We start from the raw sequence: 55852 nt of genomic DNA, 5'->3' as shown, positions 1-55852 counted from the left end.
TGCCGCTTTCGTCGTCATAGCTGTTGAGCGGCACCAACACGTTGCCTTCCGGGTAGTAAGTGGCGACCGAGCCGGAGGCCATGTCGTGCACCACCACCGTCAGGCTCTCCATGCGGCGGTCGGTGGGGGTGCCGTCCGGGGCCAGCGCTACCACGTTTACTTTGTCACCCACCCGCAGGCGGCGGCTTTCCGCTTCATCCGCACTAATGAACAGCACGTCGCGGCGGCCGGTCACGCCGCGGTAGCGGTCGTTCATGCCGTACAGCGTGGTGTTGTACTGATCGTGGCTGCGCAGCGTGGTCAGCACCAGATCGTGCCCCTGGGCGGAGCGCGGATCTTCGTTAATCCCTTGCATCACAATGAACTGGGCCTTGCCGCTCGGCGTGTTCCATTTGCGCTCCGAAGCGGCGTTATAGAGCCGGAAGCCGCCATGGTTCATGATGCGCTTGTTGAAATCCTGGAATGCCGGGAACACCGACTCAATCGCATCGCGGATGACGTGGTAATCCGAGACCATTTTATCCCACGGCACCACGGTGTTGGGCAGCGAGGCTTTCGCCAGCGCCGCCACCAGCGCCGGTTCCGATTTCAGGTGCGGCGAGGCGGGTTCCAGCGAGCCGCGCGAGGCGTGCACCATCGACATCGAATCCTCTACCGTCACCGACTGGTCGCCCGAGGCCTGGGTATCGCGCTCGGTGCGGCCGATCACCGGGAACAGGTAGGTGTGTTTCGCCACCGCCAGATGCGAGCGGTTAAGCTTGGTCGCCATATGCACCGCCAGATCCAGCTTGCGCATCCCCTCGAAACAGGTTTCCGGCTCCGGCATCGCCACCGGCAAATTGCCGCCGAGGCAGAACAGCGCTTTGGCTTTGCCCTCATGCATCGCGCGGATCGTCGCCACCGCGCCGTGGCCATGCCTGGTTGGCGGCGTGAAGCCGAAGGTGCGCTCAATGCCGTCCAGCAGAGCCTGCGTCGGGATCTCGGTGATGCCGACGGTGCGGTCACCTTGCACGTTGGAGTGGCCGCGCAGCGGGCAGATGCCGGCACCTTTTTTGCCGATGTTGCCGCGCATCAGCATCAGGTTGGCGAGCTGCTGCACATTCTTGGTGCCGTACTGGTGCTGGGTGATGCCCATGCCGTAACAGAGGATGGTGCGCTCCGCTTTGGCGTAGAGCCGGGCGATGTGCAGGATGTCTTTGTGGCTCAGGCCGGAGATGCGCTCAATGTCGGCCCACTCAGTTGACTCCAGATCGGCTTTCAGCTCCTCGAAGCCCAGCGTGTGGTCGGCGATAAACGCCTCGTCAATCACCCCAGGTTCGCCTTTGCTCAGCGCTTCGTTGTGCAGCGACAGCAGGGATTTCATGATGCCTTTGACCATCGCCGCGTCACCGCCGACCCGCACCTTGTAGTAGGTGGAGGAGAGGCGGGTTGAGCTGAGCGTCAGCATCTCCAGCGGGCTTTGCGGTGAGGTAAAGCGCTCCAGCCCGCGCTCCTGCAACGGGTTGAACGCCACAATGGTGCCGCCGCGCTTCGCCACTTCCCGCAGGGTGCCGAGCATCCGCGGGTGGTTGGTGCCGGGGTTATGGCCGACGCACAGCACCAGATCGCAGTGGTCGAAATCCTCCAGTTCCACGGTGCCCTTGCCGACGCCGATGGAGACCGGCAACCCGACGCTGGTCGGCTCGTGGCACATGTTGGAGCAGTCCGGGAAGTTATTGGTGCCGTATTCACGCGCGAACAGCTGGTAGAGGAATGCCGCCTCATTCGAGGCGCGGCCGGAGGTGTAAAACTCCACGCTGTCCGGGTCGTCATAACCCTGCATCAGCGCGCCGATCTCCTTAAAGGCGGTTTCCCATTCGATGACCTGATAAGTATCGGTTTCGCGATCATATTTCATCGGATGGGTCAGGCGGCCTTCGTTTTCCAGATCAAAATCGTGGCGTTCCCAGAGTTCTTTCACCGGGTGCGCGGCGAAAAAGTCCGGCGTGGCACGTTTGCCGGTGGCCTCCCAGGAGACCGCTTTGGCACCGTTTTCACAAAATTCAAATGACGAGGTGTGCAGCGGGTCAGGCCAGGCGCAGCCGGGGCAGTCAAACCCCTGCGGCTGGTTCATCCTGAACAGCGCGATCACATCCTGTTTCACTGCCATCTGCCCGCGGATCGCATCCGCCACTGCTTTCAACGCGCCCCAGCCACCCGCTGAGCCGCCGTAAGGGGCAATCCCAATCGCTCCATTTTTCTCTTTCATGTTGTTGCTCTCACTCTTGCTTTCCAGAAACGATTAGGAAAATTGTAGTGCATGTTAAGAAAATCACCCAGCAGGGTGGAAAAGCAGGCGGAAATGATAAGCCGGCGGCATCAGTGGCCGGAGGGAGGCTGGTTCGCCCCACAGGGATTTGTTACGGTAGGCATAAAGGGACGCTTCACGCCCGCTTTACCAATAAAACAGGGAACTTATGGAACTGACCGCCTTTGCTGTGCCGCCTGTGCGTTTTTCTGCCCGCCCGCTGGCGCTGGTGGCGTTGCTGGCGCTGGCCGGCTGTACCAGCAAACCGAAAACCGAAACACCCGCTATGCGCCCGGCCGATGTGCGCGCCGAGGTGGTGAAACTGATGCCGCCGTCCGCCGCTGACCGGCAGGGCTGGGCTACCGACATCACCGCGGCCTTCGCCGCCCAGCAGCTCACCCCCAGTCGCAGCAACCTCTGCGCGGTGCTGGCGGTCACGGAGCAGGAGTCCAATTTCAAGGCGGATGCGCCGGTGCCGGGGCTGGGCAACATCGCCTGGAAAGAGATCGAACGCCGCGCCGGGGAGAAGCACATCCCGGCCTTTGTGGTGCGTACCGCGCTGCTGATCCCCTCTTCTGATGGGAAATCTTACAGCGCGCGGCTCGACAAGGTGCGCAATGAGAAAGAGCTGAGCGACATTTTTGATGACTTCATCGGCATGGTGCCGATGGGCCAGCGGCTGTTCGGCAACCTGAACCCGGTGCATACCGGCGGGCCGATGCAGGTGAGCATCGCCTTTGCCGAAGCCCACGCCAAAGGCTACCCCTATCCGGTCACCGGCACGATCCGCCAGGAGGTCTTCAGCCGCCGGGGCGGGATCTATTTCGGCACGCTGCACCTGCTCGGCTACCCTACGGACTACCCGCAGCCGCTCTACCGCTTCGCCGATTTCAACGCCGGGTGGTATGCCAGCCGTAACGCCGCCTTCCAGCAGGCGGTAAGCCAGATAAGCGGCCTCCCGCTGGCGCTGGACGGCGACCTGATCCGCTACCGCTATGACAGCGACACCCCCGGCACCACGGAACTGGCAGTGCGCACGCTGGGGAAAACGCTGGATCTGAGTGAGCGCGAAATCCGCCGCGCGCTGGAGCAGGGCGAAGAGGCGGGCTTTGGCGACACCGCGCTCTACCGCCGCGTCTATGCCCGTGCTGACAAGCTGGCCGGGAAGCCGGTGCCGCGCGCGGTGCTGCCGGGCATTACGCTGGAAAGCCCGAAAATTACCCGGAAGCTGACCACCGCCTGGTTTGCCAACCGGGTCAACGACCGTTACCAGCGCTGTATGGCAAAGGCCACATCCGGCTAATCGCCCGGCCGCAGAATCGCCTAAGCTGTAAAGACATGCACAAACCACGAGAGAACCTATGTCACAGGTAACATTGCCGGAAACCATGACCTTTATCGCCATCACCGAGCCGGGTGGGCCGGAGGTGCTGCAACCGCAGACCGCCCCGGTGCCGCAACCGGCGGAGGGTGAACTGCTGGTGAAGGTTCACGCGGCGGGGGTTAACCGCCCGGACGTGCTCCAGCGTGCCGGCCACTACCCGATGAAGCCGGGCATGGATCCGGTGCCGGGGCTGGAGATCGCCGGGGAAGTGGTCGCCGTGGGCAGCAATGTCAGCCGTTATAACGTGGGTGACCGCATCTGCGCGCTGACCAACGGCGGCGGCTACGCCGAATATTGCACCGTGCCCGCCACCCAGGCGCTGCCGGTACCGGAAGGGATGTCGATGGAGAGCGCCGCGGCGATCCCGGAGACCTTCTTTACCGTCTGGGCGAACGTGTTCGCCATGGGCAACGCCAAAAAAGGCGACAAAGTGCTGGTACACGGCGGCACCAGCGGCATCGGCACTACCACGCTGATGCTCTGCCGCGAGCGCGGCATTGAGGCGTTCGCCACCGCCGGCAGCGAAGAGAAATGCGCCGCCATCCGCGCGCTGGGCGCCACCGCCATTAACTACCGTGAGCAGGATTTTGCGGAGGCGATCGCGGAGCACACCGGTGGCAAAGGCGTAGACGTTGTCCTCGACATCATGGGCGGCCCCTATTTTGAGCGGAACATCGCCTCGCTGGCGCAGTTCGGGCGGCTGGTGATCATCGGCTTCCTCGGCTCCGCCGTGGCGAAAGAGATCAACGTGATGCCGATTCTGGCAAAACAGGCGATCGTCACCGGTTCGCTGCTGCGCTCGCGCACCGCCGCGCAGAAAGCGGAAATTGCTGATGCGCTGCACGAACAGGTGTGGCCTGCACTGGCCGCCGGCCGCTGCCTGCCGATGATCGACAAAGTCTACCCGCTGGCGCAGGTCGCCGACGCCCACCGCCGCATGGAAAACGGCGAGCATATCGGCAAGATCGTGCTGAAGGTGGCGGGGTAAGGTTTAGCATCTCGCCAGAGTTATCCACATTTTCTGTGGATAAACAGGCCGTCAGGGTGTGGGTAAGCGGGAAAAAAGCCACAGGTTGTGGCGTGCAGCCCGCGCCCTGCGGGGCATTGCGCCGGTTTCGGCCTTTCAGTCGCTTGGCCGGAACCGGTTACGTCAGAGGGGGTTAAAATTCGTCCAGACCTGGCCGGTTTTTCCCCAGCCCGGGCGTAGTGTGCAGCCCGAGCGGCAACGCGTTATAGGGCTTAATCTCTTTGAGCACAAACGACGTCTCCATCTCTTTGATGCCCGGCAGCCGCCGGATCACTGCCATCGCGAACTCTGAATACTGCTCCAGATCCTGCGCCACTACCTGCAACAGGAAATCGGCGCTGCCCGCCGTGGCGTAACAGGCGATCACCTGCGGCAGCTCCTGCACTTCCGCCTCAAAACGCATCGCTTCCTGCTCACTGTGGCTGTCAATTTTAATCCGGATAAACGCCAGCAGCCCCAGCCCGAGCTTTTTCCGGTCAAGCTGCGCCCGGTAACCGGTAATCAGCCCCGCCTCCTCAAGCTGCCTGACCCGCCGCCAGCAGGGGGAGGGGGCCATACCGGCCGCCTCGGCCAGCGCCTGATTGGTGATACGGCTGTCTGTTTGCAGCGCTTTCAGCAGCAGGGCGTCCTGACGGGTCAAAGTCATGGAATAATTTTCCTCTATAAAAAGTGATAGCGGTAATCCTTACCATAAAACAGCTGAAGAGGGGTGATAAAGAAAATTTTTACCCCACGCGGCAGCGTACACTCTCTCCAGACCTTAACCCGCAGGAGAGTGTGAAGATGAGTTATTACCGTGTAGCTATTATCGTGAACCCGGAGTTGCCGGTGGGGCTGGTGGCCAACACCGCCGCCACCCTGGCCGCCGGGCTGGGCGCACGCCACCCGCAGGTGTTTGGCGGCAAGCTCACGGACGCCACCGGGCTGGAGATTGACGTCAGCTCTAAACTGCCGATGCCGGTCTTGCAGGCGGACGAAGCGACGTTACAGGCATTGCTGAAACGCAGTGAAGGGGCGAATGAGATTAAAGCGGTGGTGGTGTTCCCGGCCTTTGCCCGCCGGATGCACGATTTCGATGAATACGGGCAGGCGTTGCCGGAGCGCACTCTCTCCGGCGAAACGCTGGACGGCATCGCGCTGTGCGGGCCGAAAAAGTGGGTCAGCTCGCTGACCGGCGCGCTGAAGCTGCTGCGTTAGGTTGCCGGGCGCAGCAGCGCGTAGATCAGCGTATCATCCGGGCAGCCGTCCGGGTTAATACGCTCCTGTTGCAGCGTGGCCTCATGCCGGAAGCCGCTGCGTTCTGCCACCTGCCGGCTTTTCACATTGCGCCCGGACATACGGATCTCGAGCCGCCGGGCCTTCAGCCGCGCAAAGGCAAAGGCCGCCAGCACCTCTACCGCCTGCGAGGCGTAGCCATGGCCGGTCGCTTCCGGCAGCAGCCAGTAACCCAGTTCATAAAACGGCAGGGCCGGGTTACGGATTTGCAGCCCGATGCAGCCCAGCAACCCATCGCCATGGCGCGGCACAATCAGGAAGCGGTACTCCTCACTGTCCTGCTCAAAATGGTCTATCGCCTGCTGCATATCCTCCCGCACCCCCTCAGGGGTGAACGTGCCCAATGCCCAGGGCAGGAAAGAAAAGTGCGGTTTCGGCACAGAGGCCAGTGCGGCAAACACCTCATCCACCCGCGCCAGAGAGGGCGGCAACAGCTGGATAGTGGCGGAGGGCAGGGTGAGGCCTGATGAGAATTCACTGATTTGCATAGAATGATCGTCCTTAATTATCCGTGTCCGGGTTATTCCAGCGTAGCACCCCCGCATAAGCCGCGCCTTACTGCCACACGCGTGCGCCGACTTCTGCTGCCAGATACAGCCCAAGGCCAAACGCCAGGTGGCTTTTCACACTGCGCAGGCGGGCGGTGGCCGGGGCCGGGGTGCGTGACGCCGCCACGCCAAACCCCAGCGCCGGTTGCAGGATAAAGAAAGGCGCGGCGAGGCTGAGCACCCCGGCCAGCAGGGCGGGCAGCAACGTCGGCTGGTGCAGCCATTGCGGCCCGGCGGCGGCCACCAGCAGCGCCGCAAACATGATGCCAATCGCATAATGGCACAGCCAGCCGAGCAGGCGTTCGCCCTTCACCGGCGGCGCGGCCATGATCGGGCGATGGCAAAACCGGCCGTCGCGCATCAGCGCCAGCCAGCGCCCGACCAGCGCATAATCCAGAGACGGCGTACCGAACGCCACACGCTGAACCAGCGCCCACAGATCCATTACCCCGGTTGCGCCGATCCCGACCCATACACTCCCCAACAAGCTCTCTGCCATGATTTTTTCCTCTGCGCTGATGCGTTAACCCCGTGTTAACGTATGAAGAGTGTGCAACCTGAAGTTCACTTGAGGTCAAGATGCGGGAGCTGGATATTGGTGAAGTGGCAGCGCAAAGCGGGTTGCCCCCCGCCACGCTGCGGTTTTATGAGGAGAAAGGGTTAATCCGGCCGGTTGGCCGCCACGGCCTGCGGCGGCAATACCGCGTGGATGTATTACCGCGGCTGGCGCTGATTGTATTGGGGCAACGTGCCGGCTTCTCTTTGCTGGAGATCGCCGTGATGCTGGGCAATGAACGCGCCCCGGAACTGGATCGCGCACGGCTGGCGGCAAAAGCCGACGAGGTAGACCAGCAGATCCGCCAGCTGGAAAAGGTGCGTGACGGCTTGCGCCACGCGGCAGCCTGCCCGGCGCCCAGCCACCTTGCCTGCCCGGCGTTTAACCGCCTGCTGCGTGCCGCCCGGCGCGATCAGCGAAAAAACAGGAAAGATAGGCCGTGAGCCGGCGAATCTGGCACGCCGGGCGCGTATCCGCTCCACCCTCAGCCGCCATACGCCAGTTGCAGTTTGGCGAAGAAATCCTCCAGCACGAAATGCGGGTCAATCTGGTCGTACACCCGGAGAGTGTGCGCCGGGTCGCCCGGGCCATAGCTCAGGTCAGGGTTGATCGCCGGTGCCGGGCGGGTCTGGTAGTGGTATTCGTGGTCATCCAGCAGCAGGGCGACGGCCGGGTTATCCCCTAATACCCACACTTCGCTTTTCGGCCAGGGGACATCTTTGATGCGTGCAGACGCCCACTGGTTGAAGTCGAGCAATTGTTGCCACAGGTAACGGCCGGGCGCGCCCTGCGGCCTGACCTTGACCGCCAGTTCAGCCAGCGAGACCCGCATCGACATATAGACATTGTGCGGCACCTGCCAGATCGCCGCCTTTGAGCGCATCAGGGTGTCGGCGGCGCGCGGGTCGTTATAGAGGTTGTACTCCCAGCCACCGGCCGGGTAGGGGTTGCCGCCAATCCACACCACGGTGAGTTTTCCGGCAATCGACGGCCGCGCCGCCAATGCCTGGGCGATGTCCGTGGCCGGGCCGAGCACCAGCACAAACAGCGGGCGGGCATCGTCACGTTCCGCCTCAGTGATAATCGCCTGCGCGCCCTCACTCAGCGGTTGCGTGCGTTCATCCAGCGGGTGCTGTGCGCCATGGAACAGCGGCACCCGGGCATTCATCACCTTCAACAACCGTTGCAACTCCCGGTAACTTTCCGGCTCGGTGGGCTGGTGGTTGCCGAGCATCGCGGCAGTGCGTGTGTAGTGCGCGGCAATCAGCCCGCGAATCGCAAAGGTCGGTGTCAGCAGCGCATGGGCCACGGCGAAATCGTCGTCGGCCTCATTTTTGGTGTCGCTGCTGATGATCACCCGCCGCTGTTTGGCCGGGTCAGGCGTGAAGGGCAGCGGGCTGCCCGGCGTTGCGGCGGCACCAAAAGCGGCCAGCAGGGTAAACATCACCATCAGTAAACGGATCATCGGTGCTCCTTAAAATGAAATCACGGTTTTCAGGCCGGTGACCCAGGCGTCCTGCGTTTCGCGCACGCCGCCGGGGTGGTGCCAGTATTGCAGGCCGGGTTGCAGCTCCAGCCAGCCCACCGGGCGGAAACGGTAATAGAGTTCAGCATTGATGGAGTGCCCCGGCAGCGGGCTGTAGAGGGCATTGCCGTAGTCGGTCACACCCTGCACCTCATTCTGGTACGCCTGGTTGCGCGCATAGTGGTTGCTCATCTCGATATAGGTGACGCCGAGACCGAGCCAGTCATGCGGGCGGGCGTCGAACAGGCCGCGGTAGCGCATTGAGGCAGCGGTGGTGTAGTGAATGTAGGTGCTGCGCGGGTCCGCGACGCCCAGGCTCCAGGAGAGGCTCATGCCGCGGTCCGGGTCGCCGCCGCGCTGCGTGACCTGCTGGTTCAGGCCGCTGTAGAGGAACCAGGTGCGGTGGTAGGTCGCCTGCGCGCGGTAGAGATCGGTCTGCGGCGCGTTATTGAACAGCACGCCGAGGTTATAGGCGCCCGGCAGGCCGTTGATGTGCGGCCGCGCCTCAATCTCAACCGGCAGCAGGAACCCTTTGCTGCCCTTGGTTGACCAGCTCCAGGCGTGGCTGCGGTCGGCGGCGTAGCTGTTCTGCTCCATGATGCCGCCCTTGAGGGTGAGCACCGGCGTCAGGCGGTACGCCAGCGTGGTGCCCCAGGTGTGGACGTTCCAGTTATTCCAGCTCAGCGAGTTGGCAGACTTGCCGCCGCATTGCGACAGCATCTGGAAATCACAGGGGATGATCTGGTCGAAGGTCTGCACTTTGTTCATCATGCCGATGCGCCAGGTGAGCCGCCGCTGGTCAAAACTGCGGGCGAAGGTGAGCCAGCCCAGGCGGGTGATCGACTGGCCGCCGTAGCTCTCCTGCGCCAGATCGTTGAAATTGACCCGGCTGTCCTGCAACCGTTTCATGGTCAGGCTGTCGTTGTGGTTGCGGTTGACGATGTTGCCCTCAATCTGCGCGTCCGGGATGCCGGTATAGCGCTCGAGATCCTGGGTGAAGGTCAGCGAGAACTGGTCGATGTAGGCGGCGTGGCTGTCATGGTTGTAACCGCCGCCCGCGTTCCAGGCGAGCTGGCTCAGGTAGCCGAGCTGGTAGTTGAAGCCGTGGTCAGTGAGGATCGGGCGGATGCCGAGCATCTCGCCCAGCAGCGGCGCGGGCGGCGCCTCAAACCCAAGCACGGTGCCGTTCCATTCTGGGGTAACGGCCGGTGCGGCGGCGCTGAACAGCAGGGCACTCAATAAGGCGGCAGAGGTCATTTTCATTGTTATGGCCTTGGTCAGGGTGAAAAAAAGGCACAGCGATCCCGGGCCGCATGGGCAGCCGTAAAATGGGGCAGTGCCGGGAGAAGGGCAAAAAAAACCCAGACCGCCAACCCCTTGGCTAAGGGGCGGGTGGTCTGGGTTTTGCCTGCGGTGCAGTAGCAATCCGACGCCGGGAATCATTCACCAGCTGAATAAAATTGGCAAGGCGATGCGGTGCAATCCGTGATGCCGGTCGCGGTTTACCGCCCCGTTACCCCGCCAGCCGGGGGGCGGTCAGCCGGGCGCGGGCGCGCTCCTGCGACGGCGTCACGCCGAACAGCTGTTTGTAGGACGCAGTGAAATGGTTGCTGTTGGCGAAGCCGCACAGAAAGGCGATTTCGGTGATGGTGGTATCACTCTCGCGGATCTGCATCCGCGCAGAGACCAGCCGCAGCCGCTTCAGGTAGCTCTCCGGCGTCAGCCCGGTGGTCTCTTTGATCTGGCGGTAGAGGGTGCGCGGCGTCAGGTGGAACTGGTCGGCCACCTGCTCCCAGGCAATCTCCTCAAAACAGTGCTCCTGCACATGGCTCAGCAGCCGGTGCAGCTTGTATTTGGTGTGGCTTTTTGCGCCGCTGCCGCCCTCGGTAACCATGTTCATCACCAGCTGGAAAAACAGCGACTCCTGCACCGCAGGGCGCGCCTCGGGCGGGCAGGGCAGCGGCAGGCAGAGCCGGTCAGCCAGCGCGCGGCACTGCGCCCGCCGTTCCGGCATCAGCCAGCCGTAACTGCCGCTGCCCGAGGCATCAAACCGGCCCAGCAGGCTGTGGATGTTGTTCAGAAAGGTGAAAGGGCGCGTGGGGTTGATCAGCACATTGGTCAGCTTCAGCGTGCCCAGTTCATCATAAAAGTGAAAGTCCTGCCCACGCACGAAAAGACATCCCCCTCCTGGATAAAGTGCGGTTTGCCGTTAATCACATGCAGGCCGTGCCCGCTCTCCACCATCACCAGCTCATCAAATTCATGGCAGTGCTCATGGTTATTGTTTTCCGGATCGCTGCTGTAGACCGACAGCGTCTCCTCCGGTGAGGCGAAATAGGCCTCAATCTCCAGTTTGTACATAGGGAATTCCATTCAGCGGCATGATGAAAGTGATTGCCAACATAATGGCAGCGGTGACGGCTGGCGAATCAGAATGCGTGATTTGTGATCCTTGCCGCGCTCACCGCACTGCCAGTGCCACCAGCTCGCACCGGCTGGCACTGGCAGGATGGCTGCCCGGCAGCGGCGGCTCTACCATGCGGCTCATTCCCGTTGACAGGAGTTGATGATGTCTGAGCCGAAACTACAACAGCACACACTGCCCACCCGCCGCCATCCGGTATTCCTGGCCGAGGCCGGCCGCTTATTACCCACACTGCACCACGCCGTTGCCACCCCCACGGCGCTGGTCACCGCCGTGCAGGAGAACGGCTGGCAGGCGCGCCACTGCGGCACCCCGGCACAGCTGATGGACCGGGTGCTGAAAACCGGGGACGAAGTGATCCTGGATTTCGGCACCCACTGCGTCGGGCGGCTGTCGCTGTGCTGCGAGCCGGTCGGCAGCCCGCCGGACGCCCCGGCGCACCTGCATTTTACCTTTGGCGAAATCATTGATGAGGTGGCGGAGCCGCTCACCGGGTATGACGGCTGGCTCAGTACCAGCTGGTTCCAGCAACAGGATCTCTACCTCGACGTGCTGCCGGCACAGGTTGACCTGCCGCGCCGCTACTGCTGCCGCTTTGTGAAAATCCGCGTGGTAGCGACCTCGCGCAAATATGGCCTGCGGCTGCGTGACATCCGCCTGCACACGGAAACCTCCGCCGGCAGCACCCACCCCGCTGCGCCCGCGACTGCCGACCCGCTGCTGCAACAGATTGACGCCGTCAGCGTGCTGACGCTGAAAAACTGTATGCAGGAAGTATTCGAGGATGGCCCGAAACGCGACCGCCGCCTGTGGCTCGGCGATCTGCGTTTACAGGCGCAGGTCAACTACGCCACCTTCGGCAACAACGATCTGGTCAGGCGCTGCCTCTATCTGTTCGCCGGGGTAACGCGTGAGGACGGGCTGATCGCCGCCAACCTGTTTATGAAGCCGGAAGTCATCGCCGATGACACCTACCTGTTTGACTATTCACTGTTTTTTATCGCCACCCTGGCAGATTATGTCGCGGCCACCGGTGACGACGCCACGCTGCGTGACCTCTGGCCCACGGCCTGGCGGCAGGCGGAGCTGGCGCTGGCGCGGGTAGATGTGCAGGGCGTGGTCACGGACGGCGACGACTGGTGGTCATTTATCGACTGGCATGAGCAGCTGAATAAGCAGGCGGCCTCACAGGGGGTATTGATCTACGCCCTGAACAAGGCGCTGGCGCTGGCGGAACGGGTTGACGCGGCGCGCGTCCCGGCGATTGCCGCCGGGGTGGCGCGGTTGCGGGCCGCGGCACTGGAACACCTCTGGGACGCGGAGCAGGGCTTTTTTGCCAGTGGGGCGGGGCGGCAGGTCTCCTGGGCGTCGCAGGTGTGGCTGGTGCTGGCGGAGGTCGGTGACGTGGCGTTCCGCCGGGCGCTGATGGCGCGCCTGCGCACCGAGCCGCCGGCTGTCCGCATGAACACCCCCTACATGATGCACCACTACGTCGAGGCGCTGCTCCAGGTGGGTGAGCGGGACGCCGCCGTGGCCGCCATCAAAGACTATTGGGGCGCGATGATCGGGCAGGGGGCGGACACCTTCTGGGAGCTGTTTGACCCGGAAAACCCCGGCTACTCACCCTACGGCAGCCGGTTAATCAACAGTTACTGCCACGCCTGGAGCTGTACCCCGGCCTGGCTTATCCGCACGTTCTCACTGTAAAACACAATAACGATCAGAGAGATAACATCATGGCTGACACATCCTACACCCTTTGGCGGCAGCGGCTCGGTTACGGCGTCGCTGACCTCTCCTGCAACCTGGTCTGGCAACTGATCTCGCTCTACCTGATGTTTTTCTATACCGACATCATGGGCCTGCCCGCCTACTATGCCGGGCTGATGTTCCTGGTCACCCGGCTGGTAGACGGCGTTGCCGATGTGCTGATGGGGCTGGTGATTGACAACACCACCACCCGCTGGGGCCGCTGCCGCCCCTATCTGCTGCTGGGGGCGGTGCCGTTCGGCCTGCTCTGCATCATGGCGTTCTACGTGCCGGATTTCGGCACCAACGGCAAGCTGGCCTACGCCTTCGTCACCTACCTCTGCCTGTCGCTGCTCTACACCTTTGTGAACATCCCGTTCAGCGCCATGCTGCCGTTCATCACCCATGACGCCAAAGAACGCACCATGCTCTCAGCGGTGAGAATTTTGATGGGCTCGCTCGGCTCCACGCTGGTGGCGGTGCTGACGCTGCCGCTGGTCAAGGCGCTGGGGCAGGGGAGCCAGACACAGGGCTTCTTCTATACCGCCATCCTGTTTGGGGCGATCGCCAGTTTCTTCCTGCTGGTGAGCTTCCGCAGCGTGGAGGAGCGCATCCGGGTTGAGCAGGAGCGCATGACGTTGAAACGCGCCTGGCAGGGGCTGCGCAGCAATACCCCGTGGTTCGTGTTTGCGGTGAATATCTTCCTGATGTGGGGCGCATTCTTCTTCCAGACCGGCGCGCTGGTCTACTTCTTCACCTACTACGTCGGCGACCCGGCGATCACCGCGCTGGCCGCCGGGATCTCCACCTTTGTGCCGCTGCTCGGCACCCTGACCGTGCCGCTGCTGGCAGCGCGCATGAAGAAGCGCGCGGTCTACCTGCTGGCCAGCGCGATTAATGTGGCGGGCATGGGCATGATGATGCTGGCCGGCACCCATACCACCGGGCTGCTGGTGGGCGCGGCGATATTGTCGATCGGTGCCGGGCAGCGCACCGCCATCTACTTCTCCATGCAGGCCGACCCGGTGGACTACGGCGAATGGAAAACCGGCATCAACACCGCCGGTATCCTGACTTCGATCAACGGCTTTTTCGGCAAGGTGGCGATGGCCGGGGCCGGGGCAGTGACCGGGCTGCTGCTGTCGATGGGCGGTTACGCGGCCAACCAGGTGCAGCAACCGCCGGCGCTGCTGGCAATTAAAGCCTGCTACCTCTACATCCCGGCCGGGCTGATTGTGCTGTCGATGATCTGGATGGCGCGCTGTTACCGGCTGGATGACCAGTACGAGGCGATCCGCACCGAGCTGGATGCGCGTAAACGCCACCCGGAAGCCGCCACGGCCGCGCCCCTGCCGCACGACATTAAAACCCTCTGACCTGCCACCCCCTACATGGATCGATAATGATGCGTAAAACTTCCCTTTGCGTTGCGCTGGCCTGCGCGTTTGCTGCCCCGGTGTCGGCGGCGAACTTAACCATTGAGCAGCGGCTGGCGCTGCTGGAACAGCGCCTGAACCGCGCCGAACAGGCTGCGAGCGAGGCACAACAGCAGACCGCCCGCGCCGAACGCCGGGCGCGGGACGCGGAACAGAAGATCATCGCGCTGGAAAGCCGCACACCGGGCGCGGGGGTGAACGCCTCCGCCGCCCCGCAGGCCACGGCAGCCACCACCCCCGCGCCGCCCGCCGCGGCAAAAGAGCAGGACAACGGCTTTGAGTTCAGCGGTTATGCGCGCTCCGGGATGCTGGTGAGCAGCAACGGCCACGGTGCACGCGGCGGGCCGGGCGTCTCACCGGCCAGCTCCCTCGGCGGTGATGCGCACGTCGGCCGCCTCGGCAATGAAAAAGATAACTACGTCGAACTGAGCTTCATCAAAAAACTCACCTTCAATGACGGCTCCTGGGGGCGGTTCAAGTCGATGATCGCTGACGGTGCCAACAACCCCGACCCCTGGGTGCAGGACAACGACAGCCACCACATCAATGTGCGCCAGCTCTACGTTGAAATGGGCGACCTGCCGGACTTCAGCGGCCCGGCGCAACACGCGACGATCTGGGCGGGCAAACGCTTTGACCGGGATAACTTTGACATCCACTTTACTGACAGCGACATCCTGTTTTTGGGCGGCACCGGCGGCGGCATCAACGACCTGCAATGGACGCCGCACTGGAAGAGTAATTTCTCGGTATATGCGCGTAACTTCGGCGATCTGGGCAGTGACCGCTACGAAGATAATGACGTGCAGAACCTGATGTTCACCGCCAATAACTTCTACGATAACTGGCAGCTGATGCTGACCGGCATGGCGGCACAGGGCAACGATGAGCTGAAAGACCAGACCTCCACCACCGGCAGTTACGCGGTGCGCAGCGACAACACCGCCAGCCACGGCTACTACGCGATGCTCGCCTACCGCGACAAAACCCGCTTCTACGGGCTATTGCCGGGCAATTCAGAGAGTGCGTTGCAGGTGGGTAACGGGCTGGGGGCCGAGGCGCGCCAGCCGGGCAGTGACGGCGACCTGACAGAGAACGCCAAAACCGTGCGCTTCGCCTCTTATGGCATTGTGCCGGTGAGCAAAAGCTGGGAGCTGGCCCCGTCGGTGATCGCCCAGCACAGCGAGGATCGCTACCGCGACGGCGACCGTTACGACTGGGCAACCTTCAACCTGCGCGCCTCGCAGGCACTGACGCATAACTTCGCGCTGCTGTATGAGGCGTCGTGGCAGTACATGAACCTCAACCCGAACGGCCGCACCTACCTCGACAGTGGGGTGCAGAACGCCTATCAGGCGGTGAAAGGGGACTTTTATAAACTCACCTTTGCCCCGACATTCAAAGTCGGGGATGTGTTTGACATCAAAGCCCGGCCGGAGATCCGGGTGTTCGCCACTTACATGAACTGGGACAAAGCGCTGGACGGCTACGCCCTGAATGATGATTTCGGCAGCGTCGGTTTCACCGCCGGCGGCACCTGGAACTTCGGCGTACAGGCGGAGATCTGGTTCTGAGGGGGGACTTTCCCCACCCCGCCCTCCGGCGGGGTTATTCTCTCATCTTATGTTACCCCGCCAGCGCCTCAATCTCCGCTTTGCATTGCATCAGCGCCCGCAGCAGGCTCTCCACGCTGTCACTGAACCGGTATGCCGGCACCGCCAGCGACAGCGCATAGCGCTCTGTTAATGCGGTGTGAAGCACCACCCCCAGCCCACAGACGCCGCCGGCGTGCTCCTCGCGATCGGTGGCGTAGCCCTGTGTGCGGATCGCGGCCAGCTGGGCCGTTAATGCCTCAGCGTCCAGGGTGTGGGCGGTGCGGTGCGCCAGCGGGTGGCTGAGCAGCGCCGCGGCCTCTTCCGGCGGCAGGGCGGCCAGTAGCGCCTTACCGTGCGCGGTGGCGTGGATCGGGAATGCGGTGCCGATCGGCGAGATCACCCGCAGCTCCTGATCGGAGGCGTACTGATCCACCGAGATCGCATGCAGGCCGCGGAACACGCAAAGATCCACCGTCTCGCGGGTGCGTCTGCCCAGCGCCTCAATCGCCGGGCGGGCGAGGGCGGTGATGTCAGTGTGTGCGGCCGCCGCCAGCCGGGCCATCGCCGGGCCGAGGCTCACCCCGCGGCTGCCGGTGCTGACAAACTGTTGCGCTTCCAATGATCCCACCAGACGGTGCACCGTGGTACGCGGCAGGCCGCTGAGGCGCGCCAGCTGGGAGAGGCTGACGCCGTGCGGTTGGGTTTCCAGCACCTTTAACAGCATGGCGGCGCGGGCAATCACGCCGGATTCAGACTCGGCACTCATAGTGCAGCTCCTTCATGGGTTGACATTTTTTTGTACAGGCGCACACTTATACCATTATACGGAATAACTATCCACTATCCGGACAGACTGGACACCCTATGCCCTCAGCATCGCTCACGCACCCTGATTCACCGATGAATACCGGCTTATCTTCCGCCGGGGCCTTTACCCTGCTGGCGATCGCCTGCCTGACCATTATGGTCGGCTGCGTGATTGTGCCGGGGCTGCCCACCATTGCAGGCCATTTACAGGTCAGCCAGGCGGCGGGCTGGCTGGTCACGCTGCCGTCGCTGGGCGTGGTGCTGCTCGGGCCGCTGGCCGGGGTCTGTATCGCCCGCCTCGGCACTTACCGGGCGCTGGCGTGGGGGCTGTTTGCCTATGGTCTGCTCGGCGCAGGCGGCGCGCTGCTGAAGGGGATGCCGCTGGTGCTGGCAGACCGCTTCCTGCTGGGCGGGGCGACGGCGCTGGTGATGGCCGCCGGTACCGGCCTGCTCTCGGCGTTCTATCAGGGTTCAGCCCGGTTGACGATGATCGCCCGGCAGGGGATGTCGATTGAGCTGGGCGGGGTGATTTTCCTGTTTATCGGCGGGGTGCTGGCGACCATCGGCTGGCGCTGGCCGTTCACGCTCTATCTGGTGGCCTGGCTGTTTTTGCTGATGCTGCGGCTGTGGGTGCCGCGCCCGGCAGACAAGCGCGCGGCGGCGACCCCGGCAGACGTTGCCCCGCTGCTGTGGCGGGTGTATGCGACAGCTTTCTTCGCTATGGTCTGCTTCTTCACCGCCGTGATTATGTTGCCGGTGCGCTTCCATACGCTGGGGCTGGGCGAGGCACAAACCGGCTATTTTCTCTCGTTTGTCTCGCTGGTGGCGGTGGGGGCAGCCTGGCTGATGCCGCGCGTGGTGGCGCGGGCCGGGGAGCGCACCACGCTGCTGCTGGCGTTCCTGGCGTATGGTGCCGGGCAGGGGATGTTCGCGCTGGCGGCCACGCTGCCGCTGTATATCCTGGGCGGTGTGCTGCTTGGGCTGGGGTTCGGCCTGTCAGTGCCGCTGGTGAACCACCAGACGGTGGCGCAAAGCCCGGTTGCGGCACGCGGGAAAAATCTGGCACGGCTCTCAATGGCGATCTTCTCCGGGCAGTTCTGCGCCTCCTTTATGGCGCTGTTGCCCGGCACCCAACCGGCCTTCTGGGCAGCTGCGTTGCTGGCGCTGGCGGCGGGGCCGGCGCTGATGATGTTACGGCATTCAGGCGAGACGCCCCGGTGATAAGCCTTTAAGATAGGGCCGCCAACACAGGGGAAACCGAATGCCAAACACGACGCCCACCCGGCGCGGCCGGCCGCTGGTGCCGGAACAGGAGTTGCTGGAGAAGATCCACGCGGCCACCATCAGCCTGCTGCAGGCGCGCGGCTATGAGGCGACCAGCATTGATGAGATCGCCCGCACCGCCGGCATGGCCAAAAAAACCATCTACCGCTTTTACGCCAACAAAGACCGCATTATCGAGCAGGTGATTCTGCTCTGGTCCTCCTCGATTGTGCCGCTGCCCGGCGCGGTGCCGGAAAGCAGCGATGACGTGCTGCGCGCGCTGGAGGAGATGCTCTGCGCGCTGACGCAGCGGGTGCTCTCCGCCGAGGCCATCGCGCTGTATAAGCTGTTGCAGACGCCGTTTACCGGCCGCGAGGCGCTGCTGGCCCTCTACCGCGCCAAAGGCATCGACAATGCCCGGCGGCTGTTGCGGGAGTGGTTCACCACCCTGCGGGCCAAAAACCTGATTAACCCGCACTGGCAGCCGGAAGACGGCAACTACCTGCTGTCGATGGCGATCGCCGCCCCGCTGCGCGACATGGCACTTGGCGTGTTGCCGCCGGTGCCGCAGACTGCGTTGCGCCCCCATATCCAGGACGTGCTGCGATTTGTTGCGCCGCTGTTGCAGGCGCAGCCTGGCTGAAAACAGCTGGTTACATAATTTCTGTGTGCGGCGGCGGTTGCCTGCGTTAAAACCAATTGGGAAACTTAATCTGTTTCCTAATTGCCGGGAGATCCCGGCTTCCGGTTCTGACTTTTCGCAGGGAGAGAGCATGATGTCCAATCGCAGAGCGTTTATCCGTTCCGCCGCCGTCACCGCAGCGGCGGCAGGCAGCGGCCTGTTGTTGCCCGGTGTTGCCGGTGCCCGTTCCGCGCCGCAGCCCACCCCCGTTCCCGCACCGGTGCCGCCGCACCGCATCATCGCGCTGGAGGAGCACTTCATCCTGCCGGAGTTTGTTGATTATCTGGCCGAAACCAAACAGAACATCCGCCCGGCGCTGTTTGATAAGGTGGTACCGATCCTGTCGGACTTCGGGGCGCGGCGGCTGGACGTGATGGACAGCAACGGCGTGGATTTCGCCGTGCTGTCGCTCTCCGGGCCGGGGGTGCAGATCGAGCCGGAGACGGCGCGCGCGGTACGGCTGGCACGGCTGGCCAACGACCGGCTGGCGGAGGAGGTGGCGAAAAAACCCACCCGCTACGGCGGCTTTGCCCACCTGGCGTTACAAGACCCCAACGCCGCCGCCGATGAGCTGGAGCGCTGCGTCACACAGCTGAAATTCCAGGGTGCGCTGGTGAACGGCGAGACCAACGGCGTCTATCTGGATGACCGGCGTTATGACATCTTCTGGGAGCGGGTGCAGGCGCTGAATGTGCCTGTCTACCTGCACCCCGGCAACCCGCCGGATAAATCGCATATGTACAGCGACCACCCGGAAATGTGGGGGCCGGTATGGAGCTGGGCGGTGGAAACCTGTAGCCACGCGCTGCGGCTGGTGTTCAGCGGCGTGTTTGAGCGCTTCCCGCGCGCGCAGGTGATCCTCGGCCATATGGGGGAAACCCTGCCGATCCAGCTATGGCGGCTCGACAGCCGCATCGCCATCAGCAACACCACCCACACGTTGCCGCACCCGCCGTCCCACTATTTGAAACAGAACATCCGCCTGACCACCTCCGGCGTCTGTTCTGACAGCGCGCTGCGCTGTGCGCTGGATGCGTTCGGCACTGAGAATGTGATGTTCTCCATCGACTACCCGTTCGAAGACAGCAAAACAGCGGTGGCGTGGATTAAACGCGCGAACCTCACCGAGGCCGAACGCAATGCCGTGGCGTACGGCAACGCCGGGCGCATCCTGCATCTGGCATAAGGACAGATAAAAAAACCATGAACATACGCAAAGCCGCCTGCCTCGCCGGGCTGATAGCGACCGCGGCACACGCGCAGGGCGTGCCGCCGGTTGCCACGGCGCAGGGCAAGATTCAGGGGAAAAGTGAGGGTGACACCACGGCGTTTCTCGGCATTCCCTATGCCGCGCCGCCGGTGGGTGCATTGCGCTGGCAACCGCCGCAGCCGGTGACGCCGTGGCAGGGCGTGCGCCCGGCGACGCAGCCTGGCGCGGCCTGTATGCAGACGCCGCCGGAAAAAGGGCCGGAAGCGGCGCTGCGCCACCAGCCGATGAGCGAAGACTGCCTGACGCTCAACGTCTGGCAGCCGCGGCACCCCACGGCGAACCCCCTGCCGGTGATGGTCTGGATCCATGGCGGGGCGTTCCGGATCGGGGCCGCTTCCTTGCCGCTGTATAACGGCGCGGCCCTGGCGGCGCAGGGTGCGGTAATAGTGAGCCTTAACTACCGGCTGGGCATTTTCGGCACCTTCGCCCACCCGGCGCTCGGCAAGGACGGCGGCAATAACTACGGGCTGCTTGACCAGATCGCGGCACTGAAGTGGGTGAAACAGAATATTGCGGCCTTTGGCGGTGATCCAAACAACGTCACGGTGTGGGGTGAGTCCGCGGGCGGCGCGTCGGTAGCTTACCTGATGACCTCGCCGCTCGCGGCCGGGCTGTTTAACAAGGCGATCATGCAGTCCGGGGCGATTGATTTGCCGGAAGCTTCCCGGCCGCAGGCGGAGGCGATCTTCACGCAGGCGCTGGCGAAAGCGGCCGCGCCGACCGCGCAGGTGTTGCGCGTACAGCCCGCGCCGACCGCGCAGGCGTTGCGCGCCCTGCCTGCCGCGCAACTGCTGGCGTTGCCGTTGCCGCGCAGCGCCACCATGCCGTTTATCGATGGCCGGACGCTGACGCAGCACACCCGCGATGCCTTTGCAGAGGGGCATTACCATCGGGTGCCGCTGCTAATCGGCAGCAATGACGATGAGGCCGGGTTCTTCCCGCCGCAGTGGAGCGCCTCCGTCCCGGCGCGGCTGGGCGAGGCGGCGTGGCAGCAGGCGCGGCAGCTCACTGACGGCTACGGCAGCGGGCAGGATGCGCTGCGCGCCGCGCAGATCGCCACCGACAAGTTTGCCACCGTCAATACCCGGGCGCTGGCGAACGCCTCGGCGCAGCACGGCCAACCGACCTGGCGCTACTATTTCCGCTACCTGCCGGCATCACAGCGCACCACCCAGCCCGGGGCCATCCACACGGCGGAAATTCCTTACGTGTTCGGCACGCTTAACACCGAAGGCACGCCGGATGCCGCCTCGCAGGCGCTGTCGCGTGAGTTGATGGCCCGCTGGCTGGCCTTTGCCCGCACGGGCGCGCCCAACCCAGCCGGGTTGGGCGCGTGGCCGCCGTATCAACCGCCGGGGCAGGGGATCTGGCAAATCGGCAAGGCGGGCAGTGGGGCGATAGCGGAACCCGCCCCGGCACGCCTCGATTTCCTTGAGGCGCAGAAACAGTTCAGGATGAACTAACGCGCAGCGCAGCGGGGAGCGGCCACCCCGCGTCAGGATTCACGGTCTCCCCTTTTCCTTAAAAACGGCGCTTTCCTGAGCCGTTGCCCCAGCCATTCGCCCCAGGGGCCGGTGACCAGCGCCACCAGCGCCGCAAAAAACAGCGCGGTGACCAGCGCATGGAGCAACGGATGGGGCCGGTGGCTGAACAGCGTCAGGTTAACCAGTGAGAACAGCACCAGACCAAAGAGAAAATTCAGGATGAAACGCTTGCGCGGTGGGGTCATAACGCCTTGTGTGAAGGTGGGGAGACCCGGCGCAAGGCCGGATCTCTTGTTAATGATGTGTTAAATAGAACGCAGCGCAGGCAAAAAAACGATGCGTAAACTGTAAGAAGATGTAAGAAAGGGGGCTCAGCGGCCCGGCTGCATCCGCCCGGTCAGCAGCGGCGTCACCCAGTCCGGCCGCTGATGGGCCGCCGCCAGCGCAGCCGCCTGTTCCCAGTCATACGCCACCTGCCGGAACTCCACCTGCCAGCCATGCGCATGACGTTCCAGCAGGGCGTAACGGGCATGGGGGGAACCTGCTTCCATCTGGTGCGGGAACGGGTGGTCGTCCTCATACGCCTGCAACCCCACGCTGCCGGGGTTCACGACCAACCGCCCATCCGCCAGCGGTACCCGGCGCGGCAGGTGGGTATGGCCGCACAGAATCAGGGAAGCCGCCACCCCCTGCGCGCGGGCGGCGATGCGCTCTGGTGAGGCGGGCTGTACGCCCTGAGCGGTCACCTCTTCCAGAAAATAGGTGAGATCGTTGCCGGGCACGCCGTGCACCAGCCGGATGTCGCCATCCAGCGTCAGCTCCGCCGGCAGGCTCTCCAGCCACGCCCAGTGTTCTGCGCGCAATGCGCGGTGGGCATGCTGGTCAGAGAGGCCCAGCGTCTCCGGGGTGCCGGTCAGCAATTGCCGCTCATGGTTGCCTTTGATGGTGGGCAAGCCCAGCGCCATCAGCCGATCGGCGGTTTCTGCCGGTTGCAGCGCGCCGGAGAGGCAGTCACCCAGATTCACCACGGCGTCCACCGCCTGCCCGGCGATGTCCGCCAGCACTGCCTCCAGCGCGGCCAGGTTGCCGTGAATATCGGAAAGGGCGGCCAGCCGCCGGATCGCCCTCATGCTCCGGCCGGGTCCAGCCCGGTGGCCAGCTCATCCAGCGCAATCTCACGCGCCGGGGCGGTTTCTGTTGCCCCGGCGAATTCCTCGCTGAGATCCGGCAGGCTGGTGAACTGGCCGTCGAGGAACAGGAACGTCAGGTTGCGCTCCACATCCTCCAGCAGCGCGTCGGCATCCGGCAGGTCGTGGCCCTCGCTGTTGTCACCGTCCAGCAGGTAGTGGTAACCGCCGTCGCGCTGCTCCACCGCGCCAAGGTCAATCAGGTGCTGGTCACTGTTGCGCGCCAGGATGTGGTTGTCCGCCACATAGAGGGTGTAGTGGCGGCGTTTGCTCTGGTCTGGCTGTGCCATGTCCGGCTCCTTAGTCAGGGGTAAACCGTTGAGTATAGTGCGCCTGTTGCTGATTTGCCGGGAGGAAATTGTGCGGAAAATCCGCAACCTGCCGCGCCGGGCTGGCTCTCTGGCAAATAGCCGCAATACTTAATGGGCTATTTTCAGTGCGGCAGAACAGTGCTGCCGCCTCTTTTACCCCTTTCGTCCAGGAGATCACCATGGCACAGCAACAGACCTTGCGGCTCAGGATTAACGGACAAGAGACACCGCCGCTGACGCTGGATTCACGCGTCACGCTGCTCGACGCCCTGCGCGAGCATACCCCTCTCACCGGCGCGAAAAAAGGCTGCGATCAGGGGCAGTGCGGCGCCTGCACCGTGCACGTCAACGGCGAGCGGGTGCTCAGCTGCCTGACGCTGGCCGCCCAGGCTGACGGCGCAGAGATCACCACCATTGAGGGGCTGGCCGCCCCGGACGGCACCCTGCATGCGGTTCAGCAGGCGTTTCTGGCGCATGATGCCTTCCAGTGCGGCTACTGCACGCCGGGGCAGATTATGTCGGCCGTGGCCTGCATCCGCGAGGGGCACGCCGGGTCAGATGAGGAGATCCGCGAGTACATGAGCGGCAACCTCTGCCGCTGCGGGGCCTACACCCACATTGTGGCCGCCGTGCGCGACGCCGCCCACCACCTGCAGGGAGCCGCCCATGAAAGCGTTTGATTACCAGCGCGCCACCGATCTGGCCACCGCCCAGCAGCAGGCCAGCGACAGCGGCAGCCGCTTTCTGGCGGGCGGCACCACCCAGCTCGACTTAATGAAGTGTGAGGTCGAGCGGCCGGAGCGGCTGGTGGACATCACCCATTTGCCGGGGCTGGACGCGATCCACGTCACCGGCGAACGCATCCTGCTCGGCAGCCTGGCGAAGATGAGCCGGGTGGCGGACCACCCGCAGATCCGCGCCACCGCCCCGGCGCTGGCAGACAGCCTGGCGCTCGCCGCCTCGGCGCAATTGCGCAACATGGCGACGCTGGGCGGCAACCTGTTACAGCGCACCCGCTGCAGCTACTTCCGTGACCCGCAAGGCTATGACGCCTGCAACAAACGCAACCCCGGCTCCGGCTGCGCTGCGCTGGACGGCCTGAACCGCAACCATGCGGTGCTCGGCACCAGCGCGCACTGCATCGCCACTTATCCCGGCGATCTGGCGGTGGCGCTGACGGCGTTTGATGCGGTGCTGCACCTGCGCGCACCGGACGGCAGCAGCCGCCAGACGCCGATCGCCACCTTCTTCTGGCAGCCCGGCGACCGCCCCGATCTGGAGCACGATCTGGCCCCCGGCGAGCTGATTACCGCCATCGAGATCCCGGTCACCCCGGCGCTTAAACGCTCGCACTACCTCAAAGTGCGTGACCGCGCCTCCTATGAGTTCGCCACCGCCAGCGCCGCCGTGGGGCTGGAACTGGCGAAAGACGGCACCGTGGCCGACGTGCACATCGCCGTGGGCGGTGTTGCCACCGTGCCGTGGCGCGCCCGTGAGGTGGAGCATGCGTTGCGCGGCCAGCCGTTTGATGAAGCGACGCTGCGCACCGCGGCAGACGCCATCACCCAGGGGGCAGTGGCCCAGACGCACAACGGCTACAAGATCACCCTTCTTCCGCGCGTGATTGCCCGCGCCCTGATGATTGCCGGAGGCCTCGCATGACGACCCCAACTGACCAGACGCAGCGCCCGCCCCAGCGTGCCGCCAGTGAAACCCTGACCCCGCCGTTCGCCACCCCGCTGACCACAGAGCCGCCGTTGCAGGCGCTGGGCGAGGGGCGTGAACGCCTTGAGGGGCGGCTGAAAGTGCAGGGGCAGGCACGCTACGCCGCCGAGTTCAAACCGGACGATATGCTGTTCGGCGTGGTGGTCAATGCCACCGTACCGCATGGCCGCATCACCGCGATCCAGACGGATGAGGCGAAACAGAGCCCCGGCGTGGTGGCGGTCTATACCCATCTGGACGGGCTGAAAATCAACCCCGGCACCCCGTTCAGCAGCGGCGGCTCGGCGGCGGCCACCTATGTGCCGTTGCAAAGCGACGTGGTGCGCTGGAACGGCCAGCACATCGCGCTGGTGGTGGCGGAAACCCTGGAGCAGGCCACCGAGGCCGCCACGCAGGTCAAGGTGGAGTACGCCCCGGAACCGGCGCTGATCAACCCACAAGACCCACAGGCGCGGCCGGAGCCGGTGGAGGCGCTGGACGTGGAATGGGGCGATGCCCACCGTGCCATGGCCGACGCGCCGGTACGGGTACACGGCGTCTACAGCACGCCGCGTGAATACAACTCGCCAATTGAGCTGCACGGCTGCATCGCCCAATGGCAGGATGACCTGCTGACCGTCTGGGAGCCGAGCCAGTGGGTCGGCGGCGCGCGGCACAACATCGCCGAATGGTTCGGGCTCGGCATCGATCAGGTGCGGGTGATCTCGCCCTATGTCGGCGGCGGGTTCGGTTCCAAAGGCGCACCGCACGGCCACGTGGCGCTGGCCTGCCTCGCCACGCGCGCCCTCGGCCGCCCGGTGAAAGTGGTGCTGACCCGGCCGCAGACCTTTACCGGCTACGGCGGGCGGCCGCGTACCCGGCAGGCGATCTCACTCGGCGCGACGCCGGAGGGGCGGCTGCTGTCGATTGTGCATGACAGCTGGAACGAGACGTCAATTGAGGACACGCACCAGGAGCCGTGCAACTCCGTGACGCCGCTGATGTACGGCACCGAGCACTTCTTCTCGCGCCACCGGCTGGTGCGCGTTCACACCGTCAACCCCGGCTGGATGCGTGCGCCGGGTGAAAACCCGAGCACCTACGCGCTGGAAATCGCCATGGATGAACTGGCGGAGGCGTTGGAACTTGACCCGCTGGAACTGCGGCGGCGTAACTGGACTGAGCAGGATCAGGCCGAAAAAGTGCCGTGGACCAGCCGCCGCCTGCGCGAGGCATACACCGCCGCCGCGGAGGCGTTTGGCTGGGCGCAGCGCAACCCGGAACCGCGTTCGATGCGCCACGGCCGGGAGCTGATCGGCTGGGGCATGGCCTCCGGCACCTACCCAGTACACACCACGCCGGGCGAGGCGAGGATCATCATCGACCGTCAGGGGCAGATTGAGGTGCAGAGCAGCGGCGCGGACATCGGCACCGGCACTTACACCATTCTGGCGCAGACGGCGGCCGAAGTGCTGGGTGTGCCGTCCTCTGACATCCGCGTATCACTGGGGGACACCGCGCTGCCGCGTGCGCCGGTGGCGGGCGGCTCCCAGCTTGCCAACCTGCTGACCGCCGCGGTGCATAAAACTGCCGGCGCAGCGCGGGAGATGCTGCTGGGGCTGGCGGTAACGGAGCCGGATTCGCCGCTGTTCGGCGCCTCGCGTGACACGGCGATCCTCGCCGGGGGCGAAGTGCGTGCCAACGGGCAAAGCATCGCCTTTGCTGACCTGCTGAAACTGGCGGATCGCGATCAGCTGGTGGTGCATCAGGACACCTTCAAACCGGATGCCAACGAAAAAGACCGCGACACCGCTGACCAGACCGCCAGCATGATGGAGAGCACCAAGGGCGCCCACAGCTGGTGCGCGCACTTTGTGGAAGTGGCGGTGGATGAGGATTTCGGCACCGTGCGCGTCAAGCGGGTGGTCAGCGCCTTCGACTGCGGGCGGCTCTACAACCCGACACTGGCCAAAAGCCAGTGGCTGGGCGGCATCGTGATGGGCATCGGGCAGGCGCTGCTGGAGGAGGGGATGATCGACGCGCGTGACGGGCGCATCCTTAACGCCAACCTGGCGGACTACCTGATGGCGGTCAATGCGGACATCCCGGAGATTCAGGTGATCAACGTCGGCGAGCCAGATTATCAGGCCAGTACGCTGGGCGGGAAAACCGTGGGGGAAGTCGGGATTGTCGGCGTGGCGGCGGCGGTGAGCAATGCCGTTTACCACGCCACCGGCAAGCGCATCCGCGAATTGCCGATCACCCTTGATAAGCTGATCTGACGGTTTTCATCTGACTACCGTGATCTGACAATGAGGCGCGCCGGTCGGTGCGCCTTTTTTACGGCTGCTGCGCCGGCGTGGCGCTGTTGGTTTGCGCTTTCGTTACGCCACCTGGCGGCGGTTTTTATGCGCCACCACATCGGCCATCACTGCCAGCGCGATTTCTGCCGGGGTTTTGCTGCCGAGATCCAGCCCAATCGGCGCATGCACCCGCGCCAGCTCTGCCTCTGTCAGCCCGCCGATGCGCTGCAGCCGCTCGCGCCGCTGTTGGCTGTTTTTCATCGACCCCATTGCGCCGATGTAAAACGCCGGTGTCTGCACCGCCTCCATCAGGGTCAGGTCATCCATGCGCGGGTCGTGCGTCAGCGCCACCACCGCCGTGTGGGCGTGGCACCCCTGTTGCTCAATAAATTTCGCCGGGAACTGCCGCTCGACGATCACGCCCTCCGGGAGTTGCGGCAGCAGGTTCTCCAGCTCCTCCGATCGCGGCTCACACACCACGGTTTCAAACCCCAGCGCCACCGCAAACCCGGCGCAGTAGACCGCTACCGGCGACAGCCCGGCGACCACCAGCCGTGGCGCGGCGGCAACATGGAGGGTGAGGTGGTTGCCGTCACGTGCCACATGGGTCGCCCCTGCACCGCTGTCCGCCGTGAGGGCGTGGCAGGTGCCGGGCAGCGTCAGCTGTTTCACCAGCGCGCCGTGGCCGCCCAGCGCCCGGCCGAGCCGCGCCAGATAGTCTGCGCCGGCGTCATTGCACGGCAGGTACTCGATTAAAATATCCAGCACGCCGCCGCACGGCAGCGCGCGGTTGGGCGTCAGCCCGCCGTCGCCGTACCGCACCACCTGGCTCGGCTGCCGGAACGCCCCGGCCCGTAACCGGGCGATGAAATCCTCTTCCACACAGCCACCCGACAGCGACCCGCTGTAGCGCCCGTCAGCGGTGGCCGCCATCAGCGCCCCCGGCGAGCGCGGCGACGACCCAAAGGTTGACAGCACCGTACACAGCCACACCGGCTGCGTGCTTATCCAGCGCGCCGCCTGCTGCACCACCGTAAGATCAAGACTCTGCATTCCGCTATCCCGTTGATTGAAAAACGCCCCAGCCAGAAAGTATGGCCGCTGCGGGGGAAAAGGGAAAATGGGGAGGGGATTAACGCTGTGTTGCCTGAGCCAGCGTATCGCTTATCCACTGGTTGACGCTTTTGCCGGAGACATCAGCCGCCACCGTGACCGCAGCATGCACCTCCGGCGGGATGCGCAGGCTGATCTTCCCGCTGGCCGGGCGTTGCGGCGCGCGCCCACACTCCGCACAGTATGTCAGGTAATCTTCCACCGCTTCTTCAAACGCTGTCCGCAGCGCCGTGACGTTATCCGCATGAAAGCCGATCACATCGCGGATGCCCGCCACACGGCCGATAAAACAGCGGTCTTCATCGCTGTATTCAATCTTTGCGGCATAGCCCAGGTAGGTCATGGTGTTCATGGAATTACCCCTGTTTTTAAGAGGCACGGCCTGGAAGGCAGCGCTTCTGATTAATATGATATCACTTAATGATATCACGAGAGGTAGCTTTTACGTCACCGGGCAGCGCTGCCTCTGGAGAACCGTGCGGTAGCCGTCCGGGTCGAGGAAGGTGCGGCCGGCGTTGTCCCAGTAGGGGTTGAAGGCCGCCGTCTGCCGGAACCCGGCCTGCGCCATTGCCCGGCAGCGGGCGGCCCATTCCGCCTCATCGGGCAGGTAGAGCACCAGCAAATCCTCGGCGGTGGCAGCCGGGCTGACCGGGTGCGCCGGGCAATGGGTAAACTCCAGATGCCACGCCGCACCGGGATAGCCAAGCATCACGCCGCTGAACCCCTGATGGTCAGTGAACCCGCCTAATTCTTCCAGCCCGAGTCCGGCCTGATAAAGATGGCTGCGCGCCGCCAGTTCGGTAACCGGGCGCGCGATACGCAGTTGAGAAATAGCCATGACGTCTTCCTTGAATGATAAATAGGCAGATACCCTACCAAAAAAGCCCCTGCTGGCCATACCCCATCGTCTGCACCCTCCGCCAAATAAACTATGGTTAATGCAGGCTGGCGGGCAACGGCCCGCGTGGAGACGCCATAACAGGAGGAACGGCGATGGCGAAGATGACAAGCGACTTTTTTGTAGAACGCCTGAAAGCATGGGGCGTGACGCGCATTTATGGCTACCCCGGTGACGGCATCAACGGGGTGCTGGGCGCGTTGCAGCGGGCAGAGAAAAAAGGCGAGGGGATCGACTTTATCCAGGTGCGCCATGAAGAGATGGCGGCCTTTATGGCCACGGCGCACGCCAAATTTACCGGCGAACTGGGCGTCTGCCTCTCCACTGGCGGGCCGGGTGCCACCCATATGATCACCGGCTTGTATGACGCCAAACAGGACCATGCGCCGGTACTGGCGATTGTCGGGCAGGCGGAGAGTACCGCGCGCGGCGCGCACTACCAGCAGGAGCTGAACCTGGATCGCGTCTTTATGGACGTGGCGGATTTCGTGCAGGAGGCCGCCGCCCCGGCGCAGGTGCGCCACCTGGTTGACCGCGGGGTGCGGATCGCCATCGCCAACAATGGCGTGACGGTGCTGGTGCTGCCGAAAGATGTGCAGGACGAACCCTGGGAAGAGCCGCAGCAGGCGCACGGCTTTACCCGTTCCGGGGCCGGGTACCGCCGCCCGGTGGTGGTGCCGCAGCAGGCGGATTTGCAACAGGCCGCCGATCTGCTTAACCACGGCAAAAAGGTTGCGATTCTGATCGGTTCCGGCGCACGCGGCGCGGAGGCGGAGGTGATCCATGTCGCGGAGACCCTGGGCGCGGGCGTGGCCAAGGCGCTGCTCGGCAAGGATGTGCTGCCGGACGATCTGCCGTTTGTCACCGGCGCGATCGGGATGCTCGGCACCAAACCCTCGTCGGACATGATGTCCGGCTGTGACACGCTGTTGATGATCGGCACCGGGTTCCCGTGGGCGGAGTTCCTGCCGAAAGATGGGCAGGCGCGGGCGGTGCAGATCGACATCGACCCAGGAATGCTGGGGCTGCGCTACCCGGTGGACATTAACCTGCATGGTGATGCGGCCGCCACCCTGCGTGCGCTGCTGCCGCTGCTCAAGTACAACGACGACCGCCGCTGGCAGGACAACATCACCAAAGAGATGGCGACCTGGCGCGAGACGCTGCGCGACCGCGCCATGGCGGAGGCCAAACCGGTGAACCCGCAGCGCGTGGTGTGGGAGATGTCACCGCTGTTGCCGAACAACGCGATTGTCACCTCGGACTCCGGCTCCTGCGCCAACTGGTTCGCGCGGGATTATCAGGTCAAGGCCGGGCAGCGCGCCTCGCTCTCCGGCGGGCTGGCGTCGATGGGGGCGGCGGTGCCGTACGCCATTGCCGCCAAATTCGCCCACCCGGATCGCCCGGTGGTGGCGCTGGTGGGGGACGGGGCCATGCAGATGAACAACATGGCGGAGCTGATCACTATCCAGAAATACTGGCGGCGCTGGGATGACCCACGGCTGATCATCTGCGTGTTCAATAACGAGGATTTGAACGAAGTCACCTGGGAGCAACGGGTGATGGAGGGCAACCCGCGCTACCCCGCCAGCCAGGCATTGCCGGACGTGCCCTACGCCCAGTTCGCCAATCTGCTGGGGCTGCGCGGGATTTTTGTCGATGAGCCGGACTCATTGCAGGCCGCCTGGGCCGAGGCGCTGAGCGCGGATCGCCCGGTGGTGCTGGAGGTGAAAACCGACCCGGACGTCGCGCCGTTCCCGCCGCACCTGACGCTGGAGCAGGCCAAAGGCTTTACCTCCGCCATGCTGAAAGGCGATCGCGGTGCCGGGCAGGTGATTGCCGACACCGCCCGCCAGCTGCTCAACGAGGTGCTGCCGCATAAGGAGAAGAAGTAAGGTGAGGGCGCGCGCGGCGTCTGAGGCAGAAGGCCCGGACGCCGCCTGGCATCTGGCGCTGCGCTGGCGTAAAATGTAGTGATGTTACTACATTTGTGCGGAGGCACCGATGCCGATTACCACCATGACCAGCCGTTCGTTTAATCAGGAAATTTCCAGGGCGAAAAAAGCAGCAGAAGAGGGCCCGGTGTATATCACCGATCGCGGCGAACCGGCGTATGTGCTGCTGACCTATGAGGCCTTCAAAAAGCTGTCTGGTTCACGCAGAAGCATACTGGATGCGTTGGCGACACCGGGCGCCGGTGACATCGATTTTGAGCCGGAACGCGGGAACATTGTCAGCCGGGATGCGGATTTCTGATGCGTTATCTTCTGGATACCAATGTGGTGTCTGAACTGCGCAAAGCAGGGACGCTGAAAATCGATGCGAACGTGGCCCGCTGGGCAGGTTCCGTTGATGCCGGTGACCTGTTTGTTTCCGCCATCACCCTCATGGAGATTGAGCGCGGCATCCTCTCGCTGGCGTGCCGGGATGCGACTCAGGCGGCTATTTTGCGCGTGTGGTTTGATCGGGTACTCGCGGAATTTGCCGATCGTACCTTGCCGGTTGATACGGGGGTCGCCCTATATTCCGCCCATCTGCATGTGCCGGACAAACGATCGGAAAATGACGCGCTGATCGCGGCCACTGCGCATCAGCACGGCATGATCGTGGTGACACGTAATACTAAAGATTTTGCGGGAATGGGTGTCCCACTGCTTAACCCGTGGGAAGATAGCGAGGATAACGCCGCATCTCTTGCCCTGTTTTAACACTCCCCAACAAAAAGCCCGCTGAATAGCGGGCTTTTTACTGCTCAACAGGCGGGATCAGAACGGATAATCACGCGGGGTGTGCTGCACGCTGACCCAATGGTCAGTGGTGAACTCCTCAATCGCCCAGTCGCCGTTAAAGCGGCCCAGCCCGGAGTTCTTCTCGCCGCCGAACGGCACATGCGGCTCGTCATTCACGGACATATCATTCACATGGGTCATCCCTGCCTGCACGCGGCGGGCAAAGCGCACCGCGCGCTCGGTGTCACGGCTGAACACGGCGCTGGAGAGGCCATATTCGCAGTCGTTGGCCAGTTGCAGCGCGTGCTCCTCATCGCGGGCGCGCTGGATGCCCACCAGAGGCCCAAAGATCTCTTCGCGGGAGAGCTCCATCTCCGGGGTGACATCGGTAAAAATGTGCGGTGGCACCAGGTTGCCGCGGATCTCGCCCGCCAGCAGCAACCGTGCGCCCTCGTTTTTCGCCTGGGCGATCTTGCCGGTTAACGACGCCAGCTGTTTCTGGTTCACCACCGGGCCGACCACCGTGTCTGCCTGCGCCGGGTCGCCCACTTTCAGGCTTTTCGCCCGTTCCACAAAGCGTTCGGTAAAGGCGTCATACAGGGCATCTTCAACGATAATGCGGTTAATCGCCATGCAGATCTGCCCCTGATGCAGGAACTTGCCCATGATGGCGGCATTCACGGCGCGATCGAGATCGGCATCGGCCAGCACCACGAACGGGTTATTGCCGCCCAGCTCCAGCGCCACATGCTTCAGGTGCTTGCCGCCGCTCGCCAGCCCGCCGATGTTCAGCCCGACCGGCGTGGAGCCGGTAAAGGAGATCAGCGCCGGTACCGCGTGTTCAACAAAGGCATCGCCAATCTCGGCACCCGGCCCGACCACCACGCTCAGCAGGCCCGCCGGCAGCCCGGCCTCTTCGAAAATCCGCGCCAGCAGCAGGCCGCCGGTCACCGGGGTATCACTGGCCGGTTTCACCACCACGGCGTTGCCGAGCGCCAGCGCCGGGGCGAGGGAGCGCTGCGTCAGGTGGAACGGGAAATTCCACGGGCTGATGACCCCCACCACGCCGAGCGCTTCGCGGTAGATGCGGTTCTCTTTGCCGGGAATATTGGACTGCACAATGCGCCCGTGTACGCGTGACGGGAAGGAGGCCGCCTCCAGCGTGATGCCGCGCGCGGCGTTCCACTCAATTTCCGCTTTGATGCGGGTGCTGCCCGACTCGCGGACAAGCCAGCCGATAATCTCTTCGCGGCGGGCAGTGATGATCTCCGCTGCGCGCAGCATCACGGCGGCCCGTTGCGCCGGGCCGGTCGCCGCCCATTCACGCTGCGCGTCGGCGGCGCGGCGGTAGGCGGCATCCAGATCGTCACGGTTAGCCTGCTTAATCGTCAGCAGCGTGCTGCCGTCATAGGGGTTGGTCACGTTCAGGGACTGCGCATGGCGGCCTTCGCGCCACTCACCGGCAATCGGCAACAGGTTCAGGTTCTCAAACGGGGCAGATGACATGGGTTCTCCAGACTGCGGACGCAAGGCGTCAGCGATAAAACGGTACAGGCAACGCGGTATGCGCTGAGGATAGTGAATAAAAGGTAGGAGAAGGTGCCCGTCAGGGCAAATCGGAAAGGCAAACGGCTTAAATAGGCGAAAACGATGAGGAAATTCCCCACGGCAGCACGCGTCTTTTATTTTCCCGGCAGCAGAGGGTAACGCAGCCAGGGCCGGACACGCTATTTTCCGGCGATAACAGATAAACAGCCAACGCCGTTTTTTGGGCAGAGAGATAATACGGACAGGGGATAATGATTACGTACCGGGCGATATTATCCGGGTGATACGAGGAAAAGACGGTAACCACGTGCCCCGCCATTAAAAATAAAGGTGGTGGGTGGCGCGCATTAACCGGCTATGCCGGTTTCTTTTTTAAGGTTTCCGCGTGTTCTCTCCCCGGTAAGAGGCGCCTGCATTCCGGCGCTTTCAGGGCAGGCGCGGCACAGCTCTAGCCCCGGCAACTGACCTGAACACTCCGGCAAAATGCGTTTTATTACGGGCGGTGTTCCGGCGTAATTCTGCCCAGGTGATGGAATAATAACCGCAATAAACAGCGTTTAACATTGCGCGAGCAGTGTGCTGCATATCAGTGTTAATTCAGGCGCCTATGTATTTTTAATGAGCAGGTGCGGGTTATTTAATCATCCATTACGTATTCTGCGTAATAAACCGGTTTATCTGAAATACTCTTTTTTATCCCTAAAGTTTCTATGACCTTTGCCGAAAAACAAGCTGTTTTATTAAGGAAATTCGCCAGCTTTCATTCTGTGAAATAGAGATCAGGAATTCACCATGCGCAATAATCAGCCGGTTACCCAGACCCCATTCCATTTTTCCGATGATGCGACGCTCATGTCCACCACCGATCTCAACAGCCATATTCTGTATGCCAATGACGCTTTTGTGGAAATCAGCGGGTTCAGTGCAGAGGAACTTACCGGCGCACCGCACAATCTGGTGCGCCACCCGGATATGCCGCCCGAGGCGTTTGCGGACATGTGGGCCACGCTCAAACAGGGCGAGCCCTGGACCGGGCTGGTCAAGAACCGTTGCAAGAACGGCGATCACTACTGGGTGCGGGCCAACGTGAACCCGGTTATCCGTAACGGCACGCTGCTTGGCTATATGTCGGTGCGCATCAAGCCCACCGATCAGGAGGTGCAGGCCGCTGCCGCGCTCTACCAGAAGATGCGTGACGGCACGCTGAAGAACCGCCGGCTGCATAAGGGCATTCTGTTAGTGACCGGCTTCGGCCGCTGGCGGTCGGTGCTGAAAACCCTGTCGCTGCGCGGCCGGCTCTGGGCACCGCTGCTGGCGCTGCTGCCGTTGAGCGTGATGGGTGTTGCCGCGCTGGGGCTGGGCGGTATGGCGCTGGGCGGTTTCGCGGCCGGGATGGCGCTGCTGCTGGCATTGGCGGCGGCGTGGCTCGATGCGCAAATTGCCCGGCCGCTGGCGAAGGTGTGCCGCCAGGCAAAAGACGTGGCGACCGGGGCGAGTTACCGGGTGGATCATCTTGACCGGGTGGACGAGATTGGCATGACCTTGCGCGCCGTTGGGCAGATGGGGGTGATGTTCCGCTGGCTGGTGGATGATGTGAGCAGCCAGGTAATGACGGTGCGTAACGCCAGTGATGTGCTGGCGCAGGGCAATGAGGAGCTGAGCCGCCGCACTGACCAGACTGCGGCGAACGTGGAGCAGACCTCCGCCACCATGAACCAGATGACGGCCACGGTACAGAGCAACACCGCCACCGCCGGCGAAGCCAATCAGCTTTCCAGTTCGGCCAGTGCGGCGGCAGAGAAGGGTGGGGCGTCGATGGAGGAGATCGTCCGGATGATGGATGAGATCGCCATCAGTGCGAAGAAGATCGGCACCATTACCAGCGTGATCGACAGTATCGCATTCCAGACCAATATTCTGGCGCTGAATGCGGCGGTAGAAGCCGCACGCGCCGGTGAGCAGGGCAAAGGGTTTGCGGTGGTGGCCGGAGAGGTGCGCGGCCTGGCGCAGCGCAGCGCCACGGCGGCGAGTGAGATCAAGAGCCTGATTGATGCCAGCGTCAGCAAGGTGATGGCCGGTTCCGGCCAGGTGCACGAGGCCGGAACGACGATGGATGACATCGTAAGCCAGGTAGGGAATGTGACCACGCTTATCGGGCGCATCAGCGCCGCCACCGCCGAGCAGGGCACCGGGTTGTCAGAGGTGGGCAAAGCGGTGAAGGAGCTGGAGCGGATTACCCAGCAGAACGCCGAGCAGGTGCAGGAGAGTGCGGTGTCGGCGACGCGGATGAAGCATCAGGTGGAGAGGTTGCGGCAGGCGCTGAGTGTATTCAGATAATATTTTGTTTTTTAATGGATAAGGTGGGGTGTTTTGGTTGTTCATGTGTGGTGGCATGTTTCGGTTGCTCATGTGTGATTGTCTACTTGAGCCTCCGAGCCTCAACCGAGCAGGGCGCGCCAGTGCGCTCGCCCTGCACCCGCGCACTTTCGGTGGTTTGGCTGAATCATTGCACGCTCTCGCGTGTCCCCTCGTTACATCTCCGGGCTGATCGGGCCGCCGCAGACACGCTCCCGGCGTGGCTGCGACTCTCGCACACATCCCTGTGTGCTCGCCCGGCCCTTCGCCTCCACTCGGCAATGATTTTTACGCCCCCACCATTTCTGCAAACCATTAATTATGTAAGGAAATACTAGGGGGGATTCTTTTAGGGGTTCAGTGTGTCCACATGCTCCTACGTTTCCATGCGACAACAATTTTTATGCACGCACCAATAACGACAAATTCCTTATCTACTCTTTCCTTACATAGTTAAGGATTTGCAGAGGAGGTGGGGGCATTAAATTATTGCCGACGAGGACGGAGGGCCGGGTGAGCACACAGGGATGTGTGCGAAAGGGACAGCCACGCTGGGAGCGTGTCTGTCCCGGCCCGATTAGCCCGGAGGACGTTGGAGGGTACCCGCTATGCGGGCAATAATTCTGCCGGAGCACCAAAAAGCGCGGGGATGCAAGGGACGCGCGCTTACGCGCCCCTTGCGCGGTGGCGGCAGCGGAGCCGCAGAAAGACAGCGGGCGTTTGCCAACGCAATAAACCTCGATCGAAACCAACCTCGAGCTAAAAGAGGTGCTCCCCGGCGGGAAGGGAGCCGCCTCTCCCAAAATTTACTGTTTCAGCAAATGCTCCACCACCACATGCGTCTGCTTACCTTCGTGCTTCACCCGCCCACTGATCATCACCAGATCCTCTGGGGTGACGTCATCCCCGTTCCAGCGGTTGCCGCCGACGGTAATCCCTACCGTGCCGGTTTTGTCACGGAACTCAAACTGGTCTTTCCCGGTTTTCTTGATGATATGCCCTTCCAGCGTCACCCAAGCGTCCTGGCGCATGGTGCGGGCCAGCTCTACTGTGGCTCCGCGCGCATCTTCAGAACCACGGATGCCGGCATCCTGTTTTTGCGGCGGTGGGGCCGGTTCATCCGCCTTAAAACCACCGTTGTCTTCCGCGAAGGCGGGCAGGGTCATCACAGTCAGCAGCGCAGCAATCGTCAACTTTTTCATTTAACTCTCCTTTGTCTTACCCCGGCACGGCCTGTTTTCCGCCCGGCTATTTTTATGCTTACCCTTAAGCATGGCACAAAGTCACTGTTTTGCGAGGCAAAGTGATGACCGGCACTTTTTCAATTTACCGTGACCCGTTTCACGCCTTAACATAAATAATCACGATTTCTGCATGAGATTTTTTGCCTCCACTCACGAGACAAGGTAGCATTCACCGCCGTTTTACCAGGTTGTTATCAGAGAACAGGCGCTAATCCCCCAGCCCCCAGCAAACGTTTGCCTGGGTTGGGAAGGGCGCCGGCAGACAGGAAATTAGGATATCAATGAAACCACATAAGAAATCCGAGAGTACGCGCCGTGCCGCGAAGCGCCGCTGGCTGGACTCTCACGAAGCCGGGTATCACAAAGGAATGGGGAACCGCCAGGTTCAGATGATCGCTATCGGCGGCTCTATCGGCACCGGGTTGTTCCTCGGGGCCGGGGCGCGGTTGCAGATGGCCGGGCCGGCGCTGGCGCTGGTCTATGCCGTGTGCGGGCTGTTCTCCTTCTTCATTCTGCGTGCCCTGGGTGAGCTGGTGCTGCACCGCCCCACCAGCGGCAGTTTCGTCTCCTATGCCCGTGAGTTCCTGGGTGAGAAAGCCTCCTACGTCGCAGGCTGGATGTACTTCCTGAACTGGGCGATGACCGGGATCGTAGACATCACCGCCGTGGCGCTCTATATGCACTACTGGGGCGGGTTCGCGGACGTGCCGCAGTGGATGTTCGCGCTGGGCGCGCTGGCGATTGTGGTCACCATGAACATGATCGGCGTGAAATGGTTCGCGGAGATGGAGTTCTGGTTTGCGCTGATCAAAGTGGCGGCGATTGCGCTGTTCCTGATCGTCGGTGTGGTGTTCCTCGGCAGCGGCAAGCCGCTGGACGGCAATGTCACCGGCCTGCATTTGATCTCCGATAACGGCGGGCTGTTCCCGCACGGGCTGCTGCCGGCGCTGGTGTTGGTGCAGGGCGTGGTGTTCGCCTTTGCGGCCGTTGAGCTGGTCGGTACTGCCGCCGGTGAAACCAAAGACCCGGAAAACGTGCTGCCGAAAGCGATCAACAGCGTCATCTGGCGTATCGCGCTGTTCTATGTCGGCTCCATTGTGCTGCTGGTCTGCCTGCTGCCGTGGAACGCCTACCAGGCGGGGCAAAGCCCGTTCGTGACCTTCTTCAGTAAGCTGGGCGTGCCGTACATCGGCAGCATCATGAACATCGTGGTACTGACCGCGGCGCTCTCCAGCCTGAACTCCGGCCTTTACTCCACCGGGCGCATCCTGCGTTCGCTGTCGATGGGCGGCTCCGCACCGAAGCTGATGTCACGCATGAGCAGCCAGCAGGTGCCGTATGCCGGGATTCTGGTCACGGCTGCCGTGTATGTGGTGGGCGTGGTGCTGAACTACTATGTGCCGTCCCAGGTGTTTGAGATCGTGCTGAACGTCGCGTCGCTGGGTATCCTCAGCTCCTGGGCGTTTATCGTGGTCTGCCAGATGAAGTTCCGCAAAGCGGTGAAAGAGGGCCATGCCAAAGAGGTCTCCTTCAAAATGCCGGGCGCGCCGTTTACCTCCTGGCTGACGCTGGCGTTCCTGCTGGGCGTGCTGGTGCTGATGGCGTTTGACTATCCGAACGGCACCTACACCGTGGCCACCATCCCGGTGCTGGCGGTTCTGCTGACGCTGGGCTGGTTCGGTCTGCGCAAGCGCGCAGAAGAGGTGAAAGCGGAACAACAGGCGCACGAAGCGAAGCACGTCACCGAGTAATTCCCCCTGATGCGGGCGGCCAACCGGCCGCCCTTTTTTTGCGGCGTCCGCCGTGCGATTAGCTTGCGGCGCTCGCCGTGTGAAGGATTTTGCGGCACCTGCCGCGCTCGCACTTTTTTTGCATAATTAACGCGGTCACCCCCTTACCCCCCATGACTGACGCCACCCGTTTCCCCGCTATTTATTTTCCCGCTATTGGTTCCCTTAATAGGCCCCTCCCACCGGTTGCAGGCCACCCAGGCTGGCGGCGGCACCGATCGCCATCTGGGCGGTGCGCATGATCTGCGGCAAAAAGGTGGAAAGCGCAGCGGCAACCGCCGTGCCCTGGGCAATCATCGCTTCTGCTGAGGCCGCAACCGCTATTTCACTGAGCAGCGCCGCGGCGGAACCGGCAATCACCGGGGCCAGCCACACCGCCAGCGCCACCACCGCCACAGCGGCCACCCCCACCGCCAGATAGCCGACCAGGCGTTTCAGGTCATCCGGGTTTTGCTGCCAGTACTGGGTGTAACTGTTCAGCGGCAGCAGCTCCAGCCGGATGGCGGCCCGTTGTTTGTCGGCCAGCCATTTGCGCATTTTGACAAACACCTCCTGCGGCACGGCCACCTCGTTGATCCCGGCCTCATGGTAGCTGTAGAGCAGCAGCCCGCGCGCCGGGGAGTCCGGTGGCTCGCTGACGATCCCGGCAAACGGCATCGGCCGGTACTGGTAGGTCGGGCCGAAGCAAAGCCAACGGAAACGGGTGGAGGCGGTGGCGGTACCCGCCTCGGGGAACAGCGGCACGATGATAAGCGACGGCGGAATAATCCAGGGCGCGCCGCTGGCGTCAAAGGTCTGCGGAAAGGAGCCTTGCTGGTTCATGCGCAGCAGCGCCTCTTCCAGCAGGGTTTTTACCGGCCCGCGCAGGATCGCCAGCTTCGGCACCAGATCACCGGTAATGGTCTCTTTGGCCTGATCGATGGTGCTTATCTCCAGCAGCTCACAAAACAGCGTACGGCGGGGAATATCCAGCGCCAGCCCCAGCACATCGGGGCGGATGTAGCGCCCCTCTTTCAGTTTGACGGCCGGTGTGCCTTGCCTGGCCAGCGCGCGGTTCTCCTGCGTCTTTGCATAGTAGTTGCGCATTTCCGCAACAATATGTTTCAGCGCCAGATCCAACAACGGGTTGCCGGTACCGACCCAGCGGTATTCGGTTTCAACAAATACCTCGCCCAGCGTGTAGCGCTGGAAAAAGTTCTCCCGGTACAGGGCAGCCGCATACGCCTGGGCGATAAGTGGGATCGAGGAGTTGCGCGGCACCGGCTTCTTAAACCCGCCGCACAACGCATCAAAGGGCCCGCCGGAACCACTGTCAGGGGCTTCGCTCATAGCGTGACCGGGTAAGTGGGCAGCGTGGCGTCACTTTGCAGCCACACCAGCGTGGTCGGCAGGGTGAAATCCCAGCTGTTCTGCGCTTTCGGCTCGACCGGCGTCGCGCCATACAGATCGTCGGTCTGCTTGCGCATTTCGTACGCAATGGATTTGAACTGCGGATCGTTGAGCGTGGGTGCTTCGCCGCCCATCCACAGCTTGCTTTCAACGCTGGTGGGGGTGTCATTCTTTTGCAGGAAGTAGAGCACTGCCGTGCTGTAGGAGAGCGGCACCGGCACCATCACCCGCGCCGCACCGGCTTGCAGGAAGTGGGCAAACAGCGGATCGGTGTCGGTCAGGTTGCTGATGTCCACCCAATTTTTCTTGCGGCCCCAGAAGTAGGGATAGAGCAGGTAACTGATCTGCGTCCAGTCAAACGCCTGCTCGAAGAACTGGATGTAACGCGCCTCACTCAACGCCTCCAGTGGCTTCAGCTCCGGCAGGTTAGTGGGCTGATCGGCCGGGCTGGTCATGGCGTTAAATTGGTCAAAGTGCTGGCCGGTCATCATCGTGATGCAGAGTTTTTTCAGCTCGCGCTTCTCGATCTCGCGGTTGGCGGCTGGGTTGCGGCCCTCAATGATCACTGCCCCGGCTTGCGCTTCGGCTTGCGCGACTTTCTGGTCATAGGCGGTTTTCATCGCCTGGTACGCGGTATAGATCTTCTCAAAGGCAGTAGCCTGCCACTTCTGGTATTTCTCTTTGGTGCGCAGGCAGTTGGCTGCCAGATTGATGGCGTAGGCGTTGATGTCATAGCCGACCAGACTGAGCGGCAAGTTACTTACCGGTGCCAGCGGCTCGTCGGTAAGCTGGCTCAGATCCAGCGGGGCGAAACCGTAATTGCTGCTGCTGCCTTGCAGGGTGTGGGTGTTATTCAGCACATGCCAGGCCCATTCGCCCAGTTGCACCACAAACTGCGGATAGTTCTCCCAGGTCAGGCCGATCTGCAGGCTGAACATCGCCAGCCGGTAACCCTCCGGGATCACCACATCCTTCACTGACTTCGACACCGTCGCGCCATTGGCAATGCCGCTCTGGTCGAGGCTGGTGGAGACATAGGTCCAGTAGGGCGGCGGCGGTTCCACGGCGGCGTTGTAGCGCCCGGCGAATATCTGGTAATTGTCTTCGGTGATGTCCTCAATGCCCAGCGGCTGGCCGTTTAGGTCGAGGAACGGCACCGGCGGCGTGGCACCCGAGGCGGCAATCGCCTGTTTAATCAGCGAGGCGCGGTAGTAGGCCGCCGGTTCCGGCAGAATAAACTCCAGCATCAGGCAGGTGCCGTAGTTATAAATCTGCGCATGGTATTTTTTATCTACCCAGCGGTAGACGCCGGTGACGTGGCCGCTGCCGTCTTTGTTGTCGATGCCGTGCTTGTTGGTCTCTTCCACTTCATGAAAGGTCTTGTCGGTGCGCTCATTTTTCACTTTTTTCTGTAGCTTGCTGACAGACCGATCCACCACCTCCTGCGCGAAGGTGCTGCTGTTTTTGTTGGACTCCTCTTTGGCGGTTTTATAGGCAAAATCCCCCTGTGCGGTGACCTTTACCATCCCATAACTGCCGGTGACGGTCAGCCCGGCGCTGAGGCTCATCTCCTCCTTCAGCGTGTTTTCCGCCTCCTTTTTCAACTCAAAACGGTCGGTGGACTGGGTATCGCGCTCCGTCTCCTGATTATCCTCCTGCGAGCTGAACAGGATGGTCTCAGTGCGATCGAGCATCCGGTGGGTACGTTCGCGGAATTCCCCTTTCAGCACATTCTCTATGTGCGCCACTTCGCCCGGCAGGTAGGCCACCAGTTGCTGTTTCACCACCAGCAAATCGCCGATGCCCAGCGGCCGGATACGGCCGGACATATCCACATCGGCGGCCTTTTCCTCGTTGCCGGTAATCATCGGCAGCGGGGGATTCACCGCGACGATTTTTTTCAGGCTGCTGTCGCCATACTCCAGCGTCAGGGTGTGCAGCGCCGCGCTGTCAGGCTGCGTGACAATCTCGCGGGTCAGCGCCTGAAGGTGGCTTTGCAGGGCGGCGGTGGCCTGCGGCAGCGGGGTGTTGTCATCCAGTGTCAGGCGCTGCATCAGGGCGCGGGCGGGCTGGGCCCCCAATTGGGCCGCCACGTTGCCCAGCCGCGACTGGGTGGAGAGGGTGATGTTGCGGCCATCCTGGCTGCGGGTTTCTGCCGGTTGCCGGGACGCCGGGGCCTGACGGGTGGCGGAGAGCAAGCGCCGGGTGGTGGTGTACTCCTCAAACAGCGGGCGCAGCGCCTGCACTGCCGCCAGCCTGCGATCCTGCTCCGCTGCGGCCCGCTCGGCGGCGGCCAGTTCAGCCTCTTTCGCCGGGGCGGCGGCGGAAAATTGCGTCAGGCCGGGCGGGATCAGCGGCTGGGCCAGCAGCGCATCGCGCGCCGACGTGACATCGGCCAGCAACGCCTCCTGATAACGCTGCAAAAAGTGCAGCAGCCGCAGCGCCTCTATCGGCACCTGCAACCGTGGCCCGGCATCCGGCCCGCTCATCCAGGCGCTATACAGCGCGTCAAACGCCAGCGTGCGCAGCGTGTCCGGTTTCTGGCCATCCAGCAGATCCGCCGATCCCCCCGCCTGATCGAAGTCAGGCAACGGGTCAGTGGCCGGTTGCGCCTGATACTCCGCCAGCAGCCGGTCGCGCGCCTTTTCCAGCGGGTAGAGCGGCGTCAGGTCAATCTGCGCAAAGTGCGCCAGCGCCTGCGCCGGAGTCGCCAGCTCCCGCGCCAGCAGCTTGAGCTGACGCTGGCCGTCGGGCTGGGTGAGGCGCTCATCCTCAATAAAGTGCAGCGCGCTGCGCGCCGGGGTGATCAATTCGGCGGGACGCACTGCCACAAATTTGAAAATATCGCTGATGATAGGATCGGCCATACCGATACCTCACGAGGGAAAGGGGGGATCCTGAAGGTGCGCGGCTCCTGAAGGCTAAGCGTAGCAGGCCGCCGGCGCGCTGGTTGGCCGGGGCGCGCGGCGCATTACTTCTGCTCATCCGCCTTCCGCCGCCGGGGCGTAACCGGCAGGAAAAAGCCGTTGAAGCCACACGCTTTCCATGCTGTTATCGGAGTTTCGCCCTTTTAACAGGAGCTGCGCTGTGGATCAGATGCATGAAAATAATTGGTTACGCCGGGCAAAGAAATTGTATGCCATCGCCTCAACCGGGCTGCACTACTGCCGGGATGAGTTTGACCGCGAACGCTATGAGGAGATTGCAGAGATCGCCCGCAGCATGCTGGCAGACATCACCGATGTGCCGGTGGAGCGCATTGAGGGCATCTACGCCGACAGCGGGCAGGGCTACGCCACGCCGAAAATTGATGTGCGCGCAGCGATCATTGAGCACGGCAAAATTGTGCTGGTGCGCGAGAAATCCGACGGTCTCTGGACGCTGCCGGGCGGCTTCGCGGAAATCGGGTTGTCGCCGCGTGAGAACGTGGTGAAAGAGGTGCTGGAGGAGGCGGGCGTGGCGGTGGAAGTGCAGGCGCTTTACAGCATCCGCCACAAGGCCAAACACGCCTACCCGCCCGATATTCTCGACTTCTATAAGCTGTTTTTCCTCTGCCGCCGCGTTGACGCGACCCCCTATCAGGCCGGGAGCGAAACGGTAGACGTCGGGCTGTTCGCCCCGGACGATCTGCCCCCGCTCTCTACCCTGCGGGTGCTGGAGGCGGACATTCTGGACGCCTTCAGCTACGCGCTCAGCCCTATCCCGACAGTGGTGATCGACTGATCACGCCGGGCGGTAGATCGGCGCGCCCGCCGGTGCGCCGGTGGTGCCGCCATCCACCACAATCTCCTGGGCGGTGATGTAGGCGGCCTCGTCTGAGGCGAGGAACAGCACCGCATTCGCCAGTTCAGCGGCATCCCCCATCCGCGCCTGCGGCACGCTGCGGGCGATCGACGCCTCAAGCTGCGCCATGCCCGCGGCATCTGCCGGGTCAACCGCCCAGATCGGCGTGCGCGTGGCCCCCGGCGTCACCTGATTCACACGGATATGGCGCGGGGCCAGCTCCGCCGCCAGTACCCGGGTCATCGACCTTACCGCCGCTTTTGAGGCCGCATAAGCCGAGAAACCAGGCATCCCCAGCACCGCATGTACCGAACCGTTCAGAATAACGGATGCGCCCCGGTTCAGGTGCGGCAGCGCGGCCTGCACGGTGAGAAACACCCCGGTGACGTTGATCGCCAGGATCTGCGCGAAGGCTTCAGCGGTGGTGTGGCCGACCGGCGTCGCGCCGCCCACCCCGGCATTGGCGAACACGCTGTCCAGCGCACCGAACTGCTGCGTGGCGGTGGCGAGCGCTTCGGCCAGCGCGGCCGGGTCCTGCGTATCAGCGGTGAGCGCCAGTGCATTTGGCCCCAGTTCTGCTGCCGCCTGCGCCAGCGTCTCCGGGTTCCGCCCGGTAATGGCGACGCGCGCGCCCTGTTCAATAAACAGCCTGGCCGTCGCCAGCCCGATGCCGCTGTTCCCGCCGGTGATAAACGCCGTTTTGCCTTGTAATCTCATGCTGCACCTCGTTTGTGGTTTAATAATAAAACCAGATGATTTTTAGCAGCAGTGGTTTTATCATGCAACCAGAATCTGCGGCGATCGCGGTGAAAAAATACCGCGTTGGAATAACCTGTTGAAAAGAAAGAGCCTGATGAAAAGAAAGAGTTTGAATAGCAGCCTCTGCCCGGTGGCGCGCTCACTGGATCTGATTGGCGACTGGTGGACGCTGCTGATCGTGCGGGATGCCCTGCACGGCATTACGCGGTTCAGTGAGTTCCAGCGCAATCTGGGCGCGGCGAAAAATATCCTGTCAGTGCGGCTTAAGGCGCTGGTGGCGGAGGGCATTCTGGCGGTCAGTCCGGCGGCGGACGGCTCCGCCTATCAGGAGTACCGGCTGACGGAAAAGGGGCGGGCGTTGCAACCGGTGCTGGTGGCGCTGGGGCAATGGGGCGGGGAGTACCTGTTCACCGGTGGCGACCGGCCGTCACAACTGGTGGACAGCCTGAACGGCCAGCCGTTACGCAAGCTGGAGATGCGCGCGCAGGATGGCCGGGTGCTGGCCCCGGAAGAAGTCAGGCTGGTGCCGGGCGGGGTAAACACGGCAGCGACGGACGCCGCCGTGGCGGGTCAGTAACTCAGGCTGAGGATGCGGCGCGCCTTGACCTCGTCGATGTCATGGTGCTCGCCCTGCGGCAGCAGCTTAAAGCGTTGCAGGTTCGCCAGCACCTCATCGATGCATTTTTCCGGCAGGCCGTAGGCGCTGAGCCGGGTCTTGACGCCCATGTCGTCGAAGAAGTCGCGGGTTTTCTGGATGGCGCGGGTGATGCGCTCCGGCTCATCGCCGTCCGTGATGCCCCAGACGCGCTCGGCATACTGCAACAGTTTCAGCCGCTTGGTGTCGCGCTGCACGCTCAGCAAGGCGGGCAGCAGCACTGCCAGCGTCTGGGCGTGGTCCAGATCGTAGAGCGCGGTGAGCTGGTGGCCGATGCGGTGGGTGGCCCAGTCCTGCGGCACCCCGGCGCCGATCAGGCCGTTCAGCGCCAGCGTGGCGGCCCAGGTCACGGTGGCGCGCACATCATAATTTTCCGGGTCGGTCAGCGCTTTCGGCCCCTCCTCGATCAGCGTCAGCAGCAGCCCTTCGGCGAAGCGGTCCTGCACTTTGGCATACACCGGGTAGGTGAGGTACTGCTCAATCACATGCACGAAGGCGTCCACCACGCCGTTCGCCACCTGGCGCGGCGGCAGGGTGTAGGATTTGCGCGGGTCGAGGATGGCAAAACGCGGGTAGAGCGCCGGGTGGCTGTAGCCCACTTTGGCCCCCAGTTCAGTATGGGTGACCACCGCCGTCGGGTTCATTTCTGAGCCGGTGGCCGGCAGCGTCATGATGCAGCCGAGCGGCAGCACCTGTTGCGGCGGCAACCGTTGTGACCACATCGCCCAGACATCCCCCTGATAGTGCGCTGCGGCCGCGATGAATTTGGTGCCGTCCACCACCGAGCCGCCGCCCACCGCCAGCAGGAAGGTGATGCCCTTCTCACGCACCAGCGCCACGGCGCGCATCAGCGTATCAAGGTGCGGGTTGGCTTCGATGCCGCCAAACTCATGTACCTCACGATCGCCCAGCGCGGCGCGGGTTTCCGCCAGCGTACCGTACTTCTCCGCACTGCCGCCGCCGTAAGTGATCAACACCCGCGCATCAGCCGGGATATGCAGCGCAACATCAGCGATCCGCTGGGTGCCGAACAGCACGCGGGTCGGGTTGTAGTAATCAAAATTGAACATGGTGCTTTCCTTATTCAACCAGGAGTCAACGAATGAATAGTGCGTAAACGCAACAATAAAGCGTGGGGCTGTTTCTCAGGGTAGCGAATTTTTCGGGGAGCGGAAGAGGGGAATGTGCGCACCCGGCGCAGGGAAAACGAAACGGCCGTGCCGGGGAAGGAACGGCCGTTCCGGATAAAAAACAGCTATGCCAGATAAAACAGCTATGCCAGATAAAACAGTTATTCGAGATAAAACAGTTATTCGAGATAAAACACTTCGCGCAGCGGGTCACTCACCGGGCTGTTGTCCGGGTTGGCAGGCATTACGTCCGCCATATGTTTCCACCACTGTTGGCAGATGTCCGTCTGGGCCACCGCCTCCCAGCGCGCTTCCGACTCAATCTCAACAACGCCGAACAGCAGGTTGCGCTTCTCATCCAGGAAAATGCTGTAGTGGTGCGCGCCGTGCTGCTTCAGCACCTCGGCCAGTTCCGGCCAGATCGGGTTATGGCGGCGTTCATACTCTGCGTGGGCGGTGGGGTTAACCTGCATAACAAAACTTTTTCGGATCATAATCGCCTCGGGGTCACAGGGCGCGGTGGCCGCGCCCCTTAAAAAGAGTTACTGCACCGGGCTGAATAACTTACAGCGCCTGAAGGTAAAGCCCGCGCACCTGCTCACGGCTGGCGGCCAGCGGGTTACAGGGCGCGCACGGGTCGGCCAGCGCGTTGTCCAGCCAGCCGTCGATGTCCTGCTCGCGGATGCCCAGCTCGCGGAAGCCGGCCGGAATGCCGACGCGGGTGGACAGGGCGCGCAGGGCGTCAATCGCCGCGTGGCTCGCCTGCTCATCGCTCATGCCGCGAGTCTCCACGCCCATTGCCTGGGCGATGCGGGCAAAGCGTGCCACTGCCGCCGGGCGGTTAAAGGCTTCCACCACCGGCAGCAGAATGGCGTTACAGACGCCGTGCGGCAAATTATGGGTCGCGCCCGGCTGGTGCGCCAGCGCATGTACCAGCCCCAGCCCGGCACTGTTGAACGCCATCCCGGCCAGATATTGCCCGTAGGCCATCATTTCACGCGCCTGCAGGTTGTGGCCGTTCTCCACCGCCACCGGCAGCCAGCGGCTGATGACGCGGATCGCCTCCAGCGCCGAATGGTCAGTCAGCGTATGCGCGCCAAGCGACACATACGCCTCAATAGCGTGGGTCAGCGCGTCCATGCCGGTGGCGGCGGTGACGGCAGGCGGGATCGCCAGCATCACTGTCGGGTCATCCACGGCGATGTCCGGGATCAGGTGGGTGTCGATAATCACCTCTTTCACCTGCTTGCGGCTGTCGATGATCACCGCATTGCTGGTGAGTTCGGCGGCGGTACCGGCGGTGGTGTTGATCGCCACCAGAAACACGCCGGGGTGGGTCACTTTGCCGACGCCGGAATAGGCGGTGGCCGGGCCGGGGTTGGCCGTCAGGATCTTGATCGCTTTGGCGGTGTCGATTGGGCTGCCGCCGCCAAAGGCGATCAGGTAGTCGCACTGATGCCGCTGGTAACAGGCGTACCCGGCATCAACCAACTCAGAGGTGGGGTTAGGGGTGACGTCGCGGAACACGGCATAGGGCAGGGCGGCGGCCTCCAGCGCAGCAAACAGGCCGTTCAGCAGGCCGAGGTCCACCAGCTGGCCGTCAGTGACAATCAACGCCTTTCCCGGTGCGCGCTGGGCCAGCAGCCCCACCAGATCCTGAATCGCCCCTTCGCCGTGCAGGCTGATTTTTGGTAACGCAAGCATAAAACTCATGGCAAAACCCTCTTAAAGATAAACAGAAGAATCATTTTGCACTGAGATCTGCCCTAAGCCGGGCGAACCCGGCTTAAGGTTTACGATTACGCGCGCTGGGCCAGCACCGATTTCTCGTAGCCGCGCACCGTTTCCAGCCACTGGCTGCCGACCGGCGCACCGTGGCGCTGGCAGTAGACGTCCCAGACCGCCTGCCACGGCAGCGATTTCTGCTCCTCCAGCAGTGCCAGGCGGCCGGTGTAATCCCCGTCCTGCTCGAGTTTTTTCAGCTGGGCGGTGGGTTCCAGCAGGGCGCGCAGCAGCGCTTTTTTCATGTTGCGGGTGCCGATCACCCAGGCGGCGATGCGGTTGATCGAGGCGTCAAAGAAGTCCAGCCCGATATGCACCCGGTCAAACAGGTCATGGCGCACAATTTCACCGGCGATGGCCTGGGTTTCGTCGTCCAGCAGTACCACGTGGTCGCTGTCCCAGCGTACCGGGCGGCTGACGTGCAGCAGCAGGCGCGGCACAAACAGCATCGCGCTGGAAATTTTGTCGGAGATCACTTCCGTCGGGTGGAAGTGGCCTGCATCCAGGCAGAGCGCGGTCTGGCGGCTGGCGGCATAGCCGAGGCAAAACTCGTTGGAGCCGACGGTGAAGCTCTCCGCGCCGATGCCGAACAGTTTGCTTTCCACCGCGTCGATGTGGTGGTTCGGGTCAAGTTTCTCGCTGATCACCTCATCCAGCGCCGAGAGCAGGCGCTGGCGGAAGGCCAGCCGGTCCACGGTGAGGTCTTTCATGCCGTCCGGCACCCAGATGTTCATCACCGACGGCGTGCCCAGCTCACGGCCAAAATAGGCGGAGACGCGGCGGCTGGCCTGGCAGTGCTCAATCCAGAACTGGCGGACCTCCGGGTTGGCGCTGGAGAGCGTGAAGCCGTCCGCGCTCAGCGGGTGGGAGAAGCAGGAGGGGTTGAAATCCAGCCCCAGCTGGTGATCCCGCGCCCAGGCGACCCAGTTGGCGAAGTGCTCCGGCTTGATCGCGTTGCGCGCCACCGGCGTGTCAGATTCCAGGTAGATGGCGTGCAGGTTGAGGCGTTTCGGGCCGGGGATCAGCGCAAAGGCCTGCTCCAGATCGGCCCGCAGCTCGGCGGCATTGCGCGCCTTGCCGGGGTAGTTGCCGGTGGCCTGGATGCCGCCGGTCAGCCCGCCGGTGGAATTCTCAAAACCGGCGACATCATCGCCCTGCCAGCAATGTATGGAGACCGGCAGGGTGTCCAGCGTGGCGAGGGCGGCCCCGGCGTCAATGTTAAGGTCGGCGAAGCGCTGTTTTGCCAGTTCCCAGGCCTGGTCGATGGATGCGGTCATACTGAATACTCCTCATGAGCGTGGCTGAGCGCCTCAAAGCGGCGGCAGTGGGTATCAAAATCGGGATGGGGTTGCGGCGTGAAACGGCGCAGGGAGACGGAGTCCGCCAGCAGGCGGCGGTAAGCGGTGACGTCTTCGACGTCACCGAGCGCAATCAGCTGGCAACCGATGTTGCCGAGGGTAGACGCCTCAACCGGCCCGGCGGTCACCGGGATGCGGCAGGTGTCAGCACTCAACTGGTTCAGGAAATCGTTCTGGCTGCCGCCACCGACAATGTGCAGAGCCGTCAGCGGCGCGCCCTGCAACGCCGCCAGCTCCAGCGCCACCTGGCGGTAGGTCATCGCCAGGCTGTCAAAGATGCAGCGCGCCAGCGCGGCGGGGGTCTGCGGCTCCGGCTGCTGGTGGTCACGGCAGGCGTGTCTGATTTCATCAACCATCGACACTGGGTTGATAAAGCGGGCGTCGTTGGGGTTGATCAGGCTGGCAAACGGCGTTTCCTGGGCGGCCTGCGCCACCAGCGCCGGGATATCCTCTATCGCCAGCTCCTTGCAGATGCGTTGCAGCAGCCACATGCCCATGATGTTTTTCAGCACCCGGTAGCGCCCCTCGACGCCGCCCTCGTTGGTCATGTTGGCTTTTTGCGCGGCGGCGTGGGTGTAGGGGCGATCACTGTCGATGCCGATCAGTGACCAGGTGCCGGAGCTGAGGTAGGCGCTGCCGGGCCCGGCCAGCGGCGCGGCCACCACTGCGCTGGCGGTGTCATGGGTGGCGACAGAGATCACCGGCACCTGCCGCCCGGAGGGGGCCGCCCAGTGGCCCAGCGTGCGGCCCGGCTGGCTGGGGGTGCTGAACCAGCGCGCCGGAACACCGGCCCAGGCCAGCAGGTCGGCGTCCCACTCCCCGCTCTGCACATTCAGCAGTTGGGTGGTGCTGGCGTTGGTGTACTCCCAGTTGGGGTGGCCGGTCAGGCGGTAGTGGAAGTAGTCCGGCATCAGCAGCAGGTGGTCAGCCTGCGCCACCCAGTCCGGTTGCTGACGGCTGAGCGCCTTGAGCTGGAACAAGGTATTGAACGGCAAAAACTGGATGCCGGTGCGCTCATAGAGCCAGTCCGCGCCCAGCTCGCGCACCGCGTCGGCCATGATGCCGTCTGTGCGGCTGTCGCGGTACGAGACCGGCAGCCCCACGCGTTCGCCCTGTTTGGTCAGCAGCACAAAGTCCACGCCCCAGGTATCGATGCCGATGCTGTCGAGCACGATGCCGTCGGCGTCGATCTGCCGCAGGCCGTGCAGCATCTGGCTTTCGAGGTAGTCCACGTCCCAGACGTCATGCTCTTCACAACGCACCAACTGGTTGGTGAAACGGTGGATCTCGGTGAGCGTGATGCGGCGTGTGGCGGTGTGGTAGCGGGCGAGCATGACCCGCCCGCTGGAGGCGCCCAAATCCACTGTGGCGATATTGCGTACGGTCATCGTGGTTATCCCTTAACAAACTATGCAGCGAGTGTAGGGAAAGGGTAAACAGGCCACCTTCCGGTGGTTGCCATCGCTGAAAACCGGTTGGCAAAATGGCAAAGATCCCCGTGAATCAGATCACACTTCCTGCCACTCCCGCGCCCGGCGGCGAATTGTTAATGAGATGTGATCTGCTACACAGTTCCCACCTTAAGCCGCACAATCTTGAAAAAATGACCGTTTTCCGGGCGATGGCTGCCGTGGTTTTAAGGCAACCCGGCGCACGCACGCCTTACACTGCGTCAGGCCGGCAAGTGATGGGCGCGCACGGTTTCTTTCACTCTGTTGCGCTCCCGCTGCTTGCGGGATGACGGGTGCGGCCCACGCCGCACTCCCTGACTGTTTACCGGAGGCATTAAAAATGACGTTACTGGCAGGTGATGACTTTTTTGCGTCCCGGGCGATGACCGTGACGGTGGAGCCACGCGCCCCGCAGCCGCCCTTCCCGGAACACCACCACGACTTCTACGAGATTGTGCTGGTGGAGAGCGGGGCAGGGGTGCATGTATTCAATGACCGCCCCTATACCCTGTGCAGCGGCACGGTGTGCTTTGTGCGCGACCGCGACCACCACTTGTTTGAGAACGTGGAGGGGCTGCACCTCACCAATGTGCTCTACCGCGCCCCGCAGGCGTTCCGCTTTCTTACCGGCATAGACCGCTTCCTGCCGCCGGATGACGGCCAGGGGCAGGTGCACTGGCATATCGGCCAGGAAGCGTTGCAGGAGGCGCGCCAGCACATCCGCACGCTGGCGCAGCTGGCGGAGGATCACAGCGACGAAGGCATCGCGGCCAGCGAAAGCCGCTTCCTGCTGCTGTTGCTGCTGTTGCACCGCAGCTGTTGCCAGCTGGAATCCAACGGCGGGCGGGATGCCAACGTGCTGGCATTGCTGCGCTGGCTGGATAAAAACTTCACCGAAGAGGTGGGCTGGAGCGAGCTGGCTGACCGCTACTCGCTGGCGCTGCGCACCCTGCACCGGCAGGTGAAACAGCATACCGGCATGACGCCGCAGCGCTACCTTAACCGCCTGCGGCTGCTGGAGGCGCGCCGCCGGTTATTCCAGACCGACCAGAGCATCACCCAGATCGCCCATGAGTGCGGGTTCGGTGACAGCAACCACTTCTCTACCCAGTTCCGGCGCGAATTCGAACTCTCGCCGAAAATGATGCGCAACAGCGTGCGCTGAGCAGGAATTTTCCGGATTTCAGGCCGCCGTCAACCCCGGCGGCCGGGCTTTATGGCAGGATAGCCGTTTGCCTTTTGCCCGGAGATGTGGATGCCATGCCGCTGCTGAAACTTCAGCAACAAGACTATTTCCTGACCGGCCAGCAGGCGGTGAGCGTTGCTGAGCGCCACCCGCAGCCGGATTTCCCGCTGCACCACCACGATTTTGATGAACTGGTGGTGGTGTGGCGCGGCAACGGTTTGCACATCTGGAACGATATTCCCTACCGCATTACCTGTGGCGACCTGTTCTATGTGGATGCGCGCGACCGCCACAGTTATGAGTCAGTGAACGGGCTGGAGCTGGATAACATCCTGTTCGCCCGCGAGCGGCTGCGGCTGCCCGCGGACTGGTCATCCCTGTTGCCGGGCCATGCGGTGCCGCAGGCCGGGCGCTACTGGCGGCTGAGTATGCTGGGCATGGACGTACTGCGCTGCAAAGTGGACGCGCTGGCGCAGGAGTGCCTGAAATCAGACCCGCTGTCGTTGCAGCTCGCCGAGGCGCTGTTGCTGCAGCTGGCGTTACTGTTGCAGCGCTACCGCCACCACCCCGACAGCCGGGAACTGGCCGATGCCCAGCAAATGGATTTGCTGATGCTGGCCCTGCGCGGCAGCATCGCCGGGCCGTTCCGGCTGGAGGCGTTCTGCGAACAGCACCACTTAACGCCGCGCGCCCTGCGCACCTTGTTCAAACAGCAAACCGGCATGAGCATCAGCGACTACCTGCGGCAATTGCGGCTCTGTAATGCGATGGCGCTGCTGCGGCACGGCCAGCAGCCGATTGGTGATGTGGCCGCCGCCTGCGGGTTTGATGACAGCAACTACTTCGCCGTGGTGTTCAACCGCGCGTTTGGCGCGACCCCCAGCGGCTATCGGCAACGGTTCCAGCGCTAATCTGCCCGTTCGCCGCGATGCTTTCCGGCGCGCAGCCGCGCTTTCCGGTGACACGTTGCGGCCGTTCAGCCGCGTTTTTCCGATAACATTTTCCGGCGCGCAGCCAGCCTTTCCGGTGATTCCTTCCGGCGATTCCTTCCGGCGGCATAGTCACGCCTTTTCTGTTACGCCTTCTGCCCGCGCAGCCGCGACGCTACCGCCAGGGCATGGAGGCTGTGGCAACAGGCCAACCGCTACACCCTCAGCGTAGCGATCAGCCTCGACACCGCCGGGGTGATCTGCGCCTCGTGATACACCCCATAGAGATCGGCCGGGATATGTTCGCTCAGCGGGCGGAACACCACGCCCGGCCAGGCTATCTGTGCATAGCTGTCTGCCATCAGGGTAATGCCCAGCCCCATGCTGATCAGCGCCAGCACCGTTTGCGGCTCCACCGCTTCGCGCACGATGGTGGGGGTAAACCCAGCCCTTAAACAGATGTTATGCAGAAACCGCCAGTCAGAATGCGCCGCCGGCAGGGTAATGAACGGCTCATGACTCAGCTGTGCCAGCGGCACCGCGGCACAGGCGGCCAGCGGGTGCTGGCAGGGCAGGGCCACCTGAAAAGCGGCCTGATGCAACCGCAGGCTTTTCAGGCCATGAGGCGGATCAACTGCCATCCGCCAGAGGCCCATATCAAGCTGGTGGCGCTCCAGCATCACCCGTTGCCGGTCGGGTGACTGCTCATGGAAGGTGATCTCCACGTCGGGGTTGTCCTGCATAAAACGGTGGATCAGCGTCCGCAGGTTGCCCCACAGGGCCGTACCCACTAAGCCCAGCGCAATGCGCCCGGTCTCCCCCCGGCCAATTTTTTCGACCCGCGCCAGCGCCAGGTGGGTATTGGTGAGCAGCTTACGCGCCTCCTCCATCAATACCCGTCCGGCCTCTGTCAGCACGACGCTGCGCGAATGGCGGATAAACAGTGGCGTACCCAATTGGGTTTCCAGATCTTTGATGTGCGTACTGAGCGGGGGCTGCGACATGTTGAGCCGGGCGGCGGCCCGGCCAAAATGCAGCTCCTCCGCCACGGCCAGGAAATACCGCAGCAGTTTTAAATCAGTACGGAATACATGCTCCATGAAGGCCCGCTCCTTGCCGGTTGATGACATGCCATGATAGGGACGTCATCATCCTGCCGTACCGCGCAACCGGCAATCACGCGTTAAACAAAGCGGAACGGGGCGCGCAAATTAATGGCGCAAAAAGGTAATCACCAGATAGCCGATGTACATAAAGACAATCGACAGGATGCCCGGTAACACATTCGGCACCGGAATCGGCAGCCGCAGCAGCGTAAACAGTGCGCCAATCCCAAAGCCCACACCCGAAGAAAACAGAATCTCTCTCACGCTTAACCCTTTTTGTTATCAATACAATGGCCGGCCGGTGCCCCGGCCGGCCGGAATTAATGCATCACCCGGGGCGCAGTTGCCCGGTGTGGCGTATGGGGGTAACGGAACGTGACGGCAAACAGCACGGCCAGCAGCAGCGCGTAGGCCGCAAAGATCAGCCAGATGGTTTGCCATGCTTTGACGCCCTCTACCGTGAAGTGATCCACCGCGATGCCGCTCAGGATGGCACCGACATAGGCACCCACGCCGTTGACCATGGTCATAAACAGCCCCTGGGCACTGGCACGAATGCGCGGGTCGATCTCCTGCTCGACAAACACCGAACCGGAAATATTGAAAAAGTCGAATGCGCAGCCGTAAACCATCATCGACAGCAGCAACAGGATCATGCCGGTGGCGGAGGGGTCACCAAACGCGAACAGGCCGAAGCGCAACGTCCATGCCACCATGCTCATCAGCATCACGGTTTTGATGCCGAACCGCCGGAGGAAGAAAGGAATGGTCAGGATGAAGCCCACTTCCGACATCTGGGAGACCGACAGCAGCAGGGAGGGGTATTTCACCACCAGGCTGTCAGCGAAGTCGGGCTGGCGGGCGAAATCGTGCAGGAACGGGCTGCCGAAGGTATTGGTTACCTGCAAGACTGCGCCCAGCAGCATGGCGAACAGGAAAAAGATCGCCATCCGTGGCTTTTTGAACAGCACGAACGCCTCCAGCCCCAGCTTGCCGGCCAGCGTCTGCGAGGTGTGGCCGGCAGGCGGAATGGCCGGCAACGTCAGGGAGTAGGCCGCCAGGCACAGCGACGCGCCGGAGGCGATATAGAGCTGGAGGTTGCTCAGCTCCAGCCCCAGCAGGCTGATCACCCACATGGCGGCGATAAAGCCCAGGGTGCCGTAGACGCGGATGGGCGGGAAATGGGTAACGCTCGGCAGGCCCGCGCGCGCCAGGCAGGCGTAGGCCACGCTGTTGGACAGCGCAATGGTAGGCATAAACGCCATGGCGTTGACCAGCATCACCCAGAACATCACGCCCGGTGTGGTGACCTGCGCGGCATACCAGAGCGCCCCGGCCCCCACCAGGTGGCACAGCATATAGGCGCGATCGGCCCGCAGCCATTTATCCGCAATGATCCCCACCAGCCCCGGCATCACGATCGCCGCCAGCCCTTTCGAGCTGTAGACCATGCCGACGTCAGCCCCGGTAAAATGCAGGCGGTTGATCATGTAGGCGCCCAGCGTCACCAGCCAGCTTCCCCAGATAAAATATTGCAGGAATGACATGATTTTCAGGCGGGAGGTTATCTCCATATCATTTTCCTTTTTGCAGGGTTGAGTCATGCCCCTGGCTGCGCAGGGGCAGCGGGAATCAGGGCAGATTCCGCAGGAAGGTGCAGATCAGCTGGATGAAGTTCTGGCGGGAGAGCGCCGCCGCCGAGAGGGTTTGCTGGTGGGAGAGCTGCACATCGCCCAGCGTCACCAGCCAGCTTCCCCAGATAAAATATTGCAGGAATGACATGATTTTCAGGCGGGAGGTTATCTCCATATCATTTTCCTTTTTGCAGG

General features: G+C 63.1%; 49 protein-coding genes and 2 pseudogenes (1 of these 51 cut by a window edge). 23 read left to right on the top strand and 28 right to left on the bottom strand.

The window, feature by feature from the left end; genetic code table 11:
- Window positions 1-2248, bottom strand: the 5' portion of a protein-coding gene (locus tag CYR55_RS20305) for an FdhF/YdeP family oxidoreductase (RefSeq protein WP_101818162.1). It extends 47 nt beyond the left edge of the window; the window shows 2248 of its 2295 coding nt (coding positions 1-2248); its start codon is at window positions 2246-2248; its stop codon lies beyond the left edge, outside the window.
- Between the two features lie 208 nt (window positions 2249-2456).
- Here CYR55_RS20305 and CYR55_RS20300 point away from each other — a divergent pair, with 208 nt between their 5' ends.
- Both CYR55_RS20300 and CYR55_RS20295 read left to right on the top strand, forming a co-directional pair.
- Complete coding sequence (locus CYR55_RS20300; protein ID WP_101818161.1) at window positions 2457-3590, top strand: DUF1615 domain-containing protein; 1134 nt, start codon at window positions 2457-2459, stop codon at window positions 3588-3590.
- An 85-nt stretch (window positions 3591-3675) separates the two neighbouring features.
- Window positions 3676-4659: an NAD(P)H-quinone oxidoreductase gene (locus CYR55_RS20295; protein WP_101818160.1), complete on the top strand. Its 984-nt coding sequence runs from the start codon at window positions 3676-3678 to the stop codon at window positions 4657-4659.
- Between the two features lie 172 nt (window positions 4660-4831).
- Here CYR55_RS20295 and CYR55_RS20290 read toward each other — a convergent pair whose 3' ends face one another.
- Window positions 4832-5344, bottom strand: a complete 513-nt coding sequence (locus tag CYR55_RS20290; RefSeq protein WP_101818159.1) for an Lrp/AsnC family transcriptional regulator — start codon at window positions 5342-5344, stop codon at window positions 4832-4834.
- Between the two features lie 137 nt (window positions 5345-5481).
- Between CYR55_RS20290 and CYR55_RS20285 the strand changes: the two genes are divergently transcribed.
- Window positions 5482-5895: a DUF2000 domain-containing protein gene (locus CYR55_RS20285; protein ID WP_101818158.1), complete on the top strand. Its 414-nt coding sequence runs from the start codon at window positions 5482-5484 to the stop codon at window positions 5893-5895.
- Here CYR55_RS20285 and CYR55_RS20280 read toward each other — a convergent pair.
- Both CYR55_RS20280 and CYR55_RS20275 read right to left on the bottom strand, forming a co-directional pair.
- Entirely contained in the window at window positions 5892-6461 is a 570-nt protein-coding gene (locus CYR55_RS20280) for a GNAT family N-acetyltransferase (protein ID WP_165699638.1), read from the bottom strand. The genes CYR55_RS20285 and CYR55_RS20280 overlap by 4 nt on opposite strands.
- A gap of 67 nt (window positions 6462-6528) precedes the next feature.
- Window positions 6529-7020 (bottom strand): DUF2938 domain-containing protein, encoded by a 492-nt coding sequence (locus CYR55_RS20275; protein ID WP_101818156.1) that lies wholly within the window; start codon window positions 7018-7020, stop codon window positions 6529-6531.
- Window positions 7021-7100: 80 nt separating this feature from the next.
- Between CYR55_RS20275 and CYR55_RS20270 the strand changes: the two genes are divergently transcribed.
- Complete coding sequence (locus CYR55_RS20270) at window positions 7101-7520, top strand: helix-turn-helix domain-containing protein (RefSeq protein WP_101818155.1); 420 nt, start codon at window positions 7101-7103, stop codon at window positions 7518-7520.
- 41 nt (window positions 7521-7561) lie between these two features.
- Here the strand turns inward: CYR55_RS20270 and CYR55_RS20265 are convergent, their stop codons facing one another.
- The 3 genes and pseudogenes from CYR55_RS20265 to CYR55_RS20255 form a co-directional block, all read right to left on the bottom strand.
- Window positions 7562-8542, bottom strand: coding sequence for a nucleoside hydrolase (locus CYR55_RS20265; protein ID WP_101818154.1), 981 nt, complete (start codon window positions 8540-8542; stop codon window positions 7562-7564).
- A 9-nt stretch (window positions 8543-8551) separates the two neighbouring features.
- Window positions 8552-9865 carry a carbohydrate porin gene (locus tag CYR55_RS20260; RefSeq protein ID WP_101818153.1) on the bottom strand — a complete coding sequence of 438 codons (1314 nt, stop codon included), beginning with the start codon at window positions 9863-9865 and terminating at the stop codon, window positions 8552-8554.
- A gap of 250 nt (window positions 9866-10115) precedes the next feature.
- Window positions 10116-10963, bottom strand: a pseudogene (locus tag CYR55_RS20255) (helix-turn-helix domain-containing protein).
- Between the two features lie 208 nt (window positions 10964-11171).
- On the opposite strand from CYR55_RS20255, the gene CYR55_RS20250 reads away from it, so the two are divergent.
- Genes CYR55_RS20250 through CYR55_RS20240 form a run of 3 tightly spaced genes read left to right on the top strand, consistent with a single transcriptional unit; the run spans window position 11172 to window position 15786 of the window.
- Entirely contained in the window at window positions 11172-12734 is a 1563-nt protein-coding gene (locus CYR55_RS20250) for an alpha-L-rhamnosidase-related protein (protein WP_101818152.1), read from the top strand.
- A gap of 29 nt (window positions 12735-12763) precedes the next feature.
- Window positions 12764-14152: a glycoside-pentoside-hexuronide (GPH):cation symporter gene (locus CYR55_RS20245; RefSeq protein ID WP_101818151.1), complete on the top strand. Its 1389-nt coding sequence runs from the start codon at window positions 12764-12766 to the stop codon at window positions 14150-14152.
- A gap of 29 nt (window positions 14153-14181) precedes the next feature.
- The gene (locus CYR55_RS20240) at window positions 14182-15786 is read left to right on the top strand and encodes a carbohydrate porin (protein WP_101818176.1); all 1605 of its coding nucleotides are present in this window, start codon (window positions 14182-14184) and stop codon (window positions 15784-15786) included.
- 52 nt (window positions 15787-15838) lie between these two features.
- On the opposite strand, the gene CYR55_RS20235 is transcribed toward CYR55_RS20240, so the two are convergent.
- Window positions 15839-16573, bottom strand: coding sequence for an IclR family transcriptional regulator (locus CYR55_RS20235; RefSeq protein ID WP_101818150.1), 735 nt, complete (start codon window positions 16571-16573; stop codon window positions 15839-15841).
- Between the two features lie 134 nt (window positions 16574-16707).
- Between CYR55_RS20235 and CYR55_RS20230 the strand changes: the two genes are divergently transcribed.
- The 4 genes from CYR55_RS20230 (at window position 16708) to CYR55_RS20215 (ending at window position 21292) form a co-directional block, all read left to right on the top strand.
- Window positions 16708-17835, top strand: coding sequence for an MFS transporter (locus CYR55_RS20230; RefSeq protein ID WP_101818149.1), 1128 nt, complete (start codon window positions 16708-16710; stop codon window positions 17833-17835).
- 40 nt (window positions 17836-17875) lie between these two features.
- Window positions 17876-18520 carry a TetR/AcrR family transcriptional regulator gene (locus CYR55_RS20225; protein WP_101818148.1) on the top strand — a complete coding sequence of 215 codons (645 nt, stop codon included), beginning with the start codon at window positions 17876-17878 and terminating at the stop codon, window positions 18518-18520.
- A 130-nt stretch (window positions 18521-18650) separates the two neighbouring features.
- On the top strand, window positions 18651-19745 hold the full coding sequence (locus CYR55_RS20220) for an amidohydrolase family protein (protein ID WP_241522196.1): 1095 nt from the start codon (window positions 18651-18653) through the stop codon (window positions 19743-19745).
- A gap of 17 nt (window positions 19746-19762) precedes the next feature.
- On the top strand, window positions 19763-21292 hold the full coding sequence (locus tag CYR55_RS20215) for a carboxylesterase/lipase family protein (protein ID WP_101818147.1): 1530 nt from the start codon (window positions 19763-19765) through the stop codon (window positions 21290-21292).
- A 32-nt stretch (window positions 21293-21324) separates the two neighbouring features.
- Here the strand turns inward: CYR55_RS20215 and CYR55_RS20210 are convergent, their stop codons facing one another.
- From CYR55_RS20210 to CYR55_RS23645, 3 genes are all read right to left on the bottom strand, one after another.
- On the bottom strand, window positions 21325-21558 hold the full coding sequence (locus CYR55_RS20210) for a hypothetical protein (protein WP_101818146.1): 234 nt from the start codon (window positions 21556-21558) through the stop codon (window positions 21325-21327).
- Window positions 21559-21684: 126 nt separating this feature from the next.
- Entirely contained in the window at window positions 21685-22443 is a 759-nt protein-coding gene (locus CYR55_RS20205; protein ID WP_101818145.1) for a metallophosphoesterase family protein, read from the bottom strand.
- Complete coding sequence (locus CYR55_RS23645) at window positions 22440-22790, bottom strand: hypothetical protein (protein WP_101818144.1); 351 nt, start codon at window positions 22788-22790, stop codon at window positions 22440-22442. The genes CYR55_RS20205 and CYR55_RS23645 overlap by 4 nt, the downstream gene beginning before the upstream one ends.
- A 200-nt stretch (window positions 22791-22990) precedes the next feature.
- Here CYR55_RS23645 and CYR55_RS20195 point away from each other — a divergent pair, with 200 nt between their 5' ends.
- Genes CYR55_RS20195 through CYR55_RS20185 form a run of 3 tightly spaced genes read left to right on the top strand, consistent with a single transcriptional unit; the run spans window position 22991 to window position 26797 of the window.
- Window positions 22991-23491, top strand: a complete 501-nt coding sequence (locus CYR55_RS20195) for a (2Fe-2S)-binding protein (RefSeq protein WP_101818143.1) — start codon at window positions 22991-22993, stop codon at window positions 23489-23491.
- Window positions 23478-24473, top strand: a complete 996-nt coding sequence (locus CYR55_RS20190; protein WP_101818142.1) for an FAD binding domain-containing protein — start codon at window positions 23478-23480, stop codon at window positions 24471-24473. The genes CYR55_RS20195 and CYR55_RS20190 overlap by 14 nt, the downstream gene beginning before the upstream one ends.
- Entirely contained in the window at window positions 24470-26797 is a 2328-nt protein-coding gene (locus tag CYR55_RS20185) for a xanthine dehydrogenase family protein molybdopterin-binding subunit (protein WP_101818141.1), read from the top strand. The genes CYR55_RS20190 and CYR55_RS20185 overlap by 4 nt, the downstream gene beginning before the upstream one ends.
- 102 nt (window positions 26798-26899) lie before the next feature.
- Here the strand turns inward: CYR55_RS20185 and CYR55_RS20180 are convergent, their stop codons facing one another.
- The 3 genes from CYR55_RS20180 to CYR55_RS20170 all read right to left on the bottom strand — a co-directional run bounded on the left by CYR55_RS20180 (window position 26900) and on the right by CYR55_RS20170 (window position 28769).
- A complete protein-coding gene (locus CYR55_RS20180; protein WP_101818140.1) occupies window positions 26900-27871 on the bottom strand; it encodes an XdhC family protein in 972 nt (323 codons plus the stop codon).
- Between the two features lie 79 nt (window positions 27872-27950).
- Complete coding sequence (locus tag CYR55_RS20175) at window positions 27951-28283, bottom strand: type II toxin-antitoxin system HicB family antitoxin (protein WP_101818139.1); 333 nt, start codon at window positions 28281-28283, stop codon at window positions 27951-27953.
- A gap of 90 nt (window positions 28284-28373) precedes the next feature.
- On the bottom strand, window positions 28374-28769 hold the full coding sequence (locus tag CYR55_RS20170; protein WP_101818138.1) for a VOC family protein: 396 nt from the start codon (window positions 28767-28769) through the stop codon (window positions 28374-28376).
- A 155-nt stretch (window positions 28770-28924) separates the two neighbouring features.
- Between CYR55_RS20170 and CYR55_RS20165 the strand changes: the two genes are divergently transcribed.
- The 3 genes from CYR55_RS20165 (at window position 28925) to CYR55_RS20155 (ending at window position 31537) form a co-directional block, all read left to right on the top strand.
- Complete coding sequence (locus tag CYR55_RS20165) at window positions 28925-30724, top strand: thiamine pyrophosphate-requiring protein (RefSeq protein WP_101818137.1); 1800 nt, start codon at window positions 28925-28927, stop codon at window positions 30722-30724.
- Window positions 30725-30833: 109 nt separating this feature from the next.
- Window positions 30834-31085, top strand: a complete 252-nt coding sequence (locus tag CYR55_RS20160) for a type II toxin-antitoxin system prevent-host-death family antitoxin (RefSeq protein ID WP_101818136.1) — start codon at window positions 30834-30836, stop codon at window positions 31083-31085.
- On the top strand, window positions 31085-31537 hold the full coding sequence (locus CYR55_RS20155; RefSeq protein ID WP_101818135.1) for a type II toxin-antitoxin system VapC family toxin: 453 nt from the start codon (window positions 31085-31087) through the stop codon (window positions 31535-31537). Before CYR55_RS20160 ends, CYR55_RS20155 begins: the two co-directional genes overlap by 1 nt.
- Before the next feature lie 57 nt (window positions 31538-31594).
- Here CYR55_RS20155 and CYR55_RS20150 read toward each other — a convergent pair whose 3' ends face one another.
- A complete protein-coding gene (locus CYR55_RS20150; protein WP_101818134.1) occupies window positions 31595-33064 on the bottom strand; it encodes an aldehyde dehydrogenase family protein in 1470 nt (489 codons plus the stop codon).
- 834 nt (window positions 33065-33898) lie between these two features.
- Between CYR55_RS20150 and CYR55_RS20145 the strand changes: the two genes are divergently transcribed.
- Entirely contained in the window at window positions 33899-35443 is a 1545-nt protein-coding gene (locus tag CYR55_RS20145; RefSeq protein WP_101818133.1) for a methyl-accepting chemotaxis protein, read from the top strand.
- 824 nt (window positions 35444-36267) lie between these two features.
- On the opposite strand, the gene CYR55_RS20140 is transcribed toward CYR55_RS20145, so the two are convergent.
- Window positions 36268-36663 carry a YgiW/YdeI family stress tolerance OB fold protein gene (locus CYR55_RS20140; protein ID WP_101818132.1) on the bottom strand — a complete coding sequence of 132 codons (396 nt, stop codon included), beginning with the start codon at window positions 36661-36663 and terminating at the stop codon, window positions 36268-36270.
- Between the two features lie 323 nt (window positions 36664-36986).
- On the opposite strand from CYR55_RS20140, the gene ansP reads away from it, so the two are divergent.
- Window positions 36987-38456 carry an L-asparagine permease gene (ansP, locus tag CYR55_RS20135; RefSeq protein ID WP_101818131.1) on the top strand — a complete coding sequence of 490 codons (1470 nt, stop codon included), beginning with the start codon at window positions 36987-36989 and terminating at the stop codon, window positions 38454-38456.
- Window positions 38457-38660: 204 nt separating this feature from the next.
- Here the strand turns inward: ansP and CYR55_RS20130 are convergent, their stop codons facing one another.
- Both CYR55_RS20130 and CYR55_RS20125 read right to left on the bottom strand, forming a co-directional pair.
- Window positions 38661-39824 carry a hypothetical protein gene (locus CYR55_RS20130; RefSeq protein WP_101818130.1) on the bottom strand — a complete coding sequence of 388 codons (1164 nt, stop codon included), beginning with the start codon at window positions 39822-39824 and terminating at the stop codon, window positions 38661-38663.
- Window positions 39821-42751: a hypothetical protein gene (locus CYR55_RS20125; RefSeq protein ID WP_101818129.1), complete on the bottom strand. Its 2931-nt coding sequence runs from the start codon at window positions 42749-42751 to the stop codon at window positions 39821-39823. The genes CYR55_RS20130 and CYR55_RS20125 overlap by 4 nt, the downstream gene beginning before the upstream one ends.
- Window positions 42752-42980: 229 nt before the next feature.
- Here CYR55_RS20125 and CYR55_RS20120 point away from each other — a divergent pair, with 229 nt between their 5' ends.
- Window positions 42981-43607 (top strand): NUDIX hydrolase, encoded by a 627-nt coding sequence (locus CYR55_RS20120; protein WP_101818174.1) that lies wholly within the window; start codon window positions 42981-42983, stop codon window positions 43605-43607.
- Here the strand turns inward: CYR55_RS20120 and CYR55_RS20115 are convergent, their stop codons facing one another.
- Window positions 43608-44384: a glucose 1-dehydrogenase gene (locus CYR55_RS20115; protein ID WP_101818128.1), complete on the bottom strand. Its 777-nt coding sequence runs from the start codon at window positions 44382-44384 to the stop codon at window positions 43608-43610.
- 136 nt (window positions 44385-44520) lie between these two features.
- Here CYR55_RS20115 and CYR55_RS20110 point away from each other — a divergent pair, with 136 nt between their 5' ends.
- Window positions 44521-45003 (top strand): winged helix-turn-helix transcriptional regulator, encoded by a 483-nt coding sequence (locus tag CYR55_RS20110; protein ID WP_101818127.1) that lies wholly within the window; start codon window positions 44521-44523, stop codon window positions 45001-45003.
- Here the strand turns inward: CYR55_RS20110 and CYR55_RS20105 are convergent.
- The 5 genes from CYR55_RS20105 to rhaB form a co-directional block, all read right to left on the bottom strand.
- Window positions 44997-46151, bottom strand: coding sequence for an iron-containing alcohol dehydrogenase (locus CYR55_RS20105; RefSeq protein WP_101818126.1), 1155 nt, complete (start codon window positions 46149-46151; stop codon window positions 44997-44999). The genes CYR55_RS20110 and CYR55_RS20105 overlap by 7 nt on opposite strands.
- 239 nt (window positions 46152-46390) lie before the next feature.
- Window positions 46391-46705 (bottom strand): L-rhamnose mutarotase, encoded by a 315-nt coding sequence (gene rhaM / locus CYR55_RS20100; protein ID WP_101818125.1) that lies wholly within the window; start codon window positions 46703-46705, stop codon window positions 46391-46393.
- 70 nt (window positions 46706-46775) lie between these two features.
- A complete protein-coding gene (fucO, locus tag CYR55_RS20095) occupies window positions 46776-47924 on the bottom strand; it encodes a lactaldehyde reductase (protein WP_101818124.1) in 1149 nt (382 codons plus the stop codon).
- A gap of 86 nt (window positions 47925-48010) precedes the next feature.
- Complete coding sequence (locus tag CYR55_RS20090; RefSeq protein ID WP_101818123.1) at window positions 48011-49270, bottom strand: L-rhamnose isomerase; 1260 nt, start codon at window positions 49268-49270, stop codon at window positions 48011-48013.
- Window positions 49267-50739 carry a rhamnulokinase gene (gene rhaB, locus CYR55_RS20085; RefSeq protein ID WP_101818122.1) on the bottom strand — a complete coding sequence of 491 codons (1473 nt, stop codon included), beginning with the start codon at window positions 50737-50739 and terminating at the stop codon, window positions 49267-49269. The genes CYR55_RS20090 and rhaB overlap by 4 nt, the downstream gene beginning before the upstream one ends.
- Before the next feature lie 403 nt (window positions 50740-51142).
- On the opposite strand from rhaB, the gene rhaS reads away from it, so the two are divergent.
- Together rhaS and rhaR are read left to right on the top strand one after the other, a co-directional pair.
- Complete coding sequence (rhaS, locus tag CYR55_RS20080) at window positions 51143-51967, top strand: HTH-type transcriptional activator RhaS (RefSeq protein ID WP_101818121.1); 825 nt, start codon at window positions 51143-51145, stop codon at window positions 51965-51967.
- Window positions 51968-52062: 95 nt separating this feature from the next.
- A complete protein-coding gene (gene rhaR, locus CYR55_RS20075) occupies window positions 52063-52899 on the top strand; it encodes an HTH-type transcriptional activator RhaR (protein ID WP_101818120.1) in 837 nt (278 codons plus the stop codon).
- A 233-nt stretch (window positions 52900-53132) separates the two neighbouring features.
- On the opposite strand, the gene CYR55_RS20070 is transcribed toward rhaR, so the two are convergent.
- The 4 genes and pseudogenes from CYR55_RS20070 to CYR55_RS24290 all read right to left on the bottom strand — a co-directional run.
- Window positions 53133-54017, bottom strand: coding sequence for a LysR family transcriptional regulator (locus CYR55_RS20070; protein WP_101818119.1), 885 nt, complete (start codon window positions 54015-54017; stop codon window positions 53133-53135).
- A gap of 111 nt (window positions 54018-54128) precedes the next feature.
- The gene (locus CYR55_RS20065) at window positions 54129-54287 is read right to left on the bottom strand and encodes a DUF1427 family protein (protein ID WP_072928412.1); all 159 of its coding nucleotides are present in this window, start codon (window positions 54285-54287) and stop codon (window positions 54129-54131) included.
- Between the two features lie 56 nt (window positions 54288-54343).
- Window positions 54344-55597 carry a nucleoside permease gene (locus CYR55_RS20060; RefSeq protein WP_101818118.1) on the bottom strand — a complete coding sequence of 418 codons (1254 nt, stop codon included), beginning with the start codon at window positions 55595-55597 and terminating at the stop codon, window positions 54344-54346.
- A gap of 142 nt (window positions 55598-55739) precedes the next feature.
- Window positions 55740-55832 (bottom strand): annotated as a pseudogene (locus CYR55_RS24290) (MFS transporter); the annotation flags it as partial.
- Window positions 55833-55852: the final 20 nt, after the last annotated feature.

Source organism: Chimaeribacter californicus (genome assembly GCF_002858675.1).
GTDB classification, from domain to species: domain Bacteria; phylum Pseudomonadota; class Gammaproteobacteria; order Enterobacterales; family Enterobacteriaceae; genus Chimaeribacter; species Chimaeribacter californicus.
This window is presented reverse-complemented; position numbering and strand designations above follow the sequence as displayed.

Excerpts from the sequence above, each read along its gene's own strand:
- CYR55_RS20300 (WP_101818161.1), top strand. The coding sequence starts at position 2,457 with ATGGAACTGACCGCCTTTGCTGTGCCGCCTGTGCGTTTTTCTGCCCGC.
- CYR55_RS20295 (WP_101818160.1), top strand. The coding sequence starts at position 3,676 with ATGACCTTTATCGCCATCACCGAGCCGGGTGGGCCGGAGGTGCTGCAA.
- CYR55_RS20290 (WP_101818159.1), bottom strand. The coding sequence starts at position 5,344 with ATGACTTTGACCCGTCAGGACGCCCTGCTGCTGAAAGCGCTGCAAACA.
- CYR55_RS20285 (WP_101818158.1), top strand. The coding sequence starts at position 5,482 with ATGAGTTATTACCGTGTAGCTATTATCGTGAACCCGGAGTTGCCGGTG.
- CYR55_RS20280 (WP_165699638.1), bottom strand. The coding sequence starts at position 6,461 with ATGCAAATCAGTGAATTCTCATCAGGCCTCACCCTGCCCTCCGCCACT.
- CYR55_RS20275 (WP_101818156.1), bottom strand. The coding sequence starts at position 7,020 with ATGGCAGAGAGCTTGTTGGGGAGTGTATGGGTCGGGATCGGCGCAACC.
- CYR55_RS20270 (WP_101818155.1), top strand. The coding sequence starts at position 7,101 with ATGCGGGAGCTGGATATTGGTGAAGTGGCAGCGCAAAGCGGGTTGCCC.
- CYR55_RS20265 (WP_101818154.1), bottom strand. The coding sequence starts at position 8,542 with ATGATCCGTTTACTGATGGTGATGTTTACCCTGCTGGCCGCTTTTGGT.
- CYR55_RS20260 (WP_101818153.1), bottom strand. The coding sequence starts at position 9,865 with ATGAAAATGACCTCTGCCGCCTTATTGAGTGCCCTGCTGTTCAGCGCC.
- CYR55_RS20250 (WP_101818152.1), top strand. The coding sequence starts at position 11,172 with ATGTCTGAGCCGAAACTACAACAGCACACACTGCCCACCCGCCGCCAT.
- CYR55_RS20245 (WP_101818151.1), top strand. The coding sequence starts at position 12,764 with ATGGCTGACACATCCTACACCCTTTGGCGGCAGCGGCTCGGTTACGGC.
- CYR55_RS20240 (WP_101818176.1), top strand. The coding sequence starts at position 14,182 with ATGCGTAAAACTTCCCTTTGCGTTGCGCTGGCCTGCGCGTTTGCTGCC.
- CYR55_RS20235 (WP_101818150.1), bottom strand. The coding sequence starts at position 16,573 with ATGAGTGCCGAGTCTGAATCCGGCGTGATTGCCCGCGCCGCCATGCTG.
- CYR55_RS20230 (WP_101818149.1), top strand. The coding sequence starts at position 16,708 with ATGAATACCGGCTTATCTTCCGCCGGGGCCTTTACCCTGCTGGCGATC.
- CYR55_RS20225 (WP_101818148.1), top strand. The coding sequence starts at position 17,876 with ATGCCAAACACGACGCCCACCCGGCGCGGCCGGCCGCTGGTGCCGGAA.
- CYR55_RS20220 (WP_241522196.1), top strand. The coding sequence starts at position 18,651 with ATGATGTCCAATCGCAGAGCGTTTATCCGTTCCGCCGCCGTCACCGCA.
- CYR55_RS20215 (WP_101818147.1), top strand. The coding sequence starts at position 19,763 with ATGAACATACGCAAAGCCGCCTGCCTCGCCGGGCTGATAGCGACCGCG.
- CYR55_RS20210 (WP_101818146.1), bottom strand. The coding sequence starts at position 21,558 with ATGACCCCACCGCGCAAGCGTTTCATCCTGAATTTTCTCTTTGGTCTG.
- CYR55_RS20205 (WP_101818145.1), bottom strand. The coding sequence starts at position 22,443 with ATGAGGGCGATCCGGCGGCTGGCCGCCCTTTCCGATATTCACGGCAAC.
- CYR55_RS23645 (WP_101818144.1), bottom strand. The coding sequence starts at position 22,790 with ATGGCACAGCCAGACCAGAGCAAACGCCGCCACTACACCCTCTATGTG.
- CYR55_RS20195 (WP_101818143.1), top strand. The coding sequence starts at position 22,991 with ATGGCACAGCAACAGACCTTGCGGCTCAGGATTAACGGACAAGAGACA.
- CYR55_RS20190 (WP_101818142.1), top strand. The coding sequence starts at position 23,478 with ATGAAAGCGTTTGATTACCAGCGCGCCACCGATCTGGCCACCGCCCAG.
- CYR55_RS20185 (WP_101818141.1), top strand. The coding sequence starts at position 24,470 with ATGACGACCCCAACTGACCAGACGCAGCGCCCGCCCCAGCGTGCCGCC.
- CYR55_RS20180 (WP_101818140.1), bottom strand. The coding sequence starts at position 27,871 with ATGCAGAGTCTTGATCTTACGGTGGTGCAGCAGGCGGCGCGCTGGATA.
- CYR55_RS20175 (WP_101818139.1), bottom strand. The coding sequence starts at position 28,283 with ATGAACACCATGACCTACCTGGGCTATGCCGCAAAGATTGAATACAGC.
- CYR55_RS20170 (WP_101818138.1), bottom strand. The coding sequence starts at position 28,769 with ATGGCTATTTCTCAACTGCGTATCGCGCGCCCGGTTACCGAACTGGCG.
- CYR55_RS20165 (WP_101818137.1), top strand. The coding sequence starts at position 28,925 with ATGGCGAAGATGACAAGCGACTTTTTTGTAGAACGCCTGAAAGCATGG.
- CYR55_RS20160 (WP_101818136.1), top strand. The coding sequence starts at position 30,834 with ATGCCGATTACCACCATGACCAGCCGTTCGTTTAATCAGGAAATTTCC.
- CYR55_RS20155 (WP_101818135.1), top strand. The coding sequence starts at position 31,085 with ATGCGTTATCTTCTGGATACCAATGTGGTGTCTGAACTGCGCAAAGCA.
- CYR55_RS20150 (WP_101818134.1), bottom strand. The coding sequence starts at position 33,064 with ATGTCATCTGCCCCGTTTGAGAACCTGAACCTGTTGCCGATTGCCGGT.
- CYR55_RS20145 (WP_101818133.1), top strand. The coding sequence starts at position 33,899 with ATGCGCAATAATCAGCCGGTTACCCAGACCCCATTCCATTTTTCCGAT.
- CYR55_RS20140 (WP_101818132.1), bottom strand. The coding sequence starts at position 36,663 with ATGAAAAAGTTGACGATTGCTGCGCTGCTGACTGTGATGACCCTGCCC.
- ansP (WP_101818131.1), top strand. The coding sequence starts at position 36,987 with ATGAAACCACATAAGAAATCCGAGAGTACGCGCCGTGCCGCGAAGCGC.
- CYR55_RS20130 (WP_101818130.1), bottom strand. The coding sequence starts at position 39,824 with ATGAGCGAAGCCCCTGACAGTGGTTCCGGCGGGCCCTTTGATGCGTTG.
- CYR55_RS20125 (WP_101818129.1), bottom strand. The coding sequence starts at position 42,751 with ATGGCCGATCCTATCATCAGCGATATTTTCAAATTTGTGGCAGTGCGT.
- CYR55_RS20120 (WP_101818174.1), top strand. The coding sequence starts at position 42,981 with ATGCATGAAAATAATTGGTTACGCCGGGCAAAGAAATTGTATGCCATC.
- CYR55_RS20115 (WP_101818128.1), bottom strand. The coding sequence starts at position 44,384 with ATGAGATTACAAGGCAAAACGGCGTTTATCACCGGCGGGAACAGCGGC.
- CYR55_RS20110 (WP_101818127.1), top strand. The coding sequence starts at position 44,521 with ATGAAAAGAAAGAGTTTGAATAGCAGCCTCTGCCCGGTGGCGCGCTCA.
- CYR55_RS20105 (WP_101818126.1), bottom strand. The coding sequence starts at position 46,151 with ATGTTCAATTTTGATTACTACAACCCGACCCGCGTGCTGTTCGGCACC.
- rhaM (WP_101818125.1), bottom strand. The coding sequence starts at position 46,705 with ATGATCCGAAAAAGTTTTGTTATGCAGGTTAACCCCACCGCCCACGCA.
- fucO (WP_101818124.1), bottom strand. The coding sequence starts at position 47,924 with ATGAGTTTTATGCTTGCGTTACCAAAAATCAGCCTGCACGGCGAAGGG.
- CYR55_RS20090 (WP_101818123.1), bottom strand. The coding sequence starts at position 49,270 with ATGACCGCATCCATCGACCAGGCCTGGGAACTGGCAAAACAGCGCTTC.
- rhaB (WP_101818122.1), bottom strand. The coding sequence starts at position 50,739 with ATGACCGTACGCAATATCGCCACAGTGGATTTGGGCGCCTCCAGCGGG.
- rhaS (WP_101818121.1), top strand. The coding sequence starts at position 51,143 with ATGACGTTACTGGCAGGTGATGACTTTTTTGCGTCCCGGGCGATGACC.
- rhaR (WP_101818120.1), top strand. The coding sequence starts at position 52,063 with ATGCCGCTGCTGAAACTTCAGCAACAAGACTATTTCCTGACCGGCCAG.
- CYR55_RS20070 (WP_101818119.1), bottom strand. The coding sequence starts at position 54,017 with ATGGAGCATGTATTCCGTACTGATTTAAAACTGCTGCGGTATTTCCTG.
- CYR55_RS20060 (WP_101818118.1), bottom strand. The coding sequence starts at position 55,597 with ATGGAGATAACCTCCCGCCTGAAAATCATGTCATTCCTGCAATATTTT.